Here is a 42,005-nt window from a genome sequence, read left to right on the forward strand (position 1 = left end):
TTACGCACCACGCCTTCAGTAGCGGAGCAGGAAGGACATCTGATGGAAATGGAAGCCACGCAAGCACCTTAAAATCACCATCATACACTAAATCAGTAAGTTGGCAGCATTACCAAGGGGGCGTTGTAAAAAATTAAACAACGCCCTTCAGAATAATCAGCGATTATTCCATTTAACTAAGAGAAAGAGGTTTCTTAGCCGACAACTGGGCAATTAGCCTTGTCTGCAATTTTATAAGTTCTGGTTACAGCGCCGTTTTTGTCAGTGCAGGTCTTAACATCAGCACATACGCTAGCACTATTAACTGTCATTAATTCATAAGTGTTTACACAAGTTTCGCAAGTACCGCCAATAATTACGCTTGCTTCAGTCATGTTGATCTTTTTCATTTAATATATCCTTATTTATGATTATTTCATTTTGAACAAAGTGCGTCTGATATATTTACAGCAGAATAATACATTACAGAAGACCCATTCCTTTTTACACCGAAATAACAACGCTTAACGTAAAACGTTAAGCGTTGTTATTTCGGATTTACACATTGTAGCGATGCTTTTTTCTTTGAGCAATATGCCCCAAACAGCCTGAAACGTACCTCATTAAAGAGAGCGTCATTTGGCTGACAGGATTTTTCCCATAAAAAGTCGTGTTAATAAACGCAAAAATAAAAAAAAGCTCACCAAATACCTGTTTACCGCTTTCGGTTCGGCAGGACTTTTCTTAGAAAAACTCAAGAGTACAAGATCATTACACAATATTATTTTTTCTAAAAAAGGTTGTACCGCTCTTCCCAAGGGGATTGGCTTTCGATTACCCTCGTTAAACTTACGTTTAGGCCCTTGTACACGTTAAACGCACGTATCCTTGCCGATATGCGGGCCAATAAAATATAAATACATATAGATTGTGTTATTAATCAATAACAACAGGTCATTTTACGCAAGCAGAGAATTTCGCGTACGTCTTGCCTTCGGGGAATTCTTGCACGCGCAAAGCGTATCGCTTTAGCGGCAAGGCGGATGCTGTCGCCTGATGCCCTCTTAACGGCATAGCGAATGATCCGAATTTTATTTGCTCTCTTTACTGTGGATTGTCCTGTTTAGTGTCTGAAAAACATCAACATGGCGCCAACCGCTCACTTTTTTGCTTCGTAGCAAAGCGTGATCTACCGCACATTTCCCTCACCACAGACCGAAGCGAATGTCTAAGATTAGTAAGCAACCGGATAAAACCAGACCCGAGATAACGCTAACCGGAGGTCCTGACCACCATGTTCAACCAGAAAATACGCACTGTAGAGACCGTAGAGTTCGACATAGAACAAGAACTTCTCTACGAAATCGATCCCTGCGAGTTAAAACTGGATGAAATGCTCGAGGCGGAGCCGGAACCTGAAATGATTGAAGGGCTGCCCGCATCCGATGCGCTCACCCCTGCCGATCGCTACCTTGAACTCTTCGAGCATGTTCAGTCGTCGCGACTGTTTGAAGACAGCAAAACCTTTCCCGACTGTGCGCCGAAGATGGATCCGCTGGATATCCTTATCCGCTATCGCAAGGTGAGACGACACCGCGACTTTGACCTGCGCCAGTTTGTGGAAAACCACTTCTGGTTGCCGGAAGTGCTGTCGAGCGAATATGTCTCCGATCCCTCTTTCTCGCTCAAAGACCATATCGATAATCTGTGGCCGGTGCTGACCCGAGAGCCGCAGGATCATATTCCGTGGTCGTCATTGCTGGCGCTGCCGCAGGCCTACATTGTGCCCGGCGGGCGATTCAGCGAGACCTACTACTGGGACTCCTATTTTACCATGCTGGGGCTGGCCGAAAGCGGCCGCCACGACATGCTCAAGTGCATGGCAGATAACTTTGCGTGGATGATTGAAAAATACGGCCATATTCCTAACGGCAACCGCACCTACTATCTGAGCCGCTCGCAGCCGCCGGTGTTTGCCCTGATGGTAGAGCTGTTTGAAGAGGATGGCGTGCGCGGTGCTAAGCGCTATCTGGACCATCTGAAAATGGAGTATGCCTTCTGGATGGACGGCGCAGAGTCCCTGCTGCTCAACCAGGCTTACCGCAGCGCGGTACGTATGCCGGACGGCTCTCTGCTCAACCGTTACTGGGATGACCGTGACACCCCAAGGGACGAATCCTGGATAGAGGACGTCGAGACCGCCCGCCACTCCGGGCGTCCACCTAACGAGGTCTATCGCGATCTGCGTGCCGGGGCCGCTTCCGGCTGGGACTACTCCTCCCGCTGGCTGCGGGATCCGAGTCGGCTGGCGAGTATCCGCACCACCCAGTTTATCCCTATCGATCTCAACGCTTTCCTGTTCAAGCTGGAGAGCGCCATTGCGAATATTTCGGCCTCAAAAGGGGATAAAGAGACCGCGGAGCGCTTCCGCCAGAAGGCGAGCGATCGTCGCGAGGCGGTTAACCGCTATCTCTGGGATGAGGAGAACGGCTGCTATCGCGATTACGACTGGCGTCGGGAGCAGCTGGCGCTCTTTTCCGCGGCCAGCATCGTACCGCTGTATGTCGGTATGTGTACCCATGAGCAGGCCGAACGTTTATCCGACGCGGTAAAAGCGCGCCTCCTGACGCCGGGCGGTATCCTTGCCACCGAGTATGAAACCGGGGAGCAGTGGGATAAACCTAACGGCTGGGCGCCATTACAGTGGATGGCGATTCAGGGATTCAAACAATACGGCAATGATTCTCTGGGGGATGAGATCGCGTGGAGCTGGCTGCACACGGTAAACCATTTCTACAAAATGAATCACAAGCTGATCGAGAAGTACCACATCGCCAGCAGCCAGCCCCGGGAAGGGGGCGGGGGTGAGTATCCCCTGCAGGATGGGTTTGGCTGGACTAACGGCGTGGTGCGCAGACTTATTGGCCTGTACGGGGAGCCATAACTCCCCCGCATTCTCAGCGGATCACCTCATAAATGGCTGTCTGGATCGTCTGCCATTTTTTGGTACTGGCGTCCGGTTGGGCCTGAGCCCGCCGCTTTGCCTGATCCATCTCGCGTCGCTGGCGTTCGACCACCGCCGGAACGGTACAAAATGCCTGGAGATACTCTTTGCGCAGATCCGTCAGCGGTTCGCCCGCTGACATCGCGTGTGCGAGGGTGTTGATAAACTGTCTGCAGGGCTTGGCCTGCCCCATCTGCAGGCGATAGCGCATCAGGATATCCAGTACCTCCCGATGCCCCACCGACAGGGCATGCTCCGTCCAAGAGAGCTTCCACTCCATTCCCGCCTTCAGGAACAGCAGCGCCACGCGGGTATCGTTCCTGTCGATCGCCGCGCGGAAGTTATTCTCATCCCAGGTGACGCCCATGCGCGTCAGCGCTTCACGGGAGGAAGGTAATTCACGCATCTCTTCCGCCGCGGTCTGCACAGGAGGCGAGGCGCTACTGGCCGCCTGGGTCGGCGTGCTGCTTTCCATTAACAGCCAGGTGCCCGCCACCAGCATTCCCATCACCATTACCCCCACCGCACCCCACAGCCCCACCGAGATCAGGTGATCGCGCTGCTCCGGCGTACGCGCGGGCCGACGGTTCGGTTTGTCGATGGTGTCACGCACCTCAAAAATGTCATCGCCAGTGGCCCGGCATTTTTCTCGCGCATTTTCCCAGAAGAGCTCCAGCTCGTGGTTGCCTTCTGCCATCAACCCCGCCGGGTTCACCGCGGTACGGCCCTCGTTAAAGGCACGCTGAACGGGGCCGGCAATCTGGGCGTAATAGTTATCCAGCAGCAGGATTTGCGCAGAGGTCAGCGGCTGCTGGGCAATGATGTTGTTGCGGAGCAGGCGGATATCATCAAGAAAGGAGTGGAGTGTTTTACGTGGTTCCACCATCAGCGTCAGCAGAGCGGGATCGCTGAACAGCGCTGAATAAGAGCGGGAGTACTCTTTCTTGTCCACCAGCATCAGTGCCAGCTCGCTAAACATCATGCCGCCGAGGGCATCGTTGCGTTCGCCCTGCTGCAGCCAGCGGCGGACCCGATCGGCACCAAATAGCGTTTTAAGGTGGTTGTTCAGGCGCGTTGGATCCGGCCAGGCCTGCATAATCAACCCTTTAATCATCAATTCCAGCGCACGCACCTGTTTCCGGGCATGCTGTTGCTGAAGCTCATCGCCGGGGCTCATTTCGGTACTGTAGGTCAGCAGCGGCTGCTGCAAACGCAGGTGTTCCAGCGCCGTTACAAAGCGCGTCGCGGCAATCAGCTGGTTGTCGCTCACATCCTGCCCGCTCTCATACTGCGGCACCCGCTGCTGCAAAAGCCGTAATTGCAGGGTGAATTGTGAGAGCTCCGCATCGTTGAGGTTCAGGCGTTTTGCCACGCTCGCCCAGCCCCCCAGCGCCAGCCTGGCGGAATCCAGTTGCTCAAGGAACCAACGGGGATCTTTGCCTTCGGCAACATGCACCTTTAACAGGAGCAGGATCTCCACAGAGGCCTGACGAATAATTCCCAGACAGCGTTCAAACTGCTCGCGGATCACGTGCGATTTACTGAGGGTCATCATTTTCCTTTAAATGCCGCGCAAGGATTCAGGCGCAGCGAACGGAGAGCGGTTGTTTTTTAAGTGGTTATACCAGATTAAACATACCCGATAACCGCCACTATTTCAGTGATAATGTTAATATCATTTACAAAAGCTCCCGGAGACCTGGCATGCCTGTGCTGCACACCCCGCGTTTAACCTGTTCCCCACTGCAGGAAGAGGACTGGCCCTTTTTTCTCTCCCTGCAACAACACCCCGACGTGATGCGCTACGTGGCCGAAGCCCGCCCGGAAGAGGCCATTCGCGAAACGTTTACCACTCGCCTGCCCGCGTGGTCGCCGGGCAGTGACCACTGGCTGAGCCTGGTGGTGCGCGATCACAATCAGACACCGCTCGGGGTCACGGGCTATATTCATCGCGATGATGATTGCGCCGAAGTGGGGTTCCTGTTCGCCCCGCAGGCGCAGGGTAAAGGCTACGGCTTTGAATCTTTACAGGCGGTGTGTGATTACGCCTTTATGCAGGGAGGCATCCGCCGTTTAACCGCCACGGTGACGGCGGGCAATATCGCCTCTAAACGCCTGCTGGAAAAAGTGGGTTTTGTGCTGGAAGGTGAACTGCGTGAAAGCTACTGGCTGGCAGGTGAGTGGCATAACGACTGGCTGTTTGGGCTGTTAAGAAAAGAGTACTGCTAAGCGTGCCGCGGGGTTCCCTCCCCGGCACCTGATTACAGGAACATCCCTCCGGAGACCTCAATGCGCTGCGCATTCATCCAGCCGAGTTCGTCGCTGAGCAGCGCCGCAATCGCATCGCCGATATCGTCCGGTAACCCAACGCGGCCCAGCGCCGTCTGGGAGGCGATCTGCTGATTGATCGCTTTGTTATCGCGTACACGACCGCCGCCAAAATCAGTTTCGATCGCCCCCGGGGCGATAATGTTGGCGGTGATCCCGCGCGCGCCCAGCTCCTTAGCCTGGTAGCGGGTGAGCACTTCCATAGCACCTTTCATCGCCGCATAGGTGCTGGATCCCGGTAGTGCAAAACGGGCCAGGCCAGATGAGACGTTCAGGATCCGCCCGCCGTTTTCCATCAGCGGCAATAGCCCCTGAGTCAGAAAGAACGGTCCTTTGAAATGGATGTTCATCACTTCATCAAACTGCGCTTCCGTGGTCTCCATATAGGGGGCGTATAAACCCACGCCTGCGTTGTTCAACAAATAGTCGAAGGTGTTGCGCTGCCAGACCGAATGCAGTTTTTCACTCACCTTAGTAACGAACTGTTCAAAGCTGGCAATATCGCCGACGTTCAGCTGCAATGCCGCTGCTTTTAACCCTTTTTGCTCAATTTCGCGCACAACTTCTAGCGCTTCCTGCTCGCTCCGGTTGTAGGTCAGCAGGATGCCGACACCTTTTGCTGCCAGCTTCAGCGCCGCGTTTTTACCGAGCCCGCGGCTGCCGCCGGTCACTATTGCAATACGTTCAGTCATGAGAAACCTCGTTTCGGCTGTTGTGGTGATTGAGAAAGAGCTTATTAGGTGATAGAAAATCAATAAATACGCTCTGCAACGCTTCACTGTTTCAAAATCAACAACAATGAGCGCTTCCTATGGATAAAATTCACGCAATGCAGTTATTTATTCGCGTCGCTGAACTGGAGAGTTTTTCCCGCGCCGCAGACTCAATGGGCCTGCCTAAAGGTAGCGTATCGCGCCAAATTCAGGCGCTGGAGAACGGGCTTGGCACCCAGCTGCTGCACCGCACCACGCGGCGCGTCAGCCTGACGCAGGACGGCATGGTCTACTACGAGCGGGCCAAAGATCTGCTGACCAATATGGAAGAACTGGATGGTCTTTTTTTGCACGACCCTGCCAGCGTCAGTGGAAGAATACGCGTCGATATGCCGGCCAACGTTGCGCGAAATTTAGTCATCCCCAAACTGCCACTCTTCCTGCAACAGTACCCCGGCATTGAACTGGAGCTGAGCAGCAGCGACCGGCTGGTGGATGTGATTCGGGAAGGATTTGATTGCGTGGTGCGCGTCGGCACCCTGAAAGATTCCGGCTTAATTGCCCGCCCGCTCGGCAAGCTGTCGGTGATCAACTGCGCCAGCCCCGATTACCTGTCGCGTTTTGGCTATCCCGACGGGCTGGATGATTTAACCTCCCATGCGATGGTGCATTACGCAACGCATCTCGGCACCCGGCCTCAGGGGTTCGAATATTACGATGGTGAGGCGACCCACTGGGTTAAGACCGGCGGTGTCCTGACGGTCAACAGCACCGAGACTTACCATGCCTCGGCCCTCGCCGGACTGGGGATTATTCAGGTGCCGCGTGTAGGCGTGCGTGACGCGCTGCGGGCCAAAAAGCTGCAGGAGATCCTCCCGCAATATCGCGCCCGGCCGATGCCGGTATCGCTCATCTATCCCCACCGCCGCAACCTCTCCCGCCGGGTACATCTGTTTATGGCCTGGCTCACGGACATCATGAAAACCTACGTTGACTGAGCGCAGGCTATAATTTTAAGGACCTCCCGCTAAACAATAAGGAAAGTGCGCGTGACGCCGGAAAATAGTGAGCAACGCCCCACCCATGATCTGGACTTCGAGCCGATTAAAAAACTGGAAACCCGTCCGCCTCAGGCGCCGGAAGAACCTAAAATCACCTCCATACGTAAAACGGGGAGCCTGCTGGACAAGGCGAAGGACGCCTTCCAGCTGATTCAGCAGCAGCCAATGATTGCCCACCTGCTGCGCGCCACCGAGCGATTTAACGATCGGCTGGGAAACCAGTTTGGCGCGGCGATCACCTACTTCTCATTTTTATCGATGATCCCCATCCTGATGCTCTCCTTTGCGGCAGCGGGTTTCATCCTGATCTCGCACCCGACGCTGCTGCAGGATATCTTCGCTAAAATTCTGCAGAACGTCAGCGATCCGACGCTGGCCGCCACCCTGAAAAGCACCATCAGCACCGCCGTCCAGCAACGCACTACCGTCGGGATTGTCGGGCTGTTAGTGGCGCTCTACTCTGGTATTAACTGGATGGGCAACCTACGGGAGGCGATCCGCGCCCAGTCGCGTGACGTCTGGGAGCGTAAGCCGCAGGACCAGGAGAAGTTCTGGATCAAATATTTGCGCGACTTTATCTCGCTGATTGGCCTGCTGGTGGCGCTGGTTATCACCCTCTCCATCACCTCCGCGGCAGGCTCGGCGCAGCAGATGATCATCTCCGCGCTCTATCTCGACACCATTGAGTGGCTGAAACCGGTCTGGCATCTGGTGGGGTTAGGGATCTCAATGCTGGCGAACTACCTGCTCTTCTTCTGGATCTTCTGGCGTCTGCCGCGCCACCGTCCACGGCGCAAGGCGCTGATCCGCGGCACCTTCATTGCCGCGATTGGTTTTGAGGTGATCAAAATCGTGATGACCTACACCCTGCCGTCGCTGGTCACTTCTCCATCCGGGGCGGCATTCGGCTCTGTGCTGGGGTTGCTGGCCTTCTTCTACTTCTTTGCCAGACTGACCCTCTTCTGCGCGGCATGGATCGCCACTGCCGAGTACCCGGATGACCGGCGAATGCCCGGTAAAAGTCACCATTAACACCGCTATCGGGCTGAATAAGAATGAAATATATCAGCCCGATTCATCATTTCAGCATATAAATCCAGCCTGTAACTTTTATTTAACCGAAAACCAGTTTTATATTCTAACTTTTAATTTCTGTGAAGCATTTCATGGATGTGATTCTTCTGGTCCGAAAATTATCCGCTTTTTGCTCTCTTTTTCACCCCTCGCTGCGTTTGTTACAGATTGAAATATCGCTTTTGCTGTGCGTAATATGGCCTTTCGTTCGCCAAAAATAAGAAAAGTTTATGCAAGCCACAGCCACAACACTCAATTCAGAGCAGGAAAACGTCCCGGTTAACTCGCGTAATAAAGTCGTCGTCGCGTCACTGATTGGCACCGCCATCGAATTCTTCGACTTCTATATTTACGCCACTGCTGCGGTTATCGTTTTCCCGCATATCTTCTTCCCGCAGGGCGACCCGACGGCGGCCACGCTGCAGTCGTTGGCGACCTTCGCCATCGCCTTTGTCGCGCGTCCTATCGGCTCGGCCCTGTTCGGTCACTTCGGCGATCGCGTCGGACGTAAGGTGACCCTGGTCGCCTCACTGCTGACCATGGGGATCTCCACCGTCGCCATCGGCCTGCTGCCAACCTATGAAACCATCGGGATTCTGGCCCCGCTGCTGCTGGCGCTGGCCCGTTTTGGTCAGGGTCTGGGTCTGGGCGGTGAGTGGGGCGGCGCAGCGCTGCTGGCCACCGAAAATGCCCCGCCACGCAAGCGTGCGCTGTATGGCTCCTTCCCACAGTTGGGCGCACCGATTGGCTTCTTCTTTGCCAACGGCACCTTCCTGCTGCTCTCATGGCTGCTGACTGACGAGCAGTTCATGACCTGGGGCTGGCGTATTCCGTTTATCTTCTCGGCGGTGCTGGTGCTGATCGGTCTGTATGTGCGCGTCTCCCTGCATGAGACGCCGGTCTTTGCCAAAGTGGCCGCCGCGAAGAAACAGGTAAAAATCCCGCTGGGCACGCTGCTGACCAAACATGTTCGCGTAACCGTGCTCGGCACCTTCATCATGCTGGCGACCTATACGCTGTTCTATATCATGACCGTCTATTCCATGACCTTCAGCACCACGCCTGCGCCGGTGGGCCTGGGCCTGCCGCGTAACGAAGTGCTGTGGATGCTGATGATGGCGGTTATCGGTTTTGGTGTGATGGTGCCGATTGCCGGCGTGCTGGCCGACCGCTTTGGCCGTCGCCCGAGCATGATTGTGATCACCTCGCTGATTATTCTGTTTGCGCTGTTCGTCTTCCCGCCGCTGCTCGGTTCCGGTAATCCGTCGCTGGTGATGGCGTATCTGCTGATTGGCCTGAGCCTGATGGGGCTGACGTTCGGTCCGATGGGCGCGCTGCTGCCAGAGCTGTTCCCGACCGAAGTGCGTTATACCGGGGCCTCCTTCTCCTATAACGTCTCTTCAATTCTGGGTGCGTCTGTGGCGCCGTATATCGCCACCTGGTTACAGGCGAATTATGGTCTGCAATACGTAGGGATCTACCTGGCGGCGATGGCGGCACTGACGCTGATTGCGCTGCTGCTGACTCACGAGACTCGCCATCAGTCATTGTGATCCTTAATGCCGGGTGGCACTGCGCATGCCCGGCCTACATTCTCCTGTAGGCCGGGCAAAGCCCCCACTATTTCTTCATCTGCGACAGAATGGTCTGGCACTGATTAGCCTGCCCTTCAGACGGCGAGATGAGCGCTAACAGCGCTGCGGCAGGGGTAACCAGAGTCGCCAGCGCAGCGGCCACCGCACCACGAGCAATTAACGGCCCCGCCTTCACCCCCGCATCCGGATTTTTAAAGCTACCGCGCACGTACAGCGGCGAGCGCAGCGTCACGATGCGAATGCCTTTACTTTCCGGGTTGATGGTGAGATCCAGCTGTTCCGAGGCCATACTGGCGGTGCCGGTGACGTTGATCACCGCGTTTTCAGTATCGAAGGCGAAAATCTGCGGCCGGGCGACGCCATTGACCAGGTCGATATTGGCCGCCGCGCAGTTCACCCGCACCTCGTCGTCGCCAAAGATCTGGCCGACGATGAAGTTCCCGACGTTCAGACCCAGAATCTCCATCAGGTTACGGCTCACCAGCCCGTCGTTCATCAGCAGCTTCAGATTGCCGTTGCCGTTCCCCAGCAGGGCCGCTACCGAGTTGCCGGTACCCCGAATTTTGGCATCGCCATTCATCTCACCCAGGGTTTTCTGCATCAGCTCCACATCCGGCATCAGCTCCTTCAGCTTCAGCCGTCGCGCCTGAATATCGGCCTGGCCCCGCATCGGATTTTTATCGCCTTCAAGATGGATATTCGAGGAGATGGTGCCGCCTGCCAGACCGAACTTCAGCGGCTCCAGACGCAGGTCGGCATTTTTCAGGAGGATGTGAGTAGAAAGATTACTGATAGGCAGGCTGCTGCCATGCTCGATTCGCCGCCCCTTGAAGCGCACGTCCGCATCCATTACGTCCCACTTATCGGTTTCGAAACGGTCATTGGGCAGCACTTTACCGGAAGGGGGCGCCTGCTTGCGCACCTCCTCCGCTTTGGTGCCTTTACCGGAGTCGACGCCAATCAACGGCCCGAGATCCGCCAGCCGCAGCTGACGCGACTCCACATCCCCTTCCAGCTTCGGCCGCGGTTTGCCGGTGGTGTAGGTCAGCGAGCCATGGATATCGCTGTCACCGATCCGGCCATTAAAGTTGCGGTAATCGTAGACCGAGGCCTCTTCCGAATTGATTTTCGCCACCAGCCGACCGTCGGTTTCAAACGGTGGCGTATCTGGCAGCAGTACGCCGGTCAGCTCATAGAGTTCACCCAGCGAATCCCCGGCGAATTTCAGCTTCAGATCGACACCGCCCATCTTCATTGGGTCGTTCACCGTACCGACAAAAGCCACCCGGGTATTGCCGGAGCGGAAGTCAGCCTGCACCGGGAAGGGGGTGCCTTCGCTGCGCAGCGCCAGCATACCGCCAATTTTACCGGTGCCGCGCAGCGGCTGGTCGTTGTAGCGCCCTTCAGCCTTCAGGCCAAAGACGTAATCGCCGACCTTATCCTTTTTGCCTTTATCGCCGGTCACTTCGCTGAAGGGTACCGGCTTGCCCAGCGGATCGACGAAGATCTCCATCTGTGCTTTGCTGACCGCGTCGTTTACGTCGATCCGCCCGCGATCGAACAGAATATTATCGAGGCGGAAAGACCAGGACGAAGGCTGGGCATCAGGATCTTTTTCTTTATCATCACCCGCCAGATCGAAGGTCCAGTTGTTGGTCTTCTCCGACAGGCGGATCAGCCGGGCATCTGGCTGTTGCAGTTTGATCCACGGCAGATAGACCGTTTTGGTGAGCAGCGCCAGCGGCGCAAGGGTGGCCTCGACGCGCGGGAGATGCACCATGGTGATTGCAGGAATGTCCGGCGGGTTGCCAAGAATAACGTCGTTAGCGTGAACGTGCGGCCAGGGTATCCAGCTGCGCCAGCCCGTTTCGCCCTTCTGCCGCTCCCATACCACGCCCAGATCGCCGCGAATAGCGAAAGGACGGTTAAGTTCGGTCGAGACTTTCTGGTTGATGGTCGGTTTGAGGCGGTTCCAGTCAAATGTCGCGATCACGACAATCAGCACCACAATCAGCAACAAGAAGACTCCCCCTGTCCAGGTGATAATCTTCGCTGTTTTTGTCATCCCATACTCCCTTTCAGTAATCACTTGCCTTTCATGAATATAGTCCAGGCATGCGGAAAGGGGGCGGCAGCGTCAGGTAATAACGCGTTAACCACGCACTATTACGGGAAGCTGCAGGGTTTTACAGGGTGATGATTACGTTGTCGAGCGTCTCCATCGATACCGGGCGGGAGAGGAAATAGCCTTGGGCGGCGGCGGCAGGTGAGTTCTGTACATCGCGCCACTCTTCCAGCGTCTCGACGCCTTCGACGATAACGCCCTGACAGTAGCGGTTCATCAGCTGCAGCAGAAGCGTGAACAGATTGCGCCCTTCCGGGGTCTGGCGCAGCATAATGAACAGGTCGCGCGCCACTTTGATGTAGTCGTAACGCACTTCGCTCAGGGCGGAGAAGTTCGCCATGCCGGTGCCAAAATCGTCCAGCCACAGGGGGCCAAACTCACACATGGTGGCAAACGAGGAGTCCTGCGGCAGACGAACGTGCTCCACCAGCTCAAAGCGCAGCCACGGCAACTGGTGGATCAGCTTCTGCAGGCTCTCATCCTGCCGCACCGCCAGCAGAGTTGGACCATCGACATTAACCGAAGCCAGAATATTGTTATCAGCAAAAAAGGCCTGTCTGGCCATCAGCATAGCGAGCTGCTCTTCAAGGATATCCAGACGATGGCGCACGGGCACTTCCGCGAAGTAGCGATCGGGTGCAATCCGCTGTGCCGGGTTTGAAGGATGGGTTACGACGGTCAGGATCTCAATCGCCATCAGCTTACCGTCGGTGCGGTAGATCGGCTGATAAGTATAAGCGCGCTCACATTGCAGCCAGTAGCGGTGTTCCTGTAAGTTCTCAATACTCGCCTCAGGGATGCTCAGCAGCTGGATGTCCTGCCTTAACTTCATTTCAGATGTCCTGTTGAATGGGAAAGAGCCTGTCGGGACTGGTCAAAGGATTATCGGCTCCAGGTAAGAGAACTTTATGTTCGGTTGCGGACGAAAATGAAAATCTGAGATATCAAACCCGTCAGGAACTTGTCCAGGTTCAAAAAAATAATGGAACGTCGTTTTAATACAGTTGACCGCTTCCGGCCTCCAGCGCAAACTAACCGCAGTTTAATTATCCAGGTTCACGACTATGTCCAAAAAAATTGCCGTGATCGGCGAATGTATGATCGAACTCTCCCAGAAAGGCGCGGAAGTTAGCCGCGGCTTCGGTGGCGATACCTTAAATACCTCCGTATATATTGCTCGTCAGGTCGATGCTGACGCGCTGGCGGTAAATTATGTTACTGCGCTGGGCACCGACAATTTCAGCCAGCAGATGCTGGACGCATGGCAGAGTGAAAATGTCGACACCTCCCTGACCCAGCGGATGGAAAACCGCCTGCCGGGCCTCTACTACATCGAGACCGACAGCACCGGCGAGCGTACGTTCTATTACTGGCGTAACGAAGCCGCCGCCAAATTCTGGCTGGAGAGCGACAGCGCGGCGCAGATCTGCGAAACGCTGGCCCATTTCGACTACCTCTATCTGAGCGGCATCAGCCTTGCGATCCTCAGCCAGAGCAGCCGTGAAAAACTGCTCTCCCTGCTGCGCGAATGCCGCGCCAACGGCGGGAAGGTGATTTTCGACAACAACTATCGTCCACGCCTGTGGGCCAGCCGCGAAGAGACGCAGCAGGTCTATAGCCAGATGCTGGAATGCACCGATATCGCTTTCTTAACCCTCGACGACGAAGATGCGCTGTGGGGCGAGAAGCCGGTTGATGAGGTGATTGCGCGTACGCAGGCCGCCGGTGTCAGCGAAGTGGTGATTAAGCGCGGGGCAGATTCCTGCCTGGTGGCGATCGCCGGAGAAGCGGTTATCGAAGTACCTGCGGTGAAGCTGGCGAAAGAGAAAGTGATTGATACGACCGCGGCGGGTGACTCCTTCAGCGCTGGCTATCTGGCGGTGCGTCTGACGGGCGGTACGCCGGAAGCGGCAGCGCAGCGCGGCCACCTGACCGCCAGCACGGTGATCCAGTATCGCGGCGCCATCATTCCACGCGAAGCGATGCCTGCTTAAGGGCTGTATCCATTAAAAAAGGCAACTTACGTTGCCTTTTTCCTTTTACTGCGCGGGCGCCATAATGTCGTTCCACGTCGCCTGCAGCTCCTTCATATCATATTCAGGTTCACCTTTCGGCTGCATTAAAATGAGCGACATATCCTGGGAAAGCTGCTGACGCAGATCCTGGCTCAACATATCCGCGGTCAGGCTGTTAAGGAAATCCTGGCGCAGCTTCTGATACTGTTCAGGCGCGATATCCACCACCTGATTTTGCAGGGAGCGAATACGCTGGCTGATCAGAATATCGGTATCGGTACGGGCATAGGTGGCGAACAGTTTTTGCAGCTCAATATTTTTCTGCGCCACCAGCGCGTTGAACTCCTCTTCACTCAGGCCGTTATCACGCACTTTCGCCAGCTCTTTTGCCACTATCGCCATATTGGCGTTCAGCTTGTCGCCCGGCGACTCAACATTAATGGCGCACTGGGCGCGCTGGAACAGCACCCGGCAGTCAAAGCCCAAACCGATATCTTTGGCGTTGTTCTTACTCAGGGTTTGCTGCACATGCCAGAACAGCGCTTCACGGGCTAAATCGGCGCGCCAGTAGCGCAGCAGCGCGGCAGACTCACGAATCGGCTGCCACGGGCTGTCCCACATGATGGAGAGACGATCCTGGCGCACGGAATCAGTCATAATGCTCACCGGCTCTGCGCGCAGCGGTGAAAGCGTTGGTACCGGCGCTGGCGTGTTACGTTTGCCTTTCAGCTCGCCGAAGGTTTTGCCAATCTGCTCGATCACCGCGCGGCTATCAATGTTGCCGACCACAATCAGGGTCATGGCATCCGGGGTGTACCAGGTCTGGTAGAACGACTTCACCTGTTCAATATCAACCGGTTGCTTTAACGGCTCTGCCGGATCGTGGCCCAGCAGCGCCGAACCTTTCAGACGATAGCGCCACCAGCCCTCTTTGGTATCCGCAGGCCAGGTCGCCACCATGTCGCTGTTGCTCAGGGCGTAATTCACCGTTTCAGGGGTAATGGAGACGCTACCGGCGGTATCTGACAGCCAGGTCAGCGCCTCTTTAAGCAGATCGTTGCGGTTGTTTGGCAGGCTGAGGTTAAACATGGTGTAGTCGTAGGAGACGACGGCAGGCGGCAGCGGGCGTTTCGGATCGATACCCTGTTGCCACAGAGAACGGGCCTGTACAGCCTGAAGGCTACCGCTTTGGGTCAGCGCCAGACGAGGAATAAAATGGCTGAAACCGCTCTGTTGCGTACTCTCGGTCAGGGAGCCGGTGTTGACGGAAAGGCGGATTTCAATGCGGTCGCTGGGGCGCTGTGGGGTGGCTAAAACTTGCCACTGAAAACCGTTAGACAGCGTTCCCTGTTGCCAGGCCGGGTCCGGCTGGAGCGCGTCAGCCTGCACGTAACTGGCTGCTGCCATCATGAGCAAACCGCCGGTTAAGAGTCGAATTTTTGTGCCCTGCATGTGAACCCCTGATCAACATTCCTGGTTACAAAGAGTGCCACACGCCCTGTCGCACTCTAAATATGATGTACAAAACACTCCGATTAGACCGCGCATGAAACGAAACGTCACGGCATGAAGTGAAATTTACCCGAAATAAATCTTATCGAATTATGACAAGTATGCCGGGCCATTATGCGCAGGAGCCCACACCCCGACAAGGGAATGCGGGCCTGAGGGAAGATTTTAGGAGGACAAACCGTGTGTTTTGCCGTCTGGCGCACGATTATTCAGCGTATCGTCGAGCTTTTTGTGGTCCAGCTCTTTCACCCACTTCGCCACGACCACTGTTGCCACGCCGTTACCGACCAGGTTGGTCAGCGCACGGGCTTCAGACATAAAGCGGTCGATACCGAGGATCAGCGCCAGTCCCGCCACCGGCAGATGTCCCACCGCAGAGATGGTTGCCGCCAGGACGATAAATCCGCTGCCCGTTACCCCAGCCGCCCCTTTTGAAGAGAGCAGCAACACCACCAGCAGCGTGATTTGATGGAAGATATCCATATGGCTGTTGGTGGCCTGGGCGATAAACACCGCCGCCATCGTCAGGTAGATCGACGTCCCATCCAGGTTAAAGGAGTAGCCAGTGGGGATAACCAGCCCGACGACCGATTTACGGCAGCCCAGCTTCTCCATCTTATCGAGCATGCGCGGCAGCGCCGATTCAGACGAGGAGGTGCCCAGCACAATCAGCAGCTCTTCACGGATGTAGCGAATGAACTTGAAGATGCTGAAGCCAGTCGCGCGGGCAATGCTGCCCAGCACCACCACCACGAACAGAATACAGGTGATATAGAAGCAGATGATCAGCTGGCCCAGCTGCACGAGAGTACCGACACCATATTTACCGATAGTGAAGGCCATTGCCCCGAAGGCGCCAATAGGTGCCAGACGCATAATCATGTTGATGATGCCGAAAATCACCTGCGAGAAGCTTTCAATAACGTTAAAAATCAGCTGACCTTTGCTGCCGAGGCGATGCAGGGCAAAACCAAACATTACGGCGAACAGCAGCACCTGCAGGATATTCCCGCTGGCGAAGGCGCCAATCACGCTGCCGGGGATCACATCCAGCAGGAAGGCGACCACACCCTGATTTTTCGCCTGCTCGGCGTAGACCGCCACCGCTTCTGCATCCAGCGTAGAGGGGTCAACGTTCATGCCCGCGCCAGGTTGTACGACGTTAACAATCACCAGACCGATGATCAGCGCGAGGGTGCTGACGACTTCGAAATAGAGCAGTGCCACCGCCCCTGTACGGCCAACGGCTTTCATGCTTTCCATGCCTGCGATACCGGTCACGACGGTGCAGAAAATAACCGGCGCGATCACCATCTTAATCAGCTTAACGAAGGCATCGCCAAGCGGTTTCATCTGGGCGCCTAATTCAGGATAGTAATGACCAAGCAGGATACCGATAGCAATGGCGGTTAAGACCTGAAAGTAAAGACTTTTGAAGAGAGAGGTTTTCATAAGATGTCCTTGGGAAGAAAAGCCGCAGGCGGAGTAGGGTTACTGCTCACCTGCGGCCTTAAAATATCACCCATAAATCAGGACAGACAGAAGATCAGGCTGAATTTGAAACACAAATGTTAAGAACTTTGAGCTGACTCGCACAATTCAGCAACATTTCAGTCATCAGCATTAGCGCGTTTAAAATAACGGCTCTCAAAAATATCACCCGGAACGGCTTTGTCGAACAGATATCCCTGGCCGCATTCCACCCCGGCATCGGCCAGCCATTGGCGCTGAGCTTCGGTTTCGACACCTTCAGCGATAATTTCCAGCTTCAGGCTACGCGCCAGCTGGATAATTGCCTCGACCATGCTGCTGTCTTCCGGTAGCCCCTCCACAAAGGCCTTATCAATCTTCAGCACATCTACCGGCAGGGTTTTCATATGTTGCAATTGACGCAGGCCAGCGTATCCCATGCCAAAGTCGTCCAGCGCGATACGGACCCCGGCGTTACGCAGCGGGCGAAGTATTGCCACCGCTTCGTTAGGATCGTCAATCCGGCGGCTCTCGGTCACTTCCAGCATCAGGGTGTCCGGCTTGATCTGGTAGCGGTGAATCAACGCCAGCAGGTCCGGCACCATGTTTGGATGCATCAGCTGCAAGGCCGATAAGTTAACCGACAGCGGCATCATCACCCCGCGCGACTGCCAGGCTGACAGCAAACGGCAGGACTCTTCCAGCACCCAGTGACCCACCGTCACAATCAGGCCGCAATTTTCAATACGGTCAATCAGCCCTTCCGGAAGCTCCCAGCCGCCGTCGGGCTGACGCATCCGCAACAGCGCTTCGGCGCTATGGACCTTACCGGTGCGCAGATTGACCTGCGGCTGCAGCCAGATAGCGAAATCGTTGCTGTCCAGCGCGGTCAGGATGTCGTTCTCTTCTGAGAGCCGCTGCTGCGCTTTCTCCATCTGCTCGGGTTCGAAGAACTGAATCTGATTCTTACCCTTCTGACGGGCGGTAAACGCGGCGGAGAATGCCCGGCGATAGAGCTGTTCTGCGGTCAGGTTGCCGTAAAACATGGCGATACCGATACTGGCACTCGGGCGCAGCTGGATCCCCTGAACCGGCAACCGCTCATTGATAACAGTAAGCACTTGCTGACCTAATGTGATGGCATGCCACGGCTCTTTAACGCCATTGGCGATAATCACGAAGTCGTAGCCGCTCACCTGCGTCAGTACCATCCGTGGTGCAAGCACGGATTTCAGCTTTTCGACGAGGGTCAGTAAGACCATCTCTCGCTGACTCTCTTTCAGCACGCCAGCGGTATCCTGCAACGTTTCACAGGCCACTACCATCAGCGCCATGGTCTGCTGCCGCTTCACGGCCTGCTCCAGCATCACCATCAGAAACGCCTTGTTGGGCAGTTCCGACACCGGGAAACGGGTAGCATTGTGGTTGAGCTCATCGTGCTGGCGCATCATGCGCTGCTGGTTGAGGTTATAACTGCGGACCAGCATGCCAATTTCGTCGTCGTGATGCAGACGCGGCAGAGCAAGCTGATGCCCCACCTGTTGTTGCGGCGAGAGGGTATCCAGCTCCCGGGCAATGCGACGCAGCGGATGGACGATGAGACGGTTAATGCACCAGGTCAGCGCCACGGTAAGCATCAGCGTTAACAATAAGTAAGTGGTTACTAACGTTGAGATCCAACTGATGACAAATTTGTACATTCGCCAGGAGTCAGACTGGAGCACCAGATAGGCCAGCGGCTGCGGGTTCGCCGGACGCTGCAGCGAATAGACCGGAAGGGAGATCTGCACCGGCATTTCAAACAGCCGCTTCATCATCACCGGTACCGGATGCTCCGGGATAAAGTTCATGCGTAGCGCCTGAAACTGATTCGGCAGCACGACATCCGCCTGGCTGACGACACCTGCCGGCTTGATGCTTTTAATAATCGACTCCGCCTGAGGAATATCACCCTTCAGAATGGCGGCAGAGAGGGGCTCACGGATTGAGCGGGCAATACTCTCGAGTTGCGTAGCCGTGTTGTAGCGATTCTGCTGAATGGCATGAAACAGCAAAATGACGCAAAAGACGAAAACAAACACCATGGTGACGGCAGTGACCATCGCCATTTGTTTGATAGTTAAAGAGCGGCTGACACGCAAAATGGATCTCCAGAAACGCGAAAGGCAGGTTAATCAACTGTTACCCTGCTGCTTTCAGAGTATACCTTATCGGGAACTGTTTAAGAGAGTGTAACCAAGCGTTTAGGGATTATTCTGGTTGCCGCTTCGCACGGGGGCTGGCGGCGGTATAGCTGAAGAACCGGGGAGCCCGCGGCTCCCCGCAATTTATTCGGCGCTGCGCAGTGAAATCTCACCGCCGACCCACGGTTTAATCACGCCATCCTGCTCCAGCAACAGCGCGCCCTGCTCGTTGATACCGCGCGACGTGCCGTAGATCTCTTTGTCGCCAATGATCAGCTTCACCGCACGGTGAGCAAAGTTATCCAGCTTTTCCCAACGAGGCAGGAACGGGGCTAAGCCTTCCTGTTCGAAGATTTTCAGCGAGTGGCGTAGCTCGTTAATCACCCGCACGGCAAGGACATTACGATCGATAACGATCCCTGCTTCCTGCAGGTTGATCCAGCCCTGGTTAATATCTTCGGCCTGTACATTGCGCATCACCAGGTTTATCCCGGCACCCATTACGATCTGCGCGGCATCACCGGTTTTTCCGGTCAGTTCTACCAGAATACCGGCCAGTTTGCGATCTTTCAGATAGAGATCGTTTGGCCACTTCACGCGCACTTTGTCAGCGCCCAGCGACTGCAACACTTCTGCCAGCACAATACCAATCACCAGACTAAGGCCGATGGCAGCGGCAGGACCTTGTTCCAGACGCCAGTACATGGAGAGATAAAGATTGGCGCCAAAAGGCGAGAACCATTTACGTCCCCGACGGCCACGACCCGCCTGTTGGTATTCTGCCACGCAGCAGTCACCGGAGTGCAGCGTATTAAGCCTGTCGAGCAGATACTGGTTGGTAGAATCAATCACCGGCAGAACGGCAACGCTGTTGTCGGTGATCTGACTGCTAATAAAGGCTTCGTCCAGGAGCTGAACCGGCTCCGGCAGGCTGTAGCCTTTGCCCGGCACGGTAAAGACATCCACTCCCCAGTCACGCAGGGTCTGAATATGTTTATTAATGGCGGCGCGGCTCATTCCCAGCTGTTCCCCCAGCTGTTCACCGGAATGGAAATCGCCATCAGCCAGAACAGAGATCAGCTTCAGGGGAACGGTATGATCTTTCATGCAATGGCCTCCACCGCATTAACTTCACCGTGATGGCCGATAAAGCGCACCTCCGGCTCCAGCCAGACATCAAATTTCTTACCCACGCGCTGGCGCACCTGATGGGCCAGCTGCACGACATCACTGCTGGTCGCATTGTTTTCGTTGATAAGCACCAGGGCCTGCTGACGATGTACCGCTGCGCCGCCACAGGTTGTGCCTTTAAGCTGACACTGATCGATCAGCCAGCCCGCTGCCAGTTTAACGCTGCCATCTGCCTGCGGATAGTGCGGCGCCAGCGGCCACTCGGCGAGTAAGGTTTCGGCTTTTTCACTGGAGATAACCGGGTTTTTGAAGAAACTTCCGGCATTTCCGTTCACTTTCGGATCGGGCAATTTACTCATTCGCATATGGCAAACCGCGTCGAAAATCTCTTTTGCAGTGACCGTAGCAGGATCCAGACGAGTGAGATCGCCGTAGGTGAGGACAGGCTGCCAGTTTTTGGTCAGGCGCAGTCCAACCGCAACGATGACATATTTATCCTGATACTCATGTTTGAAAATGCTGTCGCGATAGCCAAAGCGGCACTGTTCCGCGCTTAAACGCAGCGGGTTGCCCGTTGCCAGCTCGATACAGTCGACATAATCACAAACATGTTTGAGTTCGATGCCATAGGCACCGATGTTCTGAATAGGGGATGAACCCGCGCAGCCTGGGATTAGCGCCAGGTTTTCCAGCCCCGGCATATTATTTTCAAGGGTAAACTGCACCAGGCGATGCCAGTTTTCCCCGGCTCCCACATGCAAACGCCAGCAATCCTGCGCCTCTTCAACTTTAATCCCGCTGATGCGGTTAACGATCACCGTGCCAGAAAAGTCTTCCAGGAAGAGAACGTTACTGCCTTCGCCCAGAATAAGAACAGGGAGGTGGTGTTGCGTGGCATGATTCCATGCGGCCAGCAGTTGCTGCGCATCGTCGGCCCGCACGATCTGACGGGCATTTCGGTCAATACCGAAGGTATTCCAGGGCTTAAGGGAGTGATTCATAGACGCTATCCAGATGCAAAAACCGGGATAGTTTACCGTATATGGAATCGGTTAGGGGGATAACTTTAAAGACGGGATAGAATGCGCAGAAACGCAAAAAGCCCGTCCTTGCGGACGGGCTTTCGGCTTTAATTGATGCCTGGCAGTTCCCTACTCTCGCATGGGGAGGCCCCACACTACCATCGGCGCTACGGCGTTTCACTTCTGAGTTCGGCATGGGGTCAGGTGGGACCACCGCGCTACAGCCTCACTTTGAGTGCCCACACAGATTGTCTGATAAATTGTTAAAGAGCAGTGCCGCTTCGCTTTTTCGCTGCGGCGCGGGGTGTGCATATTACGCTTCCCCGCCTCAGAGTCAAGCGTTTATTTTCGCTTTTCTCCGTGAGGTTCTTACCGAACCCCGCTGACCCGGCGGCGTGTTTGCCGTTGTTCCGTGTCAGTGGTGGCGCATTATAGGGAGTTATCTGACGGTGACAAGCAGAAATATTAAAAAGTTTACCGTTCGCTTATTTTTCGACCTGTGCGACTATTAAAGCCGCGGATTGCGGGTTAATTGCGCAATTTCACGGGCAAAACTGGCGACCTGGGACCAGTCGGTGTAGACCACCTCTTTACGGGTATCCGTTTCGCCGCCTGTCATCTTCATAATAAGGCGGATCATAAAGCGATCGTACCAGCGGTAACGCGGATAACGCAGCGCGCCCGCAAAAACGGCACAGGCAGTTGGCTTCCAGGGTGAGTTCAGTAAAAACTTGCGCGTGTAGCTGTTGGTTTGCGGCGTACGCTTTTCCGCTTTACGCGCCACCAGATTCACAGAAAAGAAAGCGCCCGGCAGGCTATTCAGCGTTGCCGTGTGTTTTTTCACGAAGCGATCCACCGCAGGATGGAAATGGCCGTAACGAATCGAGGCGCCAATCACCACGCGGTCATACTCCTGCCATGCAATATCTTCGGTGCGGTTCAGATTGACGACATCCGCATAGATACCCTGCTCTTTTAACTCAGAAGCCAGAAAAGCGGCAATTTCCCGCGTCTGCCCGTCGCGCGTTGAAAATAGAATTAATGTTTTCACAAACGGCTCCCTTATTCGCGCCAGAATGTTGGTGTCAGGAGAACCAACAGCGTGAAGACCTCAAGACGCCCGAACAGCATGTTGGCAATCAGGATCCACTTCGCGGTTGGGTTCATACTGGCAAAGTTGTCTGCGACCACGCCAAGGCCCGGCCCCAGGTTGTTCAGTGTGGCGACCACGGAGGCAAACGCCGAAAAGTCATCCACGCCCGTCGCGATGATCGCCAGCATACTGACGATAAAGACCAGCGCGTAGGCAGAGAAGAAGCCCCACACCGCCTCCAGAATACGCTCCGGCAGTGCGCGGTTGCCCAGTTTGATGCTGTAAACCGCATTCGGGTGCACCAGGCGCTTAAGTTCGCGGTTCCCCTGTTTAAAGAGCAGCAGGATGCGGATCACCTTCAGGCCACCGCCCGTCGAACCGGCACAGCCGCCGATAAAGGCCGAACAGAGCAGCAGCACAGGCAGGAAGAGCGGCCAGCGCGCGATACTGTCGGTGGTGAAACCCGCAGTGGTCGCCATCGACACCACCTGGAAAAATGCCTGATTAAGGGTGGTGACCGCCGAGTCATAGACATCGTGTAGCCACAGCACCAGGGTACAGATCACCACCAGCGTCAGCTGCACGCCAATGAACATGCGAAATTCCGGGTCGCGCCAGTAGACCTTCAGACTACGGCCACTGAGTAAAGAGAAGTGCAGGCCGTAGTTACAGCCGGAGATAAGCAGGAAGATAGCAATGATGGTGTTGATTGTCGGGCTGTCAAAATAGCCGACGCTGGCATCATGGGTTGAGAACCCACCAATGGCGATGGTGGCAAAGCTATGGCCAATGGCATCAAAGGCTGGCATCCCGGCGAACCACAGCGCCAGCGCACAGGCGACCGTCAGCAGCACATAGATCAGCCATAACGTTTTGGCCGTCTCGGCAATACGTGGGCGCATTTTGTTATCTTTCAGCGGCCCCGGCATTTCGGCACGGTAGAGCTGCATCCCCCCGACGCCCAGTATCGGCAGAATCGCCACGGCTAATACAATGATCCCCATACCGCCGAACCATTGCAGCATCTGCCGGTAAAAGAGGATGGCATGAGGTAGTGAGTCCAGCCCCACCAGCGTGGTAGCCCCGGTGGTGGTCAGCCCGGAGAAGGATTCAAAGAAGGCATCGGTGATAGTCAGGTTGGGCTGTTCCGAGAAGATGAAGGGTAATGCCCCCACGCTGCCCAGCACGGTCCAGAACAGTACCACGATCAGGAAGCCTTCCCGGGATTTCAGCTCCCCTTTCTGACGGCGGTTAGGCCACCACAGCAGGGAGCCAATCATCAGCGCGACGAAAAAGGTCTGCGTAAAGGCGCGGCCCGCACCATCCCGATAAATAAGCGCTACCAGTCCCGGGAGGATCATCGTCCCGGAGAAAAGTATGACCAGCAATCCAACGATTCGGGTTATGGCACGAAAATGCATCTCTGCCGCTTCCTTTGGTATTCAATAAGTAGGGTGGGGATTATTCTTCAATTGGCCGTAATTGCAACGAACCACGACTAAAATCAGCCAGTTTTGCTGAGAATGCCGGAAGCGAAGCCTGGGGTAATGCCACCCGCAAGTGCACCATCGCCTGGTAGTCACTGTGTACGATGAGGCCCTGATACTGCTTCAGCAATGCCTCGATGCCGGATAACTGGGCGTAATCGCACAATAAAGTATATTCGGTAAGTGGCGTTTTGCGGATAGTCGTCAGCTGATTAAGCGCCTGCTGTACGCCGCCGCCGTAGGCCTTGACCAGCCCGCCCGTTCCCAGTAACACGCCGCCGTAGTATCGCACCACGACGGCGGTGATTTCGCCAACGCCGCTGCCCATGAGCTGAGAGAGCATGGGTTTGCCCGCCGTGCCCGCCGGTTCACCATCATCCGAGAACCCGAGCTTTTGCGAGTCGTCAGGCGGCCCGGCCACCCATGCCACGCAGTGGTGGCGGGCGTCGGGATGTTCCGCTCTTACTGACTCTACAAACGCCTTCGCCGCCTCCACGCCGTCGGTATGCGCCAACAGCGTGATGAAACGGCTTTTCTTGATCTCTTCCGTAAAGGTGACCGGCGCTGCCGGTATGAGCCAGCTTTCCATTACGCCAGCTTCAGATCTCGCGTCATGTTTTCAGTACCGTTCTCGTGGATCACCACGTTATCTTCGATACGGATGCCACCAAACGGCTTCAGCGCTTCGATTTTCTGCCAGTTGAAGTGTTTGCTGAACTGTCCTTCACGCCACGGGGCCAGCAGTGACTCAATAAAGTAGATGCCCGGCTCGATGGTCAGCACCATGCGCGGTTGCAGAATACGGGTGCAGCGCAGGTAGGGATATTTAGACGGCGCCGCCAGGTGTGTACCGGTATCATCCTGCATAAAGCCAGCGGTATCATGCACCTGGAGACCCAGAGGATGACCAATCCCGTGCGGCATAAACGGCCCGGTAAGGTCGTTTTCCACCATCGCCTCTTCGCTCATATCGCTGACGATCTGATACTTACGCAGCAGTTTCGCAATGCGCTGATGGAACTGGATGTGGTAATCCACGTAGCTCACGCCCGCTTTCATGGTGGCGATCAGGGCAAGCTGTTCATCATTCACGTCTTTGATAAGCGCAGCGAACTCGGTGTCGCTATTTCCGGCCCAGGTACGAGTCAGGTCAGCGGCATAACCGTTATATTCCGCCCCAGCATCCAGCAGGAAGCTGCGCATTTCGGACGGCGCACGGTGATCGAGTTTGGTGTAATGCAGCACCGCCGCATGTTCGTTCAGCGCCACGATGTTGCTGTAAGGCACATCGGTATCACGATGGCCGGTCGCCGTCAGGTAAGCCTGGTTAATATCGAACTCGCTCATGCCGGACAGGAACGCTTCATGCGCCGCACGATGGCCGTTAACCGCGGTTTTTTGCGCTTCACGCATGCACGCCAGTTCATAGTCGGTCTTATAGGAGCGATAATAGTGCAGATAGTCGATCACCCCTTTCGGGTTCACGTTTTCCGCTGTGATCTCCATGGCGAGAGCCCGTTCAGGCACCGGGCCAATATAGGCAATGTTGCCGCGAGTTGCAGGTAACTGGCTGCTAATACCGTCCGCTTTCGGCAGGGCAATCACCTCTACCTCGTCCGTCCAGAATGAGGTCGGCAGCGGCTCCACGTTGTGCCAGTAATCCACCGGCAGGTAGAACCAGAGTTTCGGCTTGTTCACGCCATCCACCAGCAACCAGCAATTGGGAACCTGCGTTACCGGCACCCAGGCTTTAAATTGCGGATTCACCTTGAAGGGATAAGCATGATCGTCAAGGAAGACATTAAACAGTTCGCCGGAGTGGATGAGCAGCGCATCCAGCTTAAAGCGAGCCAGTACGTCGCGTGTACGTTCCTGTAACGTAACAATATGATTTTTGTAGAGCGCGGCCAGTGAGTCCATCATTATTCCTTTCGTTTTGACCTCAAGTCCCCGCATCTTAGCACACCTCAGAAAAGCTGCGTGATCTTCGCCGAGCGTGATCAGCCCTACAATTATTTAATGACTAATTTGCATTTCATTAACACAAAACCCACACTCCGTTTCATCTGGTATGACCAGATCCAATTGCTGGATTCAGGAGACTGACATGCTCTACAAAGGCGACACCCTGTACGTAGACTGGCTGGAAGGTGGCATTGCCGAACTGGTGTTCGACGCCCCCGGCTCAGTGAACAAGCTTGATACCGCAACCGTGGCCAGCCTTGGCCAGGCGCTGGACGTTCTTGAAAAACAAACCGATTTAAAAGGTCTGCTGCTGCGTTCCGAAAAAGCGGCATTTATCGTCGGCGCAGACATCACCGAATTCCTCTCGCTGTTCCTGGTACCCCAGGAGCAGTTGAGCCAGTGGCTCCATTTCGCCAACAGCGTCTTTAACCGTCTGGAAGATCTGCCGGTCCCGACCCTTTCTGCGGTCAATGGCTATGCGCTGGGTGGCGGCTGCGAATGCGTACTGGCGACCGATTACCGTCTGGCGACACCGGATCTGCGCATTGGTCTGCCTGAAACGAAGCTGGGCATCATGCCGGGCTTTGGCGGCTCGGTACGCCTGCCGCGCATGCTGGGTGCCGATAGCGCCCTGGAAATTATCGCCGCGGGTAAAGATGTCAGTGCCGATCAGGCGTTAAAGCTCGGTCTGGTGGATGGCGTCGTTAAGCCGGAAAAATTGCATGAAGGTGCACTGGCGATACTGCGCCAGGCGATTAACGGCGATCTTGACTGGAAAGCGAAACGCCAGCCGAAACTGGAGCCGCTGCACTTAAGTAAAATTGAAGCCACCATGAGTTTCACCATCGCCAAAGGCATGGTGATGCAGACGGCGGGTAAACACTATCCGGCGCCGATCACCGCGGTGAAAACCATCGAAGCCGCCGCACGTCTGGGCCGTGACGAAGCACTGAAATTAGAAAACCAAAGTTTCGTTCCGCTGGCTCACACCAACGAAGCGCGTGCCCTGGTGGGTATTTTCCTCAACGATCAGTTCGTGAAGGGCAAAGCGAAGCAGCTGACCAAAAATGTCGAGACGCCAAAACAGGCTGCGGTGCTGGGTGCGGGCATTATGGGCGGCGGCATCGCCTACCAGTCGGCCTGGAAAGGCGTGCCGGTGGTGATGAAAGACATCAATGAGAAATCACTAACGCTGGGCATGACCGAAGCAGCCAAGCTGCTGAACAAACAGCTGGAGCGCGGCAAGATCGACGGTCTGAAGCTCTCCGGCGTAATCTCCACTATTCATCCGACGCTGGAATACAGCGGTTTCGATCGCGTGGATGTGGTCGTCGAAGCGGTAGTTGAAAACCCGAAAGTGAAAAAAGCGGTGCTGGCGGAGACAGAAGAGAAGGTTCGCCCGGAGACTGTGCTGGCCTCCAACACCTCTACCATTCCAATCAGCGAACTGGCCAGTGTGCTGAAGCGCCCGGAAAACTTCTGCGGCATGCACTTCTTTAACCCGGTGCACCGTATGCCGCTGGTTGAAGTGATTCGCGGAGAAAAGACCTCCGATGAAACGATCGCCAAAGTGGTGGCGTGGGCCAGCAAGATGGGCAAAACCCCGATTGTGGTTAATGACTGCCCGGGCTTCTTCGTCAACCGCGTGCTGTTCCCCTACTTTGCCGGTTTCAGCCAGCTGCTGCGCGACGGGGCAGATTTCCGCAAGATCGACAAAGTGATGGAAAAACAGTTTGGCTGGCCAATGGGCCCGGCCTATCTGCTCGATGTTGTGGGTATTGATACGGCCCATCACGCCCAGGCGGTGATGGCGGCTGGTTTCCCGGAGCGGATGCAGAAAGATTACCGCGATGCCATCGACGCACTCTTTGAATCGAATCGCTACGGTCAGAAAAACGGTCTCGGCTTCTGGCGTTATAAAGAAGACAGCAAAGGTAAGCCGAAGAAAGAGGAAGATGCCACCGTGGACAGCCTGCTGGCAGATGTCAGCCAGGCGAAGCGCGATTTCAGCGACGAAGAGATCATTGCCCGCATGATGATCCCGATGGTCAACGAAGTGGTGCGCTGTCTCGAAGAGGGCATTATCGCCAGCCCGGCAGAAGCGGATATGGCGCTGGTGTATGGCCTGGGCTTCCCTCCGTTCCACGGTGGCGCGTTCCGCTGGCTGGATACGCTCGGCAGCGCCCGCTATCTGGATATGACGCAACAGTACGAGCATCTCGGCCCGCTGTATCACGCCCCGGAAGGTCTGCGTGCCAAAGCGCGTCACAACGAAGCGTACTATCCCCCGGTTGAGCCTGCCCGTCCGGTTGGCGCACTGAAAACGGCTTAAGGAGTCACAATGGAACAGGTTGTCATTGTCGATGCAATTCGCACCCCGATGGGCCGTTCGAAGGGCGGCGCATTTCGTAACGTGCGCGCGGAAGATCTCTCCGCACATTTAATGCGTAGCCTGCTGGCGCGCAACCCGGCGCTGGACGCCACCGCGCTCGACGATATCTACTGGGGCTGCGTGCAGCAGACTCTGGAGCAGGGCTTTAACATTGCCCGTAACGCCGCGCTGCTGGCGGAAATCCCGCACTCGGTACCGGCTGTCACCGTCAACCGCCTGTGCGGTTCGTCGATGCAGGCCCTGCACGATGCGGCACGCATGATCATGACCGGCGACGCGCAGGTATGCATGATTGGCGGCGTGGAACACATGGGCCATGTGCCGATGAACCACGGCGTCGATTTCCATCCCGGCATGAGCCGCACCGTGGCGAAAGCCGCGGGCATGATGGGGCTGACGGCGGAGATGCTTTCCCGTCTGCACGGCATCAGCCGTGAAATGCAGGACAGCTTTGCCGCCCGCTCGCACGCTCGTGCCTGGGCCGCGACGCAGTCCGGCGCCTTCAAAAATGAGATCCTGCCGACCGGCGGCCACGATGCCGATGGCGTGCTGAAACAGTTCTACTTCGACGAAGTGATCCGCCCGGAAACCACCGTTGAAGCGCTCTCTACGCTGAAACCGGCCTTTGATCCGGTGACCGGCACCGTGACGGCGGGCAGCTCTTCCGCCCTCTCCGATGGTGCTGCCGCCATGCTGGTGATGAGCGAAAGTCGCGCCCGCGAGCTGGGTCTGACGCCGCGCGCCCGTATCCGCTCGATGGCGGTAGTGGGCTGCGATCCGTCGATTATGGGTTATGGCCCGGTACCGGCCTCAAAGCTGGCGCTGAAAAAAGCCGGGCTTTCCACCAGCGATATCGACGTGTTCGAGATGAACGAAGCCTTCGCCGCGCAGATCCTGCCGTGCATTAAGGATCTGGGCCTGATGGATCAGATCGACGAAAAGATTAACCTCAACGGCGGTGCCATTGCGCTGGGTCACCCGCTGGGCTGTTCCGGGGCGCGTATCAGCACCACGCTGATTAACCTGATGGAACGCAAAGATGCCCAGTTTGGTCTGGCGACCATGTGTATCGGCCTGGGTCAGGGGATCGCAACGGTATTTGAGAGGGTGTAATCGAAGAATATTCCCCTAAATCATTCGCGTTGCATCGCGGCGGCAACTGCGCGAATCCCCGGTCACATAGTTAACTATGTGACCGGGGTGAGCAAAGGCAGCCAACAAAGAGGCAGTGTGAATGATGACGGGGAAAGTTTTAGTTGCCGTTTTCCCGCCTGTCAGGGGCGGGTTTTTTTCGTCTCAAATAAAGGCAAACGCGTCGCCAAACAGACGATCTTCACGCGCGCCACGTTCATTGCAGAACAGGTCACGGGCAATTTTCGCCATTTCGAAACGACCGGCAATATAGATATCGTGATTTACCAGCGTACCATGATCCTGCAGTACCGCCGTTAACACGGTGCCGCTGCGGCCGCGCCATCCCTCTTCCGGCTGCTCCACCACCGGCTCAACGCGCAGGTTTGGATGGGTCACGCTCAGCGCTTCCAGCTCGGACAGATCGTAAAGGTGCTTCGACTCGCGGCCACCCCAGTAGATGGTGATATCCCGGTCCGGGTTACGCGCCAGCGCCGTCAGCAGAATGGAGCGCGCGTAGGAGAAACCGGTACCGCCGGCAATCAGGATCAGCGGACGCTCTTCGTCATCACGCAGCCAGGCTTCGCCGTGAGGCATATCAACTTCAATCACGTTCTCTTTCAGAATGCGATCCATCACCGCCATCGCATACAGGTTGAGCTCTGACGCCCCAATGTGCAGCTCGATAAACTCTTGCTCATCCGGCGTGGAGGCCATTGAGAAAGGGCGCTTATCCCGTTCATCCATCACCACCATCAAATACTGGCCAGCGCGGAAGGAGAACGCCGATTCAGGTACTAAACGGACGCGATATACAGTGTCGGTGATAGCGTCTACCGAGGTCACTTTACAGCTTAAGGTTGTCATTCGCTCTCTCTGTCGGGAAGTCTATAGGGCATAACGGGCGCATTCAGGCGTCTTTACCGTTATTCATTATGGCCAGTTCATCCCAGATCGCGTCAATTCGCGCAGTCACCTCAGGATCCTTTTTGATCGGTCGCCCCCATTCACGTTGGGTTTCGCCGGGCCATTTATTGGTGGCATCCAGTCCCATTTTTGAGCCAAGACCGGAAACCGGCGAGGCAAAATCCAGGTAATCAATTGGCGTGTTTTCGACTAAGACCGTATCGCGTGCCGGATCCATACGGGTGGTAATGGCCCAGATCACGTCATTCCAGTCGCGGGCGTTGACGTCATCATCGCAAACGATCACAAACTTGGTATACATAAACTGGCGCAGGAAAGACCATACGCCCATCATCACCCGTTTAGCGTGACCCGCATACTGCTTCTTAATGGTTACTACCGCAAGGCGATAAGAGCACCCTTCCGGCGGCAGATAGAAGTCAATGATCTCCGGGAACTGCTTTTGCAGGATCGGCACTAACACTTCGTTGAGCGCCACGCCCAGTACGGCAGGTTCATCTGGTGGACGGCCGGTATAGGTGGAGTGGTAAATCGCATCTTCCCGCTGGGTAATGTGGGTCACGGTAAATACCGGGAAGTTATCTATTTCATTGTAATAGCCGGTGTGGTCGCCATACGGCCCTTCCGGGGCCAACTCCCCTGGCTCGATGTAGCCTTCGAGGACGATTTCAGCGCTGGCGGGCACTTCCAGATCGTTAGAAACGCACTTCACCACTTCGGTTTTGGTGCCACGCAGTAACCCGGCAAAGGCATATTCCGACAGCGTGTCTGGCACCGGCGTCACTGCGCCGAGTATGGTGGCCGGATCGGCACCCAGCGCCACGGAGACCGGGAAGCGTTCGCCCGGATGGGCTGCGCACCACTCCTGGAAATCCAGCGCGCCGCCGCGGTGCGACAGCCAGCGCATAATGAGTTTGTTTTTACCGATGAGCTGCTGACGATAGATCCCGAGGTTCTGCCGCTCTTTGTACGGACCGCGCGTCACGGTCAGACCCCAGGTGATCAGCGGGGCGGCGTCTTCTGGCCAGCACTGCATGATGGGAATCCGGGTCAGATCGACCGCATCCCCTTCCACAATTTTCTGCTGGCAGGGCGCGCCGCGCAGCCGTTTGGTCGGCATGTTCAACACCTGCTTAAACTGCGGCAGCTTATCAAAGAGATCGCGAAAACCTTTTGGTGGCTCAGGCTCTTTCAGAAAAGCCAGCAGCTTACCCACTTCACGCAGCGCGCTGACATCTTCCTGCCCCATCCCCATCGCCACACGCCTGGGTGTGCCAAACAGGTTACAGAGCACCGGCATGGTGTAGCCTTTCGGGTTTTCAAACAGCAGCGCGGGCCCACCGGCACGCAGGGTGCGGTCGGCAATCTCTGTCATCTCCAGATAAGGATCGACAGGCAGGGTAATGCGTTTGAGTTCGCCCTGCTTTTCCAGCAGTTCCAGGAAGTCGCGTAGATCGTTGTATTTCATGCAGTTAGTCAAGCTCTCTCTGTATGCGGTTCATTATACGGCGTAAGACTGCGTGATGCTGTATTTTTGTTAAATTAGCGTGAAGATTCACGGCTTCTTCTGCGTACGGCCATTATAATCAGCTTAGCGATCCCGCCAGGGTTTTGATATGCTTGCCGGCATAACAAGCGGAAAAGAGTCATTATGCGGGCCTGGTATTTACTGTATTGCAAGCGTGGGCAACTTCAGCGTGCTCAGGAACATCTGGAACGTCAGGCGGTGAACTGTCTGACGCCAGTGATCACGCTGGAAAAAATGGTTCGCGGTAAGCGCACAACCGTCAGTGAACCACTGTTCCCGAACTATCTGTTTGTTGAATTCGACCCTGAAGTGATCCACACCACCACCATCAGTGCGACGCGCGGTGTCAGTCACTTCGTGCGCTTTGGCATTCATCCGGCCACGGTGCCCTCTTCCGTCATCCACCAGCTCTCGGTTTATAAACAGCCAGAAGGCATGACCGATCCTGATACGCCCTTCTCCGGCGATGATGTGGTGATCACCGAAGGGGCGTTCGAAGGGCTGGTAGCGATTTTCGCTGAGCCGGATGGGGAAGCCCGCTCCATGCTGCTGCTGAACTTACTGAATAAAGAAGTGAAGCAGAGCGTGAAAAACACCAGTTTCCGCAAAGTTTAAAATTCAACGCCAAACAGACGACGCACGTTGTCATCCGTCTGCGCAGCCAGCCACTGCGTCTCTTCGCCGCGCCAGTGGGCGACCCGTTCAATGATATGTCCCAGATAAGCCGGTTCATTACGCCGTGAGGCCGGTTTAGGGCTGAGATCGCGCGGCAGCAGGTACGGCGCATCGGTCTCAATCAGCAGGCGCTCGGCAGGAATAAGCGGCAGCAGCTCGCGTAGCGCCAGCCCGCGTCGTTCATCACATACCCAGCCGGTGATCCCCAGATACAATCCACGATCCAGGCAAGCTATCGCCTCTTCACGCGTGCCGGTAAAACAGTGCAGCACCGCGCCGGGCAGTTTATCCAGCCAGGGTTCCAGCAGCGCCAGAAAGCGTTCGTGAGCGTCACGGCAGTGCATAAATACCGGCATACCCAGCTCCGCGGCCAGTGCAAGCTGGGCGCTAAAGGCATGCTCCTGCTCGGCGGGGGTAGAGAAATTGCGATTAAAGTCGAGACCACACTCTCCGATTGCCACCACCCCAGGCGAGGCGGCTAACGCCCGCAGCGTGGCTGCGCTCTCTGTCGTCCATTGGCTGCTGTCGTGAGGATGAACGCCTGCCGTTGACCAGCAGCGATCGTAACGTTGCGCCAGCTGCTGCGCCTGCTGACTTTCATGGAGGTTGGTCCCTGTCAGCAGTAAGCCCTTTACCCCGGCAGCAAAGGCCCTGGTAACGACCTCATCGCGATCCTGGGCAAACTGCGGGCTGGTCAGGTTCAGACCGATATCAAACATACTCGCTCCCATATGACAACCGCCCTGGCGGGCGGTTGGTTTTATTCTTCTGACTCTTCCTCGTGATCTTCACGTCGCTTTCCAATATAGAAGCGCGAGAAGAAGACGCCGACCTCAAACAGGCAATACATCGGGATTGCCAGCAGAGTTTGCGAGAAGACATCCGGCGGCGTTAGCAGCATGCCAATGACAAAGGCACCCACCAGAATGTATGGCCGTTTTTTACGTAAGTCTTCCGGCGTGGTGATCCCCACCCAGCAGAGCAGCACGATGGCAACCGGCACTTCAAACGCCACGCCGAAGGCCATAAACAGCGCCATCACAAAGCTCAGATAACTGGCGATGTCCGTCGAGACCTGAACCCCTACCGGCGCGGTGTTTGCCAGGAAGCCAAAGGCCAGGGGAAAGACCACGAAGTAGGCGAAGGCCATGCCGATATAAAACAGCAGCGAGCTGGAGACCAGCAGCGGGATCACCAGACGGCGTTCATGCTTATACAGCGCAGGGGCAATAAAGGCCCAGACCTGGTAAAGGATCACCGGGGCAGAGGCAATCAGCGAAACCCAGAAGGTCAGCTTAATCGGCGTGAAGAAGGGCGACGCGACATCGGTCGCAATCATGGTTGCCCCCAGCGGCATCTGTTTAATCAGCGGCGCAGAGACCACCTGATAGATGTCGTTGGCGAAATAGAACAGGCCTATAAAAATGAGGAAGACCGCAATAATGCAGTTCAGCAGGCGCTTACGCAGCTCGATCAGGTGCGTAATCAGCGGTTGAGTGTCATCTACTGCCATATTTACGCTTTATCACTCGACGACGGGGACGCATCAGCGACGGGGGCAGGCTTCTTCTCTGCGGACGCTGGCGTCGGTTCTGAATTTTTGATCACCGGCTCTGAAGGCGTCTGTTCGGGCGCACTGGCCTGGTGTTCTGCGGTAGCAGGCGTCACGCCTTCGTGCTGCGCTTCGTTATCTTTGACCAGCGGATTGCGAATGGTGTTGGCTTCATCACTCGCTTTTTCCGGGTCGTTAACGCTGTAGGAGCGCTTCATGGATTCCGCCGCTTCGCGCAGTTCATCCATGGAGGCTTTGAGTTCCGGCGTCAGGTTATCCATGCTCGCCTTCTCCACTTTTTTCAGGCTGTCCTGAAACTCCTGCAGCTTAAGCTCCTGCGCCAGTTCGTTTTGAACCGTTGTCGCAAGCGAACGCAGCGCGCGCACCCAGCCTGCAATTGTTTTTACTGCCACCGGTAAACGCTGTGGCCCCAGTACAATGAGGCCAATCACGAATACCAGCAGCAGTTCGCTAAAACCAATATCAAACACGGATTACACCTGCTCGTTATCGTGGCGTTTAGCATTTTCCTTTTTGACGTCGTCTGGTTTATCGGCGATAGATTTAGCAGTGAAATCCGCGTCCTGGCTGGATTTGTCCTGCTTCTCGTCATCATCTTTGATCGCTTTCTTGAAGCCTTTGATGGAGGCACCAAGATCGGAACCGATAGAACCCAGTTTTTTGGTACCGAAAAGCAGCACGACGATGACGGCAATAATCACCAATTGCCAGATACTGATACCACCCATACTTCTTCCTCAGTTGTAGATGATAAATTAATCAGGCCGCATTATACGTTATGCGGCCCTGCGATAGCGATGCAATTCAGCGTGTTTTACGCCATCCTGCCAGCCAGACCACCACTCCACCGGCCATCAGCCAGGCGGGCATCAACTCCCAGTCAGGACGGTTGATCAGCAATAGCGTGCCGCTTAACAACAGCGTGGCGCCTATGCCAAACAGATACCGGGACTGGCCCTGACGCACATGATTGGTCTGCAACTCGCGAGCGATTTTATCTACGCTATGTTGCAAGTTTTTGCTCTGACGCAAACTGTCGTACACCAGTTCCGGCAGTTCGGGCATTTTTTCGATCCAGAAAGGCGCTTTCTCTTTCAGGGAGCGGACCAGCGCGGGCAGCCCAACCTGGTCTTTGATCCATGACTCAAGGAACGGTTTTGCCGTTTTCCATAAGTCTAACTGAGGATAGAGTTGCCGCCCCACCCCTTCAACGTAAAGTAATGTTTTCTGAAGTAAAACTAGCTGTGGCTGCACTTCCATATTGAAGCGTCGGGCGGTATTAAACAGGTTCAGCAGTACATGGCCAAACGAGATCTCCGCCAGCGGTTTCTCGAAAATGGGCTCACAAACCGTACGAATGGCGAATTCAAACTCTTCGACGTTGGTGTCCGGTGGAACCCAACCGGAGTCGACGTGCAGTTCAGCCACTTTACGGTAATCGCGGTTAAAGAAAGCGATAAAGTTCTCAGCCAGATAGCGCTTATCTTCCTTGTTCAGCGAGCCGACGATACCGCAGTCAATGCCGATGTACTGCGGATCTTCTGGGTGCTCGTAACTAACGAAGATGTTGCCCGGGTGCATATCGGCATGGAAGAAGCTGTCGCGGAACACCTGTGTAAAGAAGACCTGCACGCCACGTTCGGCCAGCAGCTTCATATTGGTGCCCTGCTTTTCGAGGGTCGCGACGTCCGATACCGGGATGCCGTAGATGCGCTCCATCACCATCATGTCCTGGCTGCAATAGTCGGAGTAGACTTCCGGCACATACAGCATCGGGCTGTTTTCAAAGTTGCGGCGCAACTGAATGGCGTTCGCCGATTCACGCAGCAAATTTAGCTCATCAATCAGCGTCTTTTCATATTCACGCACCACTTCCATCGGACGCAGGCGACGGCCATCAGGCAACAGACGCGGCACCCAGCGAGCCAGACGGTAGATGAGTCTCATGTCGGCTCTGATGATCGGCAGAATGTCCGGGCGGATCACCTTAATGACCACCTCTTTGCCGTTCTCTTTCAGCCGCGCGGTGTGAACCTGAGCGATAGAGGCCGAAGCCAGCGGCTGGATGTCAAAATCATCGAACCAGCTTTCCACCGGGATATCACCCATCGCTTTTTCGATCTGCCGCTTTGCCAGCCGGCCATCGAACGGGGCGACTTTATCCTGCAGCAGAGCCAGCTGATCGGCAATCTGAGGGGGGAAGAGATCGCGGCGGGTCGAGAGCATCTGGCCGAACTTGATCCATACCGGACCCAGCTCCTGCAACGCCAGCCGCAGCCGCTCACCGAGCAGCTTGTCTTTATGGCGATTTGGCATCCAGAATAGCGTTAGCCGCCTGAGGCGCAGCGGCAAGGTAATGCGCATTCGAGGGATCAACTCATCGAGCCCGTAGCTCAAAAAGGTGCGGATGATAAAATAGAGGCGCCGAATTTCACCTGGCGTCATTTGCCCTCCAGCTTTTCAAGCCTTTTAGTCAGTGCATCCACCGAACGTTCAACCGCGGCGGTTTCTTCTGCAAACCATGCTGCTTCCAGCGGCCCGGGGGCCATGCGCCACTCTTCAGTAAGCACCTCCGCAGCATAGCGCTGCTGACGCTGAAAACCTTTTTTCAGCAATGAAGCACCGCCGCGCAGTACTTTACTGATCCCCTCTGCGGCAATATCGCCTGTCCAGGGAGCCAGCAGTTCTGCCGGATCAAATTCCGCCAGGTCAGCCAGCGAAACGAAGTTTTGTACCACCTGGATATCGCCTTCGACTTCCAGCTCACCGCTACGGATCAGGGCGGTGAGCTGCTGGCGATCGCGCAGTTTAGGCAGCGTACTTATATGGGTGATAACAGAGCAGTCAGCCTCGCCCTCCCACTCGCCCAGCACGTCGAGCTGACGCTCGCTGAATACCAGCACCAGCGGGGTCGAAAACTCTTTTACCACCACACGCAGCACTTTACCGTTCAGTCGCTGGCGTGCCGTTTTGAGCGCGGGCGAGCGATACAGAAAGGTATTGAGTACGTTTTCAACACCGGCTGTGATCAAGGGTTTAAACGGCATCGGCCACCTCCACTCAGAACTTGTACCCGCGATGCAGGGCAACAACGCCCGCGGTCATGTTGAAGTAATCAACATTGTCAAAGCCCGCATCCTGCATCATGGCCTTTAACGTGTCCTGGTTAGGGTGCATACGGATGGACTCCGCCAGGTAGCGATAGCTGTCGGCGTCGTTAGCAACCACTTCACCAATGCGCGGCAGAATGTGGAAAGAGTAAGCGTCGTACGCTTTGCTCAGCGGTTCAATAATCGGTTTCGAGAACTCCAGCACCAGCAGGCGTCCACCCGGTTTCAGCACGCGGTACATGGAACGCAGTGCTTTCTCTTTATCGGTGACGTTACGCAGACCAAAGGAGATGGTGATGCAGTCAAAAGTGTTATCCGGGAAAGGCAGCGCCTCGGCGTTCGCCTGGACATACTCAACGTTGCCGACCACACCGAGATTGCGCAGTTTCTCACGCCCCATTTTCAGCATGGAGTCGTTGATATCAGCCAGCACAACGCGGCCTGTTTCCCCTACCAGACGCGAGAATTTCGCGGTAAGGTCGCCGGTCCCGCCCGCCAGATCCAGCACCGTTTGCCCACGACGTACGCCGCTACAATCAATAGTGAAGCGCTTCCACAAGCGATGAATGCCGAATGACATCAGGTCATTCATTACATCGTACTTCGCCGCCACGGAATGGAATACGTGGGCCACCATGTCAGCTTTCTGCGCTTTAGCGACAGTCTGAAAGCCAAAGTGCGTTGTGTCTTGTGAATCTTCAACCATCTCAGAGCCTGCTTATCAATCAAATGTACGAGAAGTGTAACAGATTGGGCGAATTTGCCCTACGATTCAACCACCCCAGGAATAACGTCCTACAGGTCTGCCGACGCGTGTGCTTCTGCTAACGTATTGTTTGTCTTTTGAACATCGCCCTCGCCACGCAACCGGTACTCTTCATCCTGCGCGGTGGCCTGCTCGACTAAATCCGGATTAATCTCGCGTTTTACCTCCACGCCAAGGCTACGGAACGATTCGGCCTGAGCCAGCAGGTTGCCGCGCCCGGAGGCCAGCTTTTTCATCGCCTGGCGGTAATTATCCTGGGCGCGATCCAGGCTCTGCCCAACGGACGACATGTCATCGACGAACAGGCGCATTTTGTCGTACAACCGGCTGGCGCGATCGGCAATCTGCTGAGCATTGCGGCTCTGGTGCTCATAGCGCCACAGATTCGCAATGGTACGCAGCGCCACCAGCAGCGTGGTCGGGCTCACCAGCATAATGTTGTTTTTCAGCGCTTCGGAGATCAGCTCCGGCTGACGGTCCAGCGCCAGTAAGAAGGCGGGTTCAACCGGGATAAACATTAGCACGTAGTCAAGCGAACGCAGGCCGGGTAACTGCTGATAATCTTTACGCCCCAGCAGACGAATGTGGTTACGCACCGAGGCGATATGCTCCTGCAACGCCGTCTCGCGGGTGTAGTCGTCCTCGGCATTGAAGTAACGCTCGTAGGCCACCAGCGTCATTTTGGCGTCGATGACCACATCCTTCTCCTGCGGCAGGCGGACAATAACATCCGGCTGCATCCGCGCGCGGGATTCTGTTTCGATACTGACCTGGGTCTGATATTCATGCCCTTCACGCAGGCCGGAGGCTTCCAGTACGCGGGTCAACACCACTTCGCCCCAGTTACCCTGGGTTTTATTGTCGCCTTTCAGCGCGCGGGTCAGGTTGATCGCCTCCTGGGCCATCTGGGCATTTAGCTGCTGGAGATTGCGAATTTCATGGGCCAGCGTGTGTCGCTCCCGCGCCTCCTGGCCAAAGCTGTCCTGCACCTGGCGACGAAAACCGTCCAGCTGTTCGCGCAAGGGAGTCAGCAGACCGTTCAGGCTCTGGCGGTTTTGCTCGTCAACACGGCGGTTGCTCTGTTCAAAGATGCGATTGGCCAGGTTTTCGAACTGCTCGCTCAGGCGCTGTTCGCTGTTCATCATCTGGCGGATTTTGTCTTCCGCATGCAGCTGGGTGGATTCAAGGCGGGTGGTGACTTCGCGCAGGTCGGCTTCCAGCGAGGTGTTGATATCCCGCAGATTACGCAGTTCGTTATTGAGTAGCTCGCACTCGTCGCGCCAGTGTCCGCTTTGCGCCGCCTGTTGTTTCAGCGCGCTTAAGGCAGCCACCATCTCCTCACGTTCGGCCAGCTGATCGGCTTTTTGCTGCGCATGCTGATAGCTGGCGAACAACCAGCCCACGCCGACGCTGACCAGCGCGATAACGACATAAAAAAGGATGGAAATATCCACGACGCCCCCTGCATCAAGGTATGACCCGCACAAAATAGAATTGTGCTGTATAAACGTCCAGTTTGAAAAGGGTTTTCTGCGAGGGGCTACGCAAAGAAAAAGGCCGAACGGGTCGGCCTTTGGCAAAGAAAAGGAGTAATTACAGCAGGCGGCGGGCCGCTTCCACCACGATTTTCACCGCGTGGCTTTCGGTCTGCTTCATGGTCTCGGCGTTCGGGATCTCTTGCTGGGTACGGTTCACAATGACACCCGCGACCATACCGGCACGCAGACCCTGGCTTGCGCACATGGTCAGCAGCGTAGCAGATTCCATTTCATAGTTCATAACGCCCATGGACTGCCACTCTTCCATCGAGCCTTTGAAACGGCTGACCACGCGACCGGAGAAGGTGTCATAACGCTCCTGGCCCGGGTAGAAGGTGTCAGACGAGGCGGTGACGCCAACGTGGGTGGTTGCGCCAACGGATTTTGCTGCTTCCACCAGCGCGGTGGTGCATTCGAAGTCGGCTACTGCCGGGAATTCCATCGGGGCAAAGTGCAGGCTCGCACCGTCCAGACGTACAGACGCCGTGGTGACCAGCACGTCGCCAACGTTGATATGCGGCTGGATCGCACCGGTCGTACCGATACGCAGGAAAGTACGGATGCCCAGCTGCGCCAGCTCTTCGACGGCAATAGAGGTAGACGGGCCACCGATACCGGTTGAGCACACGATCACCGCTTTACCATCCAGCTCTGCCCGCCAGGTCGTGAATTCGCGATGGGCTGCCAGCTTAACCGGCTTATCCATCAGCGCGGCGATCTTTTCCACACGCTCAGGATCGCCAGGGACGATAGCGAGCGTAGCCCCTTGTAAATCGTTTTTAGTGAGGCCGAGATGAAAAACATCAGACTTAGACATAGAAAACTCCTCTGTGGGTCAGTTTGTCAGCAGAAGCAAAGCGGTACTTTACCGAAGGAACTGGCTTCATTTCGTGATAGACATCACCGCGAATGAAATTGATTGCAGTTAATTACCATGAAATAGTGATTAACATCACATTAACGACTTATATCGTTATCTGTTGCACAAAAGATAGCCTGTTTCGGGCACTGTGGATTGTTAACCTGCGGACTATATTTACTTTTGCGCTAATTGGTACGGAGAATGCCATGACTGGAACATCTGGATTTGCCCCTGCTGCTGATCTGCAAGCCTCAACCGTTGTCACTACCCCCGACGAGGCGATTACCGCCGGGGAGACCTCGATTCCGACCCAGGGCGATAATATGCCCGCTTACCATGCCCGGCCCAAAAATGCGCAAGGGGCATTGCCGATCGTCATCGTGGTTCAGGAAATTTTCGGCGTACATGAGCATATTCGCGATATCTGCCGTCGCCTGGCGCTGGAAGGATATCTGGCGGTCGCGCCGGAGCTCTACTTCCGTCAGGGCGATCCGAACGAGTACAGCGACATCCCTACCCTGTTCAGCAACCTGGTCAGTAAAGTGCCGGACGCGCAGGTGCTGGCGGATCTTGACCACGTCGCCAACTGGGCAGCGCGCAACGGTGGCGATCCCCATCGTCTGCTGGCGACCGGTTTCTGCTGGGGCGGACGGATCAGCTGGCTCTATGCCGCCCATAACCCGCAGCTGAAAGCAGCCGTGGCGTGGTATGGCAAACTGGTCGGCGAGAAAACCCTGAATTCACCAAAACACCCTGTCGATATTGCTACCGATTTAAACGCCCCCGTACTGGGGCTCTATGGCGCCGAAGACACCGGCATCCCACTGGATACCGTCGAGACGATGCGTCATGCCCTGCGGGCGGCGAACGCAACGGCGGAGATTGTGGTCTATCCGGGAGCGGGACATGCATTTAATGCCGATTACCGTCCGAGCTATCACGAAGAGTCAGCGAAGGATGGCTGGCAGCGGATGCTGGCCTGGTTTGCGCAGTACGGCATCAAAAAATAATACCCTTACGCCCGGCACGTCTGCCGGGCGTACAATCCATGGTTATTAATCCCAGCAATATAAACATGTATTTATATATACTACAGAGAGGATTACTATTTAAATAACAATCGCCCCCCTGATTTTGTGAGCCATCATAAATTAAAAACGTTTTAGGAAATTAACCATACAGTTATGCTTTTCTCTCCTGTATGCGGGGCGTACGCTGGCATTCATATTACTTGCCAAACAGGAGGTTACAGGATGGCTATACCGATATATCTTTGGTTAACAGACCATACAGGAAATCAGGTTAAAGGTTCAGTTGATATACAAGGAAGAGAAGGAAGCATTGAGATTATAGAGTTTATGCATTCTGTCGATCTTCCCACGGACAACCTTACAGGTAAAATTACTGGCAAACGTATCCATGGTGACTTTGCTTTAATCAAAGAAATTGATAGCTCATCGCCTTACCTTTATAAAGGCGTATCTACTGGTCAAAAATTTAAGCAAGCAGAGCTTAAGTTTTTCCGTATAAATTATAATGGTCAGGAAGAGGAATATTTCCGTATAATGATGGAAAATGTCAGGGTTAATGGAATAGAGCCGTTAATGTTCGACATTAAAAATACCACCTTTGGGTAATGCTGCCAACTTACTGATTTAGTGTATGATGGTGATTTTAAGGTGCTTGCGTGGCTTCCATTTCCATCAGATGTCCTTCCTGCTCCGCTACTGAAGGCGTGGTGCGTAA

35 protein-coding genes, 1 rRNA gene and 1 pseudogene are annotated in these 42,005 nt (G+C 55.5%); 11 read left to right on the plus strand and 26 right to left on the minus strand.

The window, feature by feature from the left end; all coding sequences use genetic code 11:
* Positions 1-194: 194 nt before the first annotated feature.
* A complete protein-coding gene (locus tag FHC51_RS04375; protein WP_220434971.1) occupies positions 195-389 on the minus strand; it encodes a DUF4762 family protein in 195 nt (64 codons plus the stop codon).
* Positions 390-1,273: 884 nt separating this feature from the next.
* On the opposite strand from FHC51_RS04375, the gene FHC51_RS04380 reads away from it, so the two are divergent.
* Positions 1,274-2,923, plus strand: coding sequence for an alpha,alpha-trehalase (locus FHC51_RS04380; RefSeq protein ID WP_220434972.1), 1,650 nt, complete (start codon positions 1,274-1,276; stop codon positions 2,921-2,923).
* 13 nt (positions 2,924-2,936) lie between these two features.
* Here FHC51_RS04380 and FHC51_RS04385 read toward each other — a convergent pair whose 3' ends face one another.
* Positions 2,937-4,535: an STY4199 family HEPN domain-containing protein gene (locus FHC51_RS04385; protein ID WP_114385567.1), complete on the minus strand. Its 1,599-nt coding sequence runs from the start codon at positions 4,533-4,535 to the stop codon at positions 2,937-2,939.
* 152 nt (positions 4,536-4,687) lie between these two features.
* On the opposite strand from FHC51_RS04385, the gene FHC51_RS04390 reads away from it, so the two are divergent.
* A complete protein-coding gene (locus FHC51_RS04390; protein ID WP_114385566.1) occupies positions 4,688-5,212 on the plus strand; it encodes a GNAT family N-acetyltransferase in 525 nt (174 codons plus the stop codon).
* A gap of 32 nt (positions 5,213-5,244) precedes the next feature.
* Here the strand turns inward: FHC51_RS04390 and FHC51_RS04395 are convergent, their stop codons facing one another.
* Entirely contained in the window at positions 5,245-6,003 is a 759-nt protein-coding gene (locus tag FHC51_RS04395; protein ID WP_114385565.1) for an SDR family NAD(P)-dependent oxidoreductase, read from the minus strand.
* A gap of 119 nt (positions 6,004-6,122) precedes the next feature.
* Between FHC51_RS04395 and FHC51_RS04400 the strand changes: the two genes are divergently transcribed.
* The 3 genes from FHC51_RS04400 (at position 6,123) to FHC51_RS04410 (ending at position 9,712) form a co-directional block, all read left to right on the plus strand.
* The gene (locus tag FHC51_RS04400) at positions 6,123-7,022 is read left to right on the plus strand and encodes a LysR family transcriptional regulator (RefSeq protein WP_220434973.1); all 900 of its coding nucleotides are present in this window, start codon (positions 6,123-6,125) and stop codon (positions 7,020-7,022) included.
* Between the two features lie 51 nt (positions 7,023-7,073).
* The gene (yhjD, locus tag FHC51_RS04405) at positions 7,074-8,117 is read left to right on the plus strand and encodes an inner membrane protein YhjD (protein ID WP_220434974.1); all 1,044 of its coding nucleotides are present in this window, start codon (positions 7,074-7,076) and stop codon (positions 8,115-8,117) included.
* A 272-nt stretch (positions 8,118-8,389) separates the two neighbouring features.
* Complete coding sequence (locus FHC51_RS04410) at positions 8,390-9,712, plus strand: MFS transporter (protein ID WP_103824718.1); 1,323 nt, start codon at positions 8,390-8,392, stop codon at positions 9,710-9,712.
* Positions 9,713-9,779: 67 nt separating this feature from the next.
* Here FHC51_RS04410 and FHC51_RS04415 read toward each other — a convergent pair whose 3' ends face one another.
* Positions 9,780-11,819 (minus strand): AsmA family protein, encoded by a 2,040-nt coding sequence (locus tag FHC51_RS04415; protein WP_220434975.1) that lies wholly within the window; start codon positions 11,817-11,819, stop codon positions 9,780-9,782.
* A gap of 121 nt (positions 11,820-11,940) precedes the next feature.
* A complete protein-coding gene (pdeH, locus tag FHC51_RS04420) occupies positions 11,941-12,711 on the minus strand; it encodes a cyclic-guanylate-specific phosphodiesterase (protein ID WP_114316453.1) in 771 nt (256 codons plus the stop codon).
* Between the two features lie 232 nt (positions 12,712-12,943).
* On the opposite strand from pdeH, the gene FHC51_RS04425 reads away from it, so the two are divergent.
* Positions 12,944-13,873 (plus strand): sugar kinase, encoded by a 930-nt coding sequence (locus tag FHC51_RS04425; protein ID WP_103824715.1) that lies wholly within the window; start codon positions 12,944-12,946, stop codon positions 13,871-13,873.
* Between the two features lie 45 nt (positions 13,874-13,918).
* Here the strand turns inward: FHC51_RS04425 and FHC51_RS04430 are convergent, their stop codons facing one another.
* The 10 genes from FHC51_RS04430 to pepQ form a co-directional block, all read right to left on the minus strand.
* On the minus strand, positions 13,919-15,346 hold the full coding sequence (locus FHC51_RS04430; RefSeq protein ID WP_114316451.1) for a pitrilysin family protein: 1,428 nt from the start codon (positions 15,344-15,346) through the stop codon (positions 13,919-13,921).
* A gap of 225 nt (positions 15,347-15,571) precedes the next feature.
* On the minus strand, positions 15,572-16,858 hold the full coding sequence (locus tag FHC51_RS04435; protein ID WP_220434976.1) for a dicarboxylate/amino acid:cation symporter: 1,287 nt from the start codon (positions 16,856-16,858) through the stop codon (positions 15,572-15,574).
* A 158-nt stretch (positions 16,859-17,016) separates the two neighbouring features.
* A complete protein-coding gene (hmsP, locus tag FHC51_RS04440) occupies positions 17,017-19,017 on the minus strand; it encodes a biofilm formation regulator HmsP (protein WP_210405525.1) in 2,001 nt (666 codons plus the stop codon).
* 186 nt (positions 19,018-19,203) lie between these two features.
* A complete protein-coding gene (birA, locus tag FHC51_RS04445; RefSeq protein ID WP_220434977.1) occupies positions 19,204-20,166 on the minus strand; it encodes a bifunctional biotin--[acetyl-CoA-carboxylase] ligase/biotin operon repressor BirA in 963 nt (320 codons plus the stop codon).
* Positions 20,163-21,191 (minus strand): UDP-N-acetylmuramate dehydrogenase, encoded by a 1,029-nt coding sequence (murB, locus tag FHC51_RS04450; protein WP_220434978.1) that lies wholly within the window; start codon positions 21,189-21,191, stop codon positions 20,163-20,165. The genes birA and murB overlap by 4 nt, the downstream gene beginning before the upstream one ends.
* A gap of 137 nt (positions 21,192-21,328) precedes the next feature.
* Positions 21,329-21,441 (minus strand): 5S ribosomal RNA (rrf, locus tag FHC51_RS04455).
* A gap of 279 nt (positions 21,442-21,720) precedes the next feature.
* Complete coding sequence (gene hemG / locus FHC51_RS04460; protein ID WP_114316446.1) at positions 21,721-22,263, minus strand: menaquinone-dependent protoporphyrinogen IX dehydrogenase; 543 nt, start codon at positions 22,261-22,263, stop codon at positions 21,721-21,723.
* A gap of 11 nt (positions 22,264-22,274) precedes the next feature.
* Positions 22,275-23,726 (minus strand): Trk system potassium transporter TrkH, encoded by a 1,452-nt coding sequence (gene trkH / locus FHC51_RS04465; RefSeq protein WP_220434979.1) that lies wholly within the window; start codon positions 23,724-23,726, stop codon positions 22,275-22,277.
* 40 nt (positions 23,727-23,766) lie between these two features.
* Positions 23,767-24,381 carry an IMPACT family protein gene (locus tag FHC51_RS04470; protein WP_220434980.1) on the minus strand — a complete coding sequence of 205 codons (615 nt, stop codon included), beginning with the start codon at positions 24,379-24,381 and terminating at the stop codon, positions 23,767-23,769.
* Positions 24,381-25,712, minus strand: coding sequence for a Xaa-Pro dipeptidase (gene pepQ, locus FHC51_RS04475; RefSeq protein ID WP_220436650.1), 1,332 nt, complete (start codon positions 25,710-25,712; stop codon positions 24,381-24,383). The genes FHC51_RS04470 and pepQ overlap by 1 nt, the downstream gene beginning before the upstream one ends.
* A gap of 187 nt (positions 25,713-25,899) precedes the next feature.
* Between pepQ and fadB the strand changes: the two genes are divergently transcribed.
* Positions 25,900-28,089: a fatty acid oxidation complex subunit alpha FadB gene (gene fadB / locus FHC51_RS04480; protein ID WP_220434981.1), complete on the plus strand. Its 2,190-nt coding sequence runs from the start codon at positions 25,900-25,902 to the stop codon at positions 28,087-28,089.
* 9 nt (positions 28,090-28,098) lie between these two features.
* A complete protein-coding gene (fadA, locus tag FHC51_RS04485) occupies positions 28,099-29,262 on the plus strand; it encodes an acetyl-CoA C-acyltransferase FadA (RefSeq protein ID WP_114388220.1) in 1,164 nt (387 codons plus the stop codon).
* 183 nt (positions 29,263-29,445) lie between these two features.
* Here fadA and fre read toward each other — a convergent pair whose 3' ends face one another.
* Positions 29,446-30,147, minus strand: coding sequence for an NAD(P)H-flavin reductase (fre, locus tag FHC51_RS04490; RefSeq protein ID WP_103825360.1), 702 nt, complete (start codon positions 30,145-30,147; stop codon positions 29,446-29,448).
* A 43-nt stretch (positions 30,148-30,190) separates the two neighbouring features.
* Positions 30,191-31,675 (minus strand): 4-hydroxy-3-polyprenylbenzoate decarboxylase, encoded by a 1,485-nt coding sequence (ubiD, locus tag FHC51_RS04495; RefSeq protein WP_114316439.1) that lies wholly within the window; start codon positions 31,673-31,675, stop codon positions 30,191-30,193.
* Between the two features lie 183 nt (positions 31,676-31,858).
* Here ubiD and rfaH point away from each other — a divergent pair, with 183 nt between their 5' ends.
* Positions 31,859-32,350 (plus strand): transcription/translation regulatory transformer protein RfaH, encoded by a 492-nt coding sequence (gene rfaH, locus FHC51_RS04500; protein WP_114316438.1) that lies wholly within the window; start codon positions 31,859-31,861, stop codon positions 32,348-32,350.
* Here rfaH and tatD read toward each other — a convergent pair.
* From tatD to udp, 9 genes are all read right to left on the minus strand, one after another.
* Positions 32,347-33,129, minus strand: coding sequence for a 3'-5' ssDNA/RNA exonuclease TatD (gene tatD / locus FHC51_RS04505; RefSeq protein WP_220434982.1), 783 nt, complete (start codon positions 33,127-33,129; stop codon positions 32,347-32,349). The genes rfaH and tatD overlap by 4 nt on opposite strands.
* Positions 33,130-33,170: 41 nt before the next feature.
* Entirely contained in the window at positions 33,171-33,923 is a 753-nt protein-coding gene (tatC, locus tag FHC51_RS04510; protein ID WP_220434983.1) for a Sec-independent protein translocase subunit TatC, read from the minus strand.
* A gap of 2 nt (positions 33,924-33,925) precedes the next feature.
* On the minus strand, positions 33,926-34,453 hold the full coding sequence (gene tatB / locus FHC51_RS04515) for a Sec-independent protein translocase protein TatB (protein WP_103177420.1): 528 nt from the start codon (positions 34,451-34,453) through the stop codon (positions 33,926-33,928).
* Between the two features lie 3 nt (positions 34,454-34,456).
* The gene (gene tatA, locus FHC51_RS04520; RefSeq protein ID WP_103177421.1) at positions 34,457-34,711 is read right to left on the minus strand and encodes a Sec-independent protein translocase subunit TatA; all 255 of its coding nucleotides are present in this window, start codon (positions 34,709-34,711) and stop codon (positions 34,457-34,459) included.
* A gap of 76 nt (positions 34,712-34,787) precedes the next feature.
* Positions 34,788-36,428: a ubiquinone biosynthesis regulatory protein kinase UbiB gene (gene ubiB, locus FHC51_RS04525; protein WP_220434984.1), complete on the minus strand. Its 1,641-nt coding sequence runs from the start codon at positions 36,426-36,428 to the stop codon at positions 34,788-34,790.
* Entirely contained in the window at positions 36,425-37,030 is a 606-nt protein-coding gene (gene ubiJ / locus FHC51_RS04530) for a ubiquinone biosynthesis protein UbiJ (RefSeq protein WP_220434985.1), read from the minus strand. The genes ubiB and ubiJ overlap by 4 nt, the downstream gene beginning before the upstream one ends.
* Positions 37,031-37,043: 13 nt before the next feature.
* Positions 37,044-37,799 (minus strand): bifunctional demethylmenaquinone methyltransferase/2-methoxy-6-polyprenyl-1,4-benzoquinol methylase UbiE, encoded by a 756-nt coding sequence (gene ubiE, locus FHC51_RS04535; protein WP_103177424.1) that lies wholly within the window; start codon positions 37,797-37,799, stop codon positions 37,044-37,046.
* A gap of 89 nt (positions 37,800-37,888) precedes the next feature.
* On the minus strand, positions 37,889-39,313 hold the full coding sequence (gene rmuC / locus FHC51_RS04540; protein ID WP_114388229.1) for a DNA recombination protein RmuC: 1,425 nt from the start codon (positions 39,311-39,313) through the stop codon (positions 37,889-37,891).
* Positions 39,314-39,452: 139 nt separating this feature from the next.
* Entirely contained in the window at positions 39,453-40,214 is a 762-nt protein-coding gene (udp, locus tag FHC51_RS04545) for a uridine phosphorylase (protein ID WP_045417628.1), read from the minus strand.
* A 251-nt stretch (positions 40,215-40,465) separates the two neighbouring features.
* On the opposite strand from udp, the gene FHC51_RS04550 reads away from it, so the two are divergent.
* On the plus strand, positions 40,466-41,269 hold the full coding sequence (locus FHC51_RS04550; protein WP_114388232.1) for a dienelactone hydrolase family protein: 804 nt from the start codon (positions 40,466-40,468) through the stop codon (positions 41,267-41,269).
* Positions 41,270-41,512: 243 nt separating this feature from the next.
* A pseudogene (locus FHC51_RS04555) lies at positions 41,513-41,881 on the plus strand (Hcp family type VI secretion system effector); the annotation flags it as partial.
* Between the last annotated feature and the right edge of the window lie 124 nt (positions 41,882-42,005).

The sequence above is a fragment of the Leclercia sp. EC_58 genome (genome assembly GCF_019584355.1).
GTDB lineage: Bacteria > Pseudomonadota > Gammaproteobacteria > Enterobacterales > Enterobacteriaceae > Enterobacter.

What these genes read in the sequence shown, in the direction of transcription:
- FHC51_RS04375 (WP_220434971.1), bottom strand. Translation starts at nt 389, where the DNA reads ATGAAAAAGATCAACATGACTGAAGCAAGCGTAATTATTGGCGGTACT.
- FHC51_RS04380 (WP_220434972.1), top strand. Translation starts at nt 1,274, where the DNA reads ATGTTCAACCAGAAAATACGCACTGTAGAGACCGTAGAGTTCGACATA.
- FHC51_RS04385 (WP_114385567.1), bottom strand. Translation starts at nt 4,535, where the DNA reads ATGACCCTCAGTAAATCGCACGTGATCCGCGAGCAGTTTGAACGCTGT.
- FHC51_RS04390 (WP_114385566.1), top strand. Translation starts at nt 4,688, where the DNA reads ATGCCTGTGCTGCACACCCCGCGTTTAACCTGTTCCCCACTGCAGGAA.
- FHC51_RS04395 (WP_114385565.1), bottom strand. Translation starts at nt 6,003, where the DNA reads ATGACTGAACGTATTGCAATAGTGACCGGCGGCAGCCGCGGGCTCGGT.
- FHC51_RS04400 (WP_220434973.1), top strand. Translation starts at nt 6,123, where the DNA reads ATGGATAAAATTCACGCAATGCAGTTATTTATTCGCGTCGCTGAACTG.
- FHC51_RS04410 (WP_103824718.1), top strand. Translation starts at nt 8,390, where the DNA reads ATGCAAGCCACAGCCACAACACTCAATTCAGAGCAGGAAAACGTCCCG.
- FHC51_RS04415 (WP_220434975.1), bottom strand. Translation starts at nt 11,819, where the DNA reads ATGACAAAAACAGCGAAGATTATCACCTGGACAGGGGGAGTCTTCTTG.
- pdeH (WP_114316453.1), bottom strand. Translation starts at nt 12,711, where the DNA reads ATGAAGTTAAGGCAGGACATCCAGCTGCTGAGCATCCCTGAGGCGAGT.
- FHC51_RS04425 (WP_103824715.1), top strand. Translation starts at nt 12,944, where the DNA reads ATGTCCAAAAAAATTGCCGTGATCGGCGAATGTATGATCGAACTCTCC.
- FHC51_RS04430 (WP_114316451.1), bottom strand. Translation starts at nt 15,346, where the DNA reads ATGCAGGGCACAAAAATTCGACTCTTAACCGGCGGTTTGCTCATGATG.
- FHC51_RS04435 (WP_220434976.1), bottom strand. Translation starts at nt 16,858, where the DNA reads ATGAAAACCTCTCTCTTCAAAAGTCTTTACTTTCAGGTCTTAACCGCC.
- birA (WP_220434977.1), bottom strand. Translation starts at nt 20,166, where the DNA reads ATGAAAGATCATACCGTTCCCCTGAAGCTGATCTCTGTTCTGGCTGAT.
- murB (WP_220434978.1), bottom strand. Translation starts at nt 21,191, where the DNA reads ATGAATCACTCCCTTAAGCCCTGGAATACCTTCGGTATTGACCGAAAT.
- trkH (WP_220434979.1), bottom strand. Translation starts at nt 23,726, where the DNA reads ATGCATTTTCGTGCCATAACCCGAATCGTTGGATTGCTGGTCATACTT.
- FHC51_RS04470 (WP_220434980.1), bottom strand. Translation starts at nt 24,381, where the DNA reads ATGGAAAGCTGGCTCATACCGGCAGCGCCGGTCACCTTTACGGAAGAG.
- pepQ (WP_220436650.1), bottom strand. Translation starts at nt 25,712, where the DNA reads ATGGACTCACTGGCCGCGCTCTACAAAAATCATATTGTTACGTTACAG.
- fadB (WP_220434981.1), top strand. Translation starts at nt 25,900, where the DNA reads ATGCTCTACAAAGGCGACACCCTGTACGTAGACTGGCTGGAAGGTGGC.
- fadA (WP_114388220.1), top strand. Translation starts at nt 28,099, where the DNA reads ATGGAACAGGTTGTCATTGTCGATGCAATTCGCACCCCGATGGGCCGT.
- fre (WP_103825360.1), bottom strand. Translation starts at nt 30,147, where the DNA reads ATGACAACCTTAAGCTGTAAAGTGACCTCGGTAGACGCTATCACCGAC.
- ubiD (WP_114316439.1), bottom strand. Translation starts at nt 31,675, where the DNA reads ATGAAATACAACGATCTACGCGACTTCCTGGAACTGCTGGAAAAGCAG.
- rfaH (WP_114316438.1), top strand. Translation starts at nt 31,859, where the DNA reads ATGCGGGCCTGGTATTTACTGTATTGCAAGCGTGGGCAACTTCAGCGT.
- tatD (WP_220434982.1), bottom strand. Translation starts at nt 33,129, where the DNA reads ATGTTTGATATCGGTCTGAACCTGACCAGCCCGCAGTTTGCCCAGGAT.
- tatC (WP_220434983.1), bottom strand. Translation starts at nt 33,923, where the DNA reads ATGGCAGTAGATGACACTCAACCGCTGATTACGCACCTGATCGAGCTG.
- tatA (WP_103177421.1), bottom strand. Translation starts at nt 34,711, where the DNA reads ATGGGTGGTATCAGTATCTGGCAATTGGTGATTATTGCCGTCATCGTC.
- ubiB (WP_220434984.1), bottom strand. Translation starts at nt 36,428, where the DNA reads ATGACGCCAGGTGAAATTCGGCGCCTCTATTTTATCATCCGCACCTTT.
- ubiJ (WP_220434985.1), bottom strand. Translation starts at nt 37,030, where the DNA reads ATGCCGTTTAAACCCTTGATCACAGCCGGTGTTGAAAACGTACTCAAT.
- ubiE (WP_103177424.1), bottom strand. Translation starts at nt 37,799, where the DNA reads ATGGTTGAAGATTCACAAGACACAACGCACTTTGGCTTTCAGACTGTC.
- udp (WP_045417628.1), bottom strand. Translation starts at nt 40,214, where the DNA reads ATGTCTAAGTCTGATGTTTTTCATCTCGGCCTCACTAAAAACGATTTA.
- FHC51_RS04550 (WP_114388232.1), top strand. Translation starts at nt 40,466, where the DNA reads ATGACTGGAACATCTGGATTTGCCCCTGCTGCTGATCTGCAAGCCTCA.